54 protein-coding genes and 1 pseudogene (2 of these 55 only partly in view) are annotated in these 55,980 nt (G+C 63.5%); 21 read left to right on the top strand and 34 right to left on the bottom strand.

Annotated elements, in window-relative coordinates; translation table 11 throughout:
- A protein-coding gene (locus HWQ56_RS24105) for an NADP(H)-dependent aldo-keto reductase (RefSeq protein WP_176571953.1) crosses the window boundary here: on the top strand, positions 1–758 show its 3' portion. The gene continues 283 nt to the left of window position 1, outside the view; the window shows 758 of its 1,041 coding nt (coding positions 284–1,041); the start codon falls outside the window, past its left edge; its stop codon occupies positions 756–758.
- A 23-nt stretch (positions 759–781) separates the two neighbouring features.
- Here HWQ56_RS24105 and HWQ56_RS24110 read toward each other — a convergent pair.
- Positions 782–895, bottom strand: a pseudogene (locus HWQ56_RS24110) (acyl-CoA dehydrogenase family protein); the annotation flags it as partial.
- A 395-nt stretch (positions 896–1,290) separates the two neighbouring features.
- Between HWQ56_RS24110 and HWQ56_RS24115 the strand changes: the two are divergent.
- Entirely contained in the window at positions 1,291–2,187 is an 897-nt protein-coding gene (locus HWQ56_RS24115; protein WP_176572478.1) for a GlxA family transcriptional regulator, read from the top strand.
- A 90-nt stretch (positions 2,188–2,277) separates the two neighbouring features.
- Here the strand turns inward: HWQ56_RS24115 and zapE are convergent, their stop codons facing one another.
- From zapE to HWQ56_RS24130, 3 genes are all read right to left on the bottom strand, one after another.
- Positions 2,278–3,372, bottom strand: coding sequence for a cell division protein ZapE (zapE, locus tag HWQ56_RS24120; protein ID WP_158155246.1), 1,095 nt, complete (start codon positions 3,370–3,372; stop codon positions 2,278–2,280).
- An 85-nt stretch (positions 3,373–3,457) separates the two neighbouring features.
- The gene (locus HWQ56_RS24125; RefSeq protein WP_158155244.1) at positions 3,458–4,807 is read right to left on the bottom strand and encodes a tryptophan--tRNA ligase; all 1,350 of its coding nucleotides are present in this window, start codon (positions 4,805–4,807) and stop codon (positions 3,458–3,460) included.
- 24 nt (positions 4,808–4,831) lie between these two features.
- Positions 4,832–5,467 carry an alpha/beta hydrolase gene (locus HWQ56_RS24130; RefSeq protein WP_158155242.1) on the bottom strand — a complete coding sequence of 212 codons (636 nt, stop codon included), beginning with the start codon at positions 5,465–5,467 and terminating at the stop codon, positions 4,832–4,834.
- 139 nt (positions 5,468–5,606) lie between these two features.
- Between HWQ56_RS24130 and HWQ56_RS24135 the strand changes: the two genes are divergently transcribed.
- Positions 5,607–6,041, top strand: a complete 435-nt coding sequence (locus HWQ56_RS24135) for a Z-ring associated ZapG family protein (RefSeq protein ID WP_158155240.1) — start codon at positions 5,607–5,609, stop codon at positions 6,039–6,041.
- Between the two features lie 122 nt (positions 6,042–6,163).
- Here the strand turns inward: HWQ56_RS24135 and HWQ56_RS24140 are convergent, their stop codons facing one another.
- The 4 genes from HWQ56_RS24140 to HWQ56_RS24155 form a co-directional block, all read right to left on the bottom strand.
- Complete coding sequence (locus HWQ56_RS24140) at positions 6,164–10,756, bottom strand: dermonecrotic toxin domain-containing protein (RefSeq protein WP_176571954.1); 4,593 nt, start codon at positions 10,754–10,756, stop codon at positions 6,164–6,166.
- A gap of 140 nt (positions 10,757–10,896) precedes the next feature.
- Positions 10,897–12,798, bottom strand: coding sequence for a sulfate adenylyltransferase subunit CysN (cysN, locus tag HWQ56_RS24145; RefSeq protein ID WP_158155236.1), 1,902 nt, complete (start codon positions 12,796–12,798; stop codon positions 10,897–10,899).
- Positions 12,799–12,812: 14 nt separating this feature from the next.
- The gene (gene cysD / locus HWQ56_RS24150) at positions 12,813–13,730 is read right to left on the bottom strand and encodes a sulfate adenylyltransferase subunit CysD (RefSeq protein ID WP_176571955.1); all 918 of its coding nucleotides are present in this window, start codon (positions 13,728–13,730) and stop codon (positions 12,813–12,815) included.
- A gap of 183 nt (positions 13,731–13,913) precedes the next feature.
- Complete coding sequence (locus HWQ56_RS24155; RefSeq protein WP_158155232.1) at positions 13,914–14,672, bottom strand: Nif3-like dinuclear metal center hexameric protein; 759 nt, start codon at positions 14,670–14,672, stop codon at positions 13,914–13,916.
- Positions 14,673–14,795: 123 nt separating this feature from the next.
- Between HWQ56_RS24155 and algW the strand changes: the two genes are divergently transcribed.
- A complete protein-coding gene (algW, locus tag HWQ56_RS24160; RefSeq protein ID WP_158155230.1) occupies positions 14,796–15,959 on the top strand; it encodes a Do family serine endopeptidase AlgW in 1,164 nt (387 codons plus the stop codon).
- Between the two features lie 66 nt (positions 15,960–16,025).
- Here algW and hisC read toward each other — a convergent pair whose 3' ends face one another.
- The 10 genes from hisC to HWQ56_RS24210 all read right to left on the bottom strand — a co-directional run bounded on the left by hisC (position 16,026) and on the right by HWQ56_RS24210 (position 23,972).
- A complete protein-coding gene (gene hisC, locus HWQ56_RS24165) occupies positions 16,026–17,069 on the bottom strand; it encodes a histidinol-phosphate transaminase (RefSeq protein WP_176571956.1) in 1,044 nt (347 codons plus the stop codon).
- 3 nt (positions 17,070–17,072) lie between these two features.
- On the bottom strand, positions 17,073–18,401 hold the full coding sequence (gene hisD, locus HWQ56_RS24170; RefSeq protein WP_158155226.1) for a histidinol dehydrogenase: 1,329 nt from the start codon (positions 18,399–18,401) through the stop codon (positions 17,073–17,075).
- Positions 18,402–18,539: 138 nt separating this feature from the next.
- Positions 18,540–19,175 carry an ATP phosphoribosyltransferase gene (hisG, locus tag HWQ56_RS24175; protein WP_158155224.1) on the bottom strand — a complete coding sequence of 212 codons (636 nt, stop codon included), beginning with the start codon at positions 19,173–19,175 and terminating at the stop codon, positions 18,540–18,542.
- 120 nt (positions 19,176–19,295) lie between these two features.
- Positions 19,296–20,561 carry a UDP-N-acetylglucosamine 1-carboxyvinyltransferase gene (gene murA, locus HWQ56_RS24180; protein ID WP_158155222.1) on the bottom strand — a complete coding sequence of 422 codons (1,266 nt, stop codon included), beginning with the start codon at positions 20,559–20,561 and terminating at the stop codon, positions 19,296–19,298.
- 22 nt (positions 20,562–20,583) lie between these two features.
- Positions 20,584–20,823, bottom strand: a complete 240-nt coding sequence (locus HWQ56_RS24185; RefSeq protein ID WP_158155220.1) for a BolA family protein — start codon at positions 20,821–20,823, stop codon at positions 20,584–20,586.
- Between the two features lie 120 nt (positions 20,824–20,943).
- Positions 20,944–21,249 (bottom strand): STAS domain-containing protein, encoded by a 306-nt coding sequence (locus HWQ56_RS24190; protein WP_158155218.1) that lies wholly within the window; start codon positions 21,247–21,249, stop codon positions 20,944–20,946.
- The gene (locus tag HWQ56_RS24195; RefSeq protein WP_176571957.1) at positions 21,246–21,887 is read right to left on the bottom strand and encodes an MlaC/ttg2D family ABC transporter substrate-binding protein; all 642 of its coding nucleotides are present in this window, start codon (positions 21,885–21,887) and stop codon (positions 21,246–21,248) included. The genes HWQ56_RS24190 and HWQ56_RS24195 overlap by 4 nt, the downstream gene beginning before the upstream one ends.
- A gap of 11 nt (positions 21,888–21,898) precedes the next feature.
- Positions 21,899–22,366, bottom strand: a complete 468-nt coding sequence (gene mlaD / locus HWQ56_RS24200; protein ID WP_158155214.1) for an outer membrane lipid asymmetry maintenance protein MlaD — start codon at positions 22,364–22,366, stop codon at positions 21,899–21,901.
- Positions 22,366–23,163 (bottom strand): lipid asymmetry maintenance ABC transporter permease subunit MlaE, encoded by a 798-nt coding sequence (mlaE, locus tag HWQ56_RS24205; protein ID WP_158155212.1) that lies wholly within the window; start codon positions 23,161–23,163, stop codon positions 22,366–22,368. Before mlaE ends, mlaD begins: the two co-directional genes overlap by 1 nt.
- On the bottom strand, positions 23,163–23,972 hold the full coding sequence (locus HWQ56_RS24210) for an ATP-binding cassette domain-containing protein (RefSeq protein ID WP_176571958.1): 810 nt from the start codon (positions 23,970–23,972) through the stop codon (positions 23,163–23,165). The genes mlaE and HWQ56_RS24210 overlap by 1 nt, the downstream gene beginning before the upstream one ends.
- Before the next feature lie 231 nt (positions 23,973–24,203).
- On the opposite strand from HWQ56_RS24210, the gene HWQ56_RS24215 reads away from it, so the two are divergent.
- The 10 genes from HWQ56_RS24215 to HWQ56_RS24260 all read left to right on the top strand — a co-directional run bounded on the left by HWQ56_RS24215 (position 24,204) and on the right by HWQ56_RS24260 (position 31,271).
- The gene (locus tag HWQ56_RS24215; protein WP_158155208.1) at positions 24,204–25,178 is read left to right on the top strand and encodes a KpsF/GutQ family sugar-phosphate isomerase; all 975 of its coding nucleotides are present in this window, start codon (positions 24,204–24,206) and stop codon (positions 25,176–25,178) included.
- A gap of 3 nt (positions 25,179–25,181) precedes the next feature.
- Positions 25,182–25,706, top strand: a complete 525-nt coding sequence (locus HWQ56_RS24220; protein ID WP_158155206.1) for a KdsC family phosphatase — start codon at positions 25,182–25,184, stop codon at positions 25,704–25,706.
- Positions 25,707–25,714: 8 nt separating this feature from the next.
- Positions 25,715–26,287 carry an LPS export ABC transporter periplasmic protein LptC gene (lptC, locus tag HWQ56_RS24225; RefSeq protein ID WP_158155204.1) on the top strand — a complete coding sequence of 191 codons (573 nt, stop codon included), beginning with the start codon at positions 25,715–25,717 and terminating at the stop codon, positions 26,285–26,287.
- A complete protein-coding gene (lptA, locus tag HWQ56_RS24230; RefSeq protein ID WP_158155202.1) occupies positions 26,274–26,813 on the top strand; it encodes a lipopolysaccharide transport periplasmic protein LptA in 540 nt (179 codons plus the stop codon). The genes lptC and lptA overlap by 14 nt, the downstream gene beginning before the upstream one ends.
- Positions 26,813–27,538 carry an LPS export ABC transporter ATP-binding protein gene (lptB, locus tag HWQ56_RS24235; protein WP_158155200.1) on the top strand — a complete coding sequence of 242 codons (726 nt, stop codon included), beginning with the start codon at positions 26,813–26,815 and terminating at the stop codon, positions 27,536–27,538. The genes lptA and lptB overlap by 1 nt, the downstream gene beginning before the upstream one ends.
- A 190-nt stretch (positions 27,539–27,728) precedes the next feature.
- Entirely contained in the window at positions 27,729–29,225 is a 1,497-nt protein-coding gene (locus HWQ56_RS24240; RefSeq protein WP_158155198.1) for an RNA polymerase factor sigma-54, read from the top strand.
- Positions 29,226–29,333: 108 nt separating this feature from the next.
- Entirely contained in the window at positions 29,334–29,642 is a 309-nt protein-coding gene (gene hpf, locus HWQ56_RS24245; protein ID WP_008365312.1) for a ribosome hibernation-promoting factor, HPF/YfiA family, read from the top strand.
- Between the two features lie 12 nt (positions 29,643–29,654).
- Positions 29,655–30,119, top strand: a complete 465-nt coding sequence (gene ptsN, locus HWQ56_RS24250) for a PTS IIA-like nitrogen regulatory protein PtsN (protein ID WP_158155196.1) — start codon at positions 29,655–29,657, stop codon at positions 30,117–30,119.
- 2 nt (positions 30,120–30,121) lie between these two features.
- Positions 30,122–30,979 carry an RNase adapter RapZ gene (gene rapZ / locus HWQ56_RS24255; protein ID WP_176571959.1) on the top strand — a complete coding sequence of 286 codons (858 nt, stop codon included), beginning with the start codon at positions 30,122–30,124 and terminating at the stop codon, positions 30,977–30,979.
- Between the two features lie 16 nt (positions 30,980–30,995).
- Positions 30,996–31,271: an HPr family phosphocarrier protein gene (locus tag HWQ56_RS24260; protein ID WP_158155192.1), complete on the top strand. Its 276-nt coding sequence runs from the start codon at positions 30,996–30,998 to the stop codon at positions 31,269–31,271.
- A gap of 179 nt (positions 31,272–31,450) precedes the next feature.
- Here the strand turns inward: HWQ56_RS24260 and HWQ56_RS24265 are convergent, their stop codons facing one another.
- From HWQ56_RS24265 to pmbA, 5 genes are all read right to left on the bottom strand, one after another.
- Positions 31,451–32,062 carry a superoxide dismutase gene (locus tag HWQ56_RS24265; protein WP_158155190.1) on the bottom strand — a complete coding sequence of 204 codons (612 nt, stop codon included), beginning with the start codon at positions 32,060–32,062 and terminating at the stop codon, positions 31,451–31,453.
- Position 32,063: 1 nt separating this feature from the next.
- Positions 32,064–32,495 (bottom strand): hypothetical protein, encoded by a 432-nt coding sequence (locus HWQ56_RS24270; protein WP_158155188.1) that lies wholly within the window; start codon positions 32,493–32,495, stop codon positions 32,064–32,066.
- A 28-nt stretch (positions 32,496–32,523) separates the two neighbouring features.
- Positions 32,524–33,900, bottom strand: a complete 1,377-nt coding sequence (locus HWQ56_RS24275) for a class II fumarate hydratase (protein ID WP_176571960.1) — start codon at positions 33,898–33,900, stop codon at positions 32,524–32,526.
- Positions 33,893–34,288, bottom strand: a complete 396-nt coding sequence (locus tag HWQ56_RS24280; protein WP_158155184.1) for a FagA protein — start codon at positions 34,286–34,288, stop codon at positions 33,893–33,895. Before HWQ56_RS24280 ends, HWQ56_RS24275 begins: the two co-directional genes overlap by 8 nt.
- A gap of 185 nt (positions 34,289–34,473) precedes the next feature.
- Entirely contained in the window at positions 34,474–35,820 is a 1,347-nt protein-coding gene (gene pmbA, locus HWQ56_RS24285) for a metalloprotease PmbA (RefSeq protein ID WP_158155182.1), read from the bottom strand.
- 110 nt (positions 35,821–35,930) lie between these two features.
- On the opposite strand from pmbA, the gene yjgA reads away from it, so the two are divergent.
- Positions 35,931–36,452 (top strand): ribosome biogenesis factor YjgA, encoded by a 522-nt coding sequence (yjgA, locus tag HWQ56_RS24290; RefSeq protein WP_158155180.1) that lies wholly within the window; start codon positions 35,931–35,933, stop codon positions 36,450–36,452.
- A 16-nt stretch (positions 36,453–36,468) separates the two neighbouring features.
- On the opposite strand, the gene tldD is transcribed toward yjgA, so the two are convergent.
- From tldD to mreB, 8 genes are all read right to left on the bottom strand, one after another.
- Complete coding sequence (gene tldD, locus HWQ56_RS24295; protein WP_158155178.1) at positions 36,469–37,911, bottom strand: metalloprotease TldD; 1,443 nt, start codon at positions 37,909–37,911, stop codon at positions 36,469–36,471.
- Between the two features lie 2 nt (positions 37,912–37,913).
- Positions 37,914–38,765 carry a carbon-nitrogen hydrolase family protein gene (locus HWQ56_RS24300; protein ID WP_158155176.1) on the bottom strand — a complete coding sequence of 284 codons (852 nt, stop codon included), beginning with the start codon at positions 38,763–38,765 and terminating at the stop codon, positions 37,914–37,916.
- A gap of 18 nt (positions 38,766–38,783) precedes the next feature.
- Entirely contained in the window at positions 38,784–42,599 is a 3,816-nt protein-coding gene (locus HWQ56_RS24305) for a YhdP family protein (RefSeq protein WP_176571961.1), read from the bottom strand.
- 64 nt (positions 42,600–42,663) lie between these two features.
- Positions 42,664–44,121 carry a ribonuclease G gene (rng, locus tag HWQ56_RS24310; RefSeq protein ID WP_158155172.1) on the bottom strand — a complete coding sequence of 486 codons (1,458 nt, stop codon included), beginning with the start codon at positions 44,119–44,121 and terminating at the stop codon, positions 42,664–42,666.
- Positions 44,122–44,208: 87 nt separating this feature from the next.
- Positions 44,209–44,814, bottom strand: coding sequence for a Maf family protein (locus HWQ56_RS24315; RefSeq protein ID WP_158155170.1), 606 nt, complete (start codon positions 44,812–44,814; stop codon positions 44,209–44,211).
- 52 nt (positions 44,815–44,866) lie between these two features.
- A complete protein-coding gene (gene mreD, locus HWQ56_RS24320; RefSeq protein WP_158155168.1) occupies positions 44,867–45,358 on the bottom strand; it encodes a rod shape-determining protein MreD in 492 nt (163 codons plus the stop codon).
- Positions 45,358–46,410, bottom strand: a complete 1,053-nt coding sequence (gene mreC, locus HWQ56_RS24325) for a rod shape-determining protein MreC (RefSeq protein WP_233270872.1) — start codon at positions 46,408–46,410, stop codon at positions 45,358–45,360. Before mreC ends, mreD begins: the two co-directional genes overlap by 1 nt.
- A 185-nt stretch (positions 46,411–46,595) precedes the next feature.
- A complete protein-coding gene (gene mreB / locus HWQ56_RS24330) occupies positions 46,596–47,633 on the bottom strand; it encodes a rod shape-determining protein MreB (RefSeq protein WP_008371426.1) in 1,038 nt (345 codons plus the stop codon).
- A 222-nt stretch (positions 47,634–47,855) separates the two neighbouring features.
- On the opposite strand from mreB, the gene gatC reads away from it, so the two are divergent.
- The 6 genes from gatC (at position 47,856) to HWQ56_RS24360 (ending at position 53,053) form a co-directional block, all read left to right on the top strand.
- The gene (gene gatC / locus HWQ56_RS24335) at positions 47,856–48,143 is read left to right on the top strand and encodes an Asp-tRNA(Asn)/Glu-tRNA(Gln) amidotransferase subunit GatC (protein WP_158155166.1); all 288 of its coding nucleotides are present in this window, start codon (positions 47,856–47,858) and stop codon (positions 48,141–48,143) included.
- Between the two features lie 18 nt (positions 48,144–48,161).
- A complete protein-coding gene (gene gatA / locus HWQ56_RS24340; RefSeq protein ID WP_158155164.1) occupies positions 48,162–49,613 on the top strand; it encodes an Asp-tRNA(Asn)/Glu-tRNA(Gln) amidotransferase subunit GatA in 1,452 nt (483 codons plus the stop codon).
- A 12-nt stretch (positions 49,614–49,625) separates the two neighbouring features.
- On the top strand, positions 49,626–51,071 hold the full coding sequence (gene gatB / locus HWQ56_RS24345) for an Asp-tRNA(Asn)/Glu-tRNA(Gln) amidotransferase subunit GatB (protein ID WP_158155162.1): 1,446 nt from the start codon (positions 49,626–49,628) through the stop codon (positions 51,069–51,071).
- Between the two features lie 108 nt (positions 51,072–51,179).
- Complete coding sequence (locus HWQ56_RS24350) at positions 51,180–51,551, top strand: septal ring lytic transglycosylase RlpA family protein (RefSeq protein WP_158155160.1); 372 nt, start codon at positions 51,180–51,182, stop codon at positions 51,549–51,551.
- Between the two features lie 57 nt (positions 51,552–51,608).
- The gene (locus HWQ56_RS24355) at positions 51,609–52,661 is read left to right on the top strand and encodes a calcium/sodium antiporter (RefSeq protein ID WP_176572479.1); all 1,053 of its coding nucleotides are present in this window, start codon (positions 51,609–51,611) and stop codon (positions 52,659–52,661) included.
- Positions 52,662–52,675: 14 nt separating this feature from the next.
- The gene (locus HWQ56_RS24360) at positions 52,676–53,053 is read left to right on the top strand and encodes a carboxymuconolactone decarboxylase family protein (RefSeq protein ID WP_158155158.1); all 378 of its coding nucleotides are present in this window, start codon (positions 52,676–52,678) and stop codon (positions 53,051–53,053) included.
- Here HWQ56_RS24360 and HWQ56_RS24365 read toward each other — a convergent pair.
- From HWQ56_RS24365 to garD, 3 genes are all read right to left on the bottom strand, one after another.
- A complete protein-coding gene (locus HWQ56_RS24365; protein WP_158155156.1) occupies positions 53,050–54,405 on the bottom strand; it encodes an amino acid permease in 1,356 nt (451 codons plus the stop codon). The two genes, HWQ56_RS24360 and HWQ56_RS24365, sit on opposite strands and share 4 nt — an antisense overlap.
- Before the next feature lie 55 nt (positions 54,406–54,460).
- Complete coding sequence (locus HWQ56_RS24370; protein ID WP_158155154.1) at positions 54,461–55,402, bottom strand: AEC family transporter; 942 nt, start codon at positions 55,400–55,402, stop codon at positions 54,461–54,463.
- A 98-nt stretch (positions 55,403–55,500) separates the two neighbouring features.
- A protein-coding gene (garD, locus tag HWQ56_RS24375; RefSeq protein WP_176571962.1) for a galactarate dehydratase crosses the window boundary here: on the bottom strand, positions 55,501–55,980 show its 3' end. Its footprint extends 1,074 nt past the window's final position; the window shows 480 of its 1,554 coding nt (coding positions 1,075–1,554); the start codon falls outside the window, past its right edge — the gene reads right to left on this strand; its stop codon occupies positions 55,501–55,503.

A 55,980-nucleotide genomic window follows, 5' to 3' on the forward strand; every position in this document is an offset into this window, starting at 1 on the left:
TCGCGCACATTCGCGACGGCCAGCTGCGCCACAACCGCACACATATCGTCCAGGCCCTGGATGCCAGCCTCAAGCGCCTGCAGACCGACTGGATCGACCTGTACCAGTTGCACTGGCCCGAGCGCAGCACCAACTTCTTCGGCAAGCTGGGCTACCAGCACACCCAGGACGAGCTGATCACCCCGCTGGAAGAAACCCTGGAAGCCCTGGACGAGCAGGTCAAGGCTGGCAAGATTCGCCACATCGGCCTGTCCAACGAAACGCCGTGGGGCACCATGAAGTTCCTGCAACTGGCCGAAAGCCGCGGCTGGCCGCGGGCGGTGTCGATCCAGAACCCCTACAACCTGCTCAACCGCAGCTTCGAAGTGGGCCTGGCGGAAATCGCCATTCGCGAACAGTGCGGCCTGCTGGCCTACTCGCCCATGGCGTTCGGCATGCTTTCGGGCAAGTTCGAGAACGGTGCCAAGCCTGCCGGCGCGCGCCTGACCCTGTTCAGCCGCTTCAGCCGCTATTCCAACCCGCAGAGCGTGGCTGCCTGCAGCCGTTACGTGGCCCTGGCCCGCGAGCACGGCCTGGACCCGGCGCAAATGGCCCTGGCGTTCGTGACCCAGCAGCCGTTCGTGACCAGCAACATCATCGGTGCCACCTCGCTGGAGCAACTGGACAGCAACATTGCCAGCTTTGGCCTGAAACTCACCGATGAAGTGCTGGAAGGCATCGAAGCCATCCACAAGGATCAACCAAACCCTGCCCCCTGATGGGAAAAGGGCTGCAAGCTGCCCTAAATGATCGAGCGGGCGATGATTTCCTTCATGATTTCATGGGTGCCCGCATAGATACGCTGCACCCGTGCGTCCGCCCAGACGCGGGCCACGGGGTACTGCCACATGAAACCTTACTAACCGTGCACCTTGGGAATGTGCGAGCACAGCCGGCCGCCCCCCTGCCTTGTTCCACTGGGCATGAACGGCGCGGCGTTTTTCTCGAAGAACTTGCGCACACTGGCGCGAACAGTTCGTGGTCGGAGCGAAACATTGTCTTGGGAATCATCTGACACCCCTGGCTGAGCAATCCGTGGTAGATAGCAGAGCCTAGGCGCAGCACCGCGGATCGACACTGGACACAACCGCCAAAAAATAAGACGATCCAGCCGCTGATTGACCACTATCTCTTATAAGAATAATCAACATGATGTTTACCCCGAATACCCCGTCTTTACGGCGCGTGAGCATTCTGGCCATCGACAAGGTCTTTGCCTCGACGCTGATGCACGCCAAGGATTTCTTCCACCTGGCCAGCCTGCGCTACGGCAAGCAACTCGGCCAGGGCCTGACTTCATTGTTCGAAACCCGCCTGATCAGCCCCGACGGTCAACCCGTGATGACCTTCAGCGGCGTGCAGGTACCGGTGGACGGCACCCTGGAAGACGCCGACGTCATCGTGCTGCCTGCCTTCTGGGATGATTTCGACGCCCTGTGCCTGCGCTACCCGCAAGTGCTGCCCTGGTTGCGCCAACAGCATGCCCGCGGCGCGGTGCTGTGCGGCGAGGCCAGCGGCGTGTTCTGGCTGGCCGAGGCGGGCCTGCTGGACGGCAAGGAGGCCACCACCTACTGGCGCTTCTTCGGCCAGTTCGCCGAGCGGTTCCCCAAAGTGATCCTCAACCAGGACAAGCACCTGACCGATGCCGACAACCTGTACTGCGCGGCCGGCACCACTTCGGCCTGCGACCTTTACATTTACCTGATCGAGCGCTTCTGCGGTGCCAGCGTGGCCCAGGCGGTATCACGGGACATCCTCTATGAGGTGCAGCGCAACTACACCCCGGGACGCATGGGCTTCGGCGGGCAGAAATTGCACCAGGACCTGCTTATCCTGCAGATTCAGCAATGGCTGGAAGAACACTTCGCCGACAAGTTTCGCTTCGAGGACGTGGCGCGCGAACATGGCATGAGCATTCGCAACTTCATGCGCCGCTTCCAGAATGCCACCGGGGACAAGCCGCTGCATTACCTGCAACGGTTGCGGATAGAAACGGCCAAAGGCCTGCTGTCAGGCTCACGCAAAAGCATCAAGACCATCAGCTACGAGGTGGGCTACGACGACGCCAGCTTCTTCGCCCGGCTGTTCCGCCAGCATACGGCGCTGTCGCCGAACCAGTATCGGCAGCAGTTCCTGCAAGAGGCTTGAAACTGCACCGCGCCTGTCCCCACAGGTTACTCCCTATCCGGGAGGCGCCTGTGGGCCCGGGCGACGCTCGGGAAAAGCGCGCCGCCGACGTTATGGCTTGTGTGCGCGCGACAGGAATTCGTGCGACTGCATTTCCAGCAGCCGGCTCAGGGTCCGCTGGAATTCGAACGTCAGGCGACCGCCGGTGTACAGGTCTTTCAACTCCACCTCGGCCGAGATGATCAGCTTCACGTTGCGGTCGTAGAACTCGTCCACCATGTTGATGAAGCGCCGCGCGATGTCGTCGGTCGCCACGCCCATCTGCTCCACGCCACTGAGCAGCACGGCGTGAAAGATCTTGCCCAGTTCGATGTAGTCGTTCTGGCTGCGCGGGCCGTCGCACAGTTCGCGGAAGTCGAACCAGGCCACGTCGTCACAGGTCTTCAGCGCGATGATTTCGCGGTTCTCGATGATCAGCTTGTCGTTTTCAACCGCCTGGGTGCACTCGGGGGTGAGCGCCTTGAAGCTCTTGCGCAGGCTGTCGGCAGCCGCTTCGTCGAGCGGGTAATGGAACAGTTCGGCCTGCTCCAGGTGGCGCAGGCGATAGTCCACGCCGCTGTCGACATTGACGATCTCGGTGTTCTGCTTGATCAGGGCAATGGCCGGCAGGAAACGGGCGCGCTGCAGGCCGTCCTTGTACAGGCCGTCCGGCACGATGTTGGAAGTGGCCACCAGGGTCACGCCGTTCTTGAACAGCTCTTCCATCAAGGTGCCCAGGATCATGGCATCGGTGATGTCGGAGACGAAGAACTCATCGAAGCAAATCACCCGTGCCTCTTCCGAAAAGCGCTTGGCGATCACGGTCAGCGGGTTCTTCTCGCCTTTGAGGGTGCGCATTTCCTCGTGTACGCGCTTCATGAAGCGGTGGAAGTGGGTACGCACTTTTTCCTTGAACGGCAGCGCCTCGAAGAAAGTGTCCACCAGGTAGGTCTTGCCCCGCCCCACGCCGCCCCAGAAGTACAGGCCCTTGACCGGCGCCTGTTCCTTCTTGCTGAACAGCTTGCCGAACAGGCCCGGCTTGCTGTCGTGCGCGGCGATCAGGTCGTCGTAGAGACGTTGAAGGTGACGCACTGCCGTTTCCTGCGCAGCATCATGGAAGAACTCGGGGCGTTTGAGGTCAGCTTGATATCGTTCTAGAGGCGTCATATTCGTTAGCAGGGCAACAAAAACGGGCCGTCACTGTAACGACGGCCCTGGCTTATGGCAATTAGACTTGCGACAGTTGGTCGCATTAATCCTGTTGGGGCTGCAAGGCAAGGCGCAGAGCCTCTACCGCGGCGTCGCGGGTGGCGGCGTCGGCGAACGCGGGGCTTTCCCCCACGCAGGCGTCGTCCAGCCATACGGTGAAGGCATTGCCTTCGCTACGCACGTCCAGCGCGGCACCACTTTGCAGTTGCTTGCTGGCCTGGCCGGCCGCCTTGCCGTCGGCAAAATTGCGCGACAGCAGCAGTTGCTCACCATCGGCGCCCAGCAAGCGGAAACGGAAGCTGCCGTCTTCATCACGGAAGCTGACGAAACGGGCGGCCTTGGCGGCCTTCTTCTTCGTCGCCGTGGTGGCCTGGGCCTGCTCACGGAACGAACGCAGGCCCACGGCCTCGCGCAGCTCGCCGAGGAACGGCGTGGCCACTTTGCGGGCCTTGGCGGCGCCGGCCAGGAGAATGTCTTCCAGGTCGGCCGGGCGTGCGATGAACTGGTGATACTTCTCGCGGGCTTCGCCCAGTTCGGTATCGAGCAAGGTGAACAGGCGGCTCTTGGCCTCGCCCCAGCCCAGGCCCTGAAGCAGCGCCTCGCGGAACTCAGCTTCCTGGGCCGGGGTGGCGAAGGCCTGGAACAGGGTGAACAGGTGCGAGGTGTCCGGATCTTTCGCCTCGCCCGGCGCGCGCGAGTCGGTGACGATGCGCGAGATGGCGTCTTTCATGTCCTTGGCGCTGGTGAACAGCGGGATGGTGTTGTCGTAGCTCTTGGACATTTTGCGCCCATCCAGCCCCGGCAGCGTGGCCACGCCCTCTTCGATCAGCGCTTCGGGCATCACGAAGAACTCGCGGCCGTTGCCGAACAGGTGGTTGAAGCGCTGGCCGATGTCACGGGCCATTTCCACGTGCTGGATCTGGTCACGTCCGACCGGCACCTGGTGGGCGTTGAACATCAGGATGTCGGCGGCCATCAGCACCGGGTAGCTGAACAACCCCATGGTGACGCCCGCGTCCGGGTCTTCACCGGCCTCGACGTTCTTGTCCACCGACGCCTTGTAGGCGTGGGCACGGTTGAGCAGGCCCTTGCCGGCCACGCAGGTCAGCAGCCAGGTCAGCTCGGTGATCTCGGGAATATCGGACTGGCGGTAGAACGTCACACGGTCGGTATCCAGGCCGGCAGCCAGCCAGGTGGCGGCGATTTCCAGGCGCGAACGCTGAATGCGCAGCGGATCGTCGCACTTGATCAGCGCGTGGTAGTCGGCCAGGAAATAGAACGAGTCGGCGTCGCTCTTGCGGCTGGCGACGATGGCCGGGCGGATGGCACCGGCGTAGTTGCCCAGATGGGGCGTGCCAGTGGTGGTGATGCCGGTCAGGATACGAGTGGTCATGGTCTGATTCTTGTCGGTCTGCATTCAGTTCGAAAGGCGTGGCAGGACCCGATCTTTCAGGTCGGTCAGCTTGCCATGAAAAAAGTGTCCGCATTCTGCCACTTTCAGCAGCTCATGGGGGCGTTGCAGCTGCTCGGACCAGGCATACACCAGGGCCGGGTCCACCACTTCGTCGGTTTCGGGCTGCACCACGGTCAGCGTGCCGCCCACCGGCAGGCTATGCTCAGGCCCCAGGCGCATCACGGCCGGGGCGATCATGAACAGGTGCCGCACGCTCTGGCCAGCCGCTTCCAGGCGGCCGCCCAGGCTGGCGGCAACGAACCCGCCGAACGAGAAGCCCAGCAGGGTCAGGGGTAGATCAGGGTGCTGGCGGCACAGCCACGCCGCGGCCGCCTGGGCATCGTCGATCTCGCCATTGCCCATGTCGTGGCTGCCGGCGCTTTGGCCAACGCCGCGGTAGTTGAAACGCAAGGTTACAAAACCGGCATCGCGCGCCGTGCGCTGCAAGGTCGAGATGACCTTGTTGAGCATGGTGCCCCCCTGTACCGGGTTCGGGTGGCAGATCAGGGCAACGCCCCGCGCCTCGGCGGTATCCAGGTAGAGCGCTTCCAGCTGGCCTTGGGGGCCATCGATGAAAATAGGGGTTTCGCGGATCAGCAAGGGGGGTACTCCGTGACCTCGGTAGGGGTCGACTCGTCTAGTCGAAGGATTCTGTCTGGCATATTTGCGATTGCTCGCGGTATACAGCGCAGGTTAGAGCCGTTAACGTAAAGCAAAGCCGTTTATAGAGGAAGGACTCGTGGAACACTCGCTCTTAGTTTGGTTGTTGCCGACTATCGCCCTCGTCGTGGGTGTCGTGATTGGCCTGGTCGTCGCCCGCCTCGTGCCCAATGCCGCCCCCAGCAGCACTCAGCGCCAGCTGGACGAGATTCAGGAACGCTTCGACAGCTATCAGAATGACGTGGTCACCCACTTCAACACAACGGCTTCGCTGGTCAAGAAGATGACCCAGAGCTACCAGGAAGTGCAGGAACACCTGGCCGAGGGCGCCAACCAGCTGGCCCTCGACGAGCTGACCCGCCAGCGCCTGCTGGCGGCCCTGCACGCCGAACCGGCCGGCCCGCGCGAACGCCTCACGCCGCCACGCGACGCCGAGCCGCCGCGCGACTACGCGCCCAAGGCGCCGAACTCGCCCGGCATGCTGGACGAGCAGTACGGGCTCAAGCGCAAGTAAGCGCCGCCTGTTGAACAAGGAGCCTTCGGGCTCCTTTTTCATGCGCTTGAGCCTGCGGCACGATCGAAAAGGATAACCGTGCCACGGGCTTGGAGAAGGCTGGACATCAACAGCGCCAGACTTCAGGTTTCCAGGTCCAGGAAAATGTGGTCCAGCGGGCCCTCGATACGGCTGCGCAGTATGGCAATCACCTCCTCGCCCGCCGCTTCCTGGGCCATTTGCCGGTTCACGCCGTCGCGGCGCTGCGCGGCGGTTTTCAGGTGGGCGCGCTCGTAGGTCGAGGGCAGGCTGCGCGCCTGGCTGTAGTGAAAATGCGCGTACCACAGCGCGGTGCCGTCCAGATCGGCAATCTCATACTCCTGCAGGAAGTCCCGGCCTTTTTTCAGCGCCTTGCGCTCACCCGTGCGGCGAATGCGTATGGCTTTTTCGCCCAGCAGGTAGGCCACCCTCGGCAACGTTGGCGCCTGACGCTTGGTCATGTCGATGCGTACCAGGCGCCCTTCCCTCACCAATTGCGCCGCTTTTTCACGCCACGCCTTGGCACGCGCTTCGGCCGACTCATGGCCCGGCAGGGAATGGTCGGTTTCATTGCTATGGGTCAGGAAGCGGTCGATGGCATCGGCCTGTTCGTTCAATTGGCGCGCGCAGATCAGCAGTTGTTCTTCCACTTCGGCCGGGATGTAGCCCTTGCCCACTTGCCGCCAGGCATCGACTACTTCCTTGTCAGCCGCAGTGAACAATGCGTGGCCCTTCTTCGCAATGACGTTGAGCGACTTGGCCATCGCGGGTGCCGGCACCGGCACCTCGCTCCAGGTACCGGCCAAGGTATCCTGCTGGAACGACGCCAGCACCTTCTGCTCGACGGAGTCGACCACCTCGAAGGTTTCCGGCTGGCCAGCTGCGGGCACGGGGCGTCGCCTGCCCACCACCACGCCGCGCCGTGCGGTGACAATGATGCTGGCGTGGCGGGCCTGGGCACGTTGCTTGCGGGTCATTTTCAATTGTTCGCGCACCAGCGGCACCAGGTCGCCCTGCGCCAGGTGGCGCAACTCGGCGATCAGCTGGTCCAGGCGAGCCATGGCCGTTTCATCCCAGGTGACCCCCTCCAGCTCGCGGTAGTAGGCCAGGGCCTCCTGTGCAGCGGTCAGTTGCTGGTCGACACTGTTGAGCACCTCGACCCGGTCATTCAGCGTGTACTCGGCGCTTTGCTGTAACGTGCCGTGGCTTTGCGCTGCCACCCGCACCGACTCGACCACCGCATTGGCGAAGCGGTCGCATAGCGCGCCTTGGGAGGTGATGTGCCGGATGGCCAGCAGGCCCAGGCCGTCGATAAGCATGCCCATCCAGCACTGCAACGGCACCTGCGACACCTCGTTGCCCTTGAGCGTCTTGAGCACGCGGTCGCCTTCCAGCGGCAGGCGCTCCAGTTGCGCGCGCCAGCCCTGCACCTCTTTGCTCAGGGCGATCTGCCGATCAAGCAGAGCGGTGCTGCGCTGGACGAAGTCGAACAGTAACCGCGCTTGCCCGGCATCGAGGCCGTCTTCTTGCAGCGTCGCCTGCAACGGGTAGGCTTCCCGATTGATGACGTGGCTTTTCATGCGCAGGTTGAACAGTTCTTCGTTGCCCAACTGCCAGGCCACGCCGAGCAATTCTGCCTGTTGACGACTGCGGTCCGCGGCCGGCTCCAGCACATTGAGTTCGCTAATGGCGGCCAATGTGTCGCGCAGCGCTTGCAGGTAAGGGGTAATGTCGTCACTCAGGCGCTCACGAAGGCTACCCACAAGTGCCTCATCGCCTCTGGACTGGGCCATGCCGATCTTGCGGATCAAGACGTTGACCTTGACGTTCATTTCGGTGCGATTCTGGTTGTACGAGTCGATCACAACGCCACAGGCCTCCCTGCGCGCCTGGTTCTCCCGACGCTTCTGGGCGATGCTGCGGTTGGGGCTGCCACCGCGCAGGCGCAGGCTGAGGTCCAGCCGCCAGCGGTTGATTTCGTCGCGCTCCAGCCACGGGCCGGGCAGGTCGGGATGGGCCGGGTCGATGATCCTGGGCTGCTCGCCTTCCAGACTGATCTGGAAAAAATGCCCATCCAGTTTTGCCAGCCAACGTCCGCCGTCTTCGTACAACCCTTGCAATGCCCCATGTGGCACCGGCTGCAGCGCGGCACTGGGTGGCCTTACCTGGTAGCTGGCGAGGCGCGCGCGGTCTTCGCTGGTAAGCTGCTGCGCCGCCCTGGACCAGCTGAAACTCAGCTGGGTGCCAACGCCTTCCGCCTGCAAGGCCGGCGCCTGCAGCACCTCGCCGACGCCCAACGCCGGGGTGGCCCCAGGCCGTGGGTTGAAGGCCTTGATCCAGGGCATGCGTGGCACGCCATGGGCCAACAGCACCAGCGCTACGTTGAAAAACAGGTCGGTGATCACATCGCTGGTGGCATCGTCGTCACCGCGGCTGTTGGCCTGCAGGGCGATATCCAGCGAGGCCATGGCCTGAACCAGCCAGCCGGCGGTGGCCAAAGGTCCGGAAAATACCGGCAGCAAGGCGTTGAACAGCGTCCACCCCAAGGCCTTGTAGCTGACCCAGCGGCTGTCACTGCTCGACATCGACTGACGCCTGGCCACTGTGATCAGTGCCTCGACATTTTGCTCGTACAAATACGCCAGCAGCGGGCTGCTGACGGGCTGGCACGCCAGGGTGGCGGGCGCAGGCTTGAGCACAGGGGCAAACTCCGACCCCTGGCCAAACCGCACGATATGCGGCTCCAGAAAGCCGCCGGACGCGTAGCGGCTCACCGTGCCTGGTTCCAACCAATCGAGCACGCTGCGTTGCAGCAGCCCAGGCTCGACGATGGCCTGCAGCAGGGCGTCCATGCTATCGAATTGCATCAGCGGTTCAGCGAACAGCGGTCGGTACAGCACGCAGGGCCCCTGCCCATCCAGGGCCACGATCAGGTACATGCTGTGCACGAAATCCGGGTGGTAGTCTGGCGCGGCCTTGAACCCCAGGCGCTGCAGGCTGATGGCACGACCGTCGACACTGGGCGCGTCCGGGTTGGCCATGAGCTCAGCCACGTACCGGTAGCCGTCGGCCGTGAAGCCCTGCAACTGCCGCACCTTGTTTTCCAAGGCCACCATGGGCAACTGGCGCGCCAACTGCGCGGCGAAATCGGCCTGGCGGCCTGCGGCCTCGTGGCGATTGTCCTTGAGTTTCTCCGACAGCAGGCGGATGTACGCGGTACCGACGTCAGCCTCGGTGACCAGCGCTTCAATGGCGGCCGTGTCCACCCAGGCCGGCAGGCTCGCACCCTTGCGGGCCTGAATGATGAGATGACCCCGCGGCCGCCCCGACAGATTATCCAGGGCCAACTCGGCCAGGCTGATCTGCTGATCGGTCAGGGTGCGGTGGCCACCGTCGACAATGCTCATCAGCGCATCCGGGGTGGTCAATAGGTGCACTTCGATGTCGTCCTGCAGAGTCGCCGGCGCCTCGGGATGATGCTTGGCGATGATCTGCTGCACCGCCTGGCGGGCGAACGGCACGATACCTGGAATCCCGTCCAGCATGCCTGCACCGTGGCGCTGGTCACGGAGCATGCCCAGCTCGGCCAGGTAAATGGAAAAAATACGCCGGTCCGCTTCCGCGGCCCCTACTAGCCATGCCGGCAAGGCCGCCTGGACCGCCTGCAATTGCGCCACTTCCTCGGCGCTGTCGAGCTCGAACAGGCAGGTCACGCGCTCTACCTGGCGCTGCAGTTCAGCGGCATCACCGGGCTCGCTTCGGCAATGGGCGCCCACCACCTGCACCGCGGCCAACTGCTGCTCCAGAATGGCCTGGGCCTGAACCTCGAAGACGTTCTCCACCGGTTCATACAACGCCATCCGCAAAGGCCTGTCCGCGACTTGCGCTGCCAGTTCGTGGGCGAAGGCCTGGGTCAGGGCATCCAGGCTCGCGAACACCTGAACCCCTTTCACGGGTGTATACAACAGCACCACGTCACGGCCTTCCCGGCTCAGGTGGCGCTGGATGATCAGGGCATGGGTCATTTGCGCGGCCTGGGCATGCCCCTCAACCGCAACGGGAGCCTGGAGGCTGATCAAGCTGGCCCGCAGTGCATCACCCTGATACTGCCCGCGATGCTGGGCGTCGGGCATGCTGACCAGCAACGTCGCCGTCGCCGCTTCGTCGTGGTCCAGGCTGGCGTCGCGCACCTGCCGGTCGACGCAACGCTTTAGCCGTGTCTGCAGCCACACCGCCAACCACTTCCAGCGGTTACCACCCTGCGGCTGCACTTCATCCCAGTAGTCGCATAATGCCTGGGCGTAAGCCTGGAGCAACTGCGGGCCCCATTCATTGAGAATACCCTGCACCTGAGGCACCTTGACGGCCACGGCTGGCGGGTGCTGGGCGTCAGGCTGGTGGCTGAAAAAGTGATAGCCCGGCACCAGGGCCAGGTTGTCGGAGTCCAGGTAGCGTTGCATCAGTACATCCGTCAGCAACCTGTGCGTGTACCCAGCGGCGCCCTGCCGGCCGGGGGTTATCAGGCACAAGCGCGTCAGGTCGAACGAGAGTGTCGGGTAGCAGGTGGCCAACTGCTGGGCGAGCACATCACGGGCCACGTCCAGTAGGCGTGGCCGGCTGCAAAACTGGCGGCTGACACTGCCAGCCAAGGGGGCGAGCCTGGTCACCTGGCCGCTCAGCGAATAGAGGTCGAACATCACGCAAGTCCTTTGCGGGTGAGGGGCCACCATGAAACTCCACCCTTCCCACGCCCAGGTGGTAGCCCCTTATGCCCGGTTTTCCACCGCCCGAAAACGACAAACCCCGCCGAAGCGGGGTTTGATGACGGGCTGACGAATCAGATCGCGCCGCGCGAGCGCAACAGCTCCAGCACTTGCTTGACGCCTTCTTCCAGCGACACGCTCTGGGTGTCGACCACCAGGTCGGCATTGAGCGGCACATCGTACGGGAAAGACTCACCCGGAATGTTGTCGCCACCGGCAGCGTACAGGCCCTGCGGGTCACGCTCGGCACAGACCTGCGGCGAGGCCTGGACATAGACGGTCAGCAGGCGGTCGGCACCGATCAGTGCCTTGGCCTGTTCACGGCCTTCGGCATCCGGCGCCACGAAGGCGGCCAGGGTCAGCAGGCCGGCTTCGTTGAACTGGCGCGCCACGTGAGCGGCACGGCGCCAGTTCTCGGTACGCCCGGCGCGGTCCTGCGGCAAGCCCTTGTTCAAGTCGTGACGCAGGTTCTGGCCGTCGAGCACGAACACCGCGCGGCCCATGTCGAACAGCTTGCGCTCCACGGCATAAGCCAGGGTGCTCTTGCCAGCGCCCGACAGGCCGCTGAACAGCACGGTGGCGGGTTGCTGGCCAAAGCGCAGGGCGCGCTCCTCGGTGGCCACATGGGCCAGTTTGCCATGCTGGCTGGCCGAGCCATGGGGTACCACGGGCGGCGCGATGATCATGCCAGCACCGACGGTACCATTGGTCAGGCGGTCGATGACGATGAACGCACCGGTGGTGCGGTTGCTGTCGTAGCCGTCCAGGGCGATCGAGGCGTCCAGCGCGACCTTCACACGACCGATCTCGTTCAGCGCCAGCGCGCTGCCCGGGCCTTCGGCCAAGGTGTTGACGTCCACCTTGTGAACGATGCTGGCAATCGAGCCCGGCACGTAGCTGGTGGCGCGCTTGATGTCGTATTTCTTGCCCGGCAGCATCGGCTCTTCGGCCATCCATACCAGCATGGCATCGAAGCTGTCGGTCACGGCCGGAACGTTATCGGCGTGCACCAGCAGGTCGCCCCGGGAGATGTCGATCTCATCTTCCATCGTCAGCGTCACGGCCTGGCCAGGCCCGGCCTGCTCCAGTTCACCTTCGAAGGTGACGATGGATTTGACGCGGCTGCTTTTGCCCGACGGCAACACCACCACTTCATCGCCCTTGTGCACGATGCCGCTGGCAAGGGTGCCGGCGAAGCCGCGGAAGTTCAGGTTCGGACGGTTGACGTACTGGACCGGGAAACGCAGGTCAGTGAGGTTGCGGTCGGCAGCCACTTCCACGGTTTCGAGGATTTCCATCAGCGTCTGCCCGGTGTACCACGGCGAACGTTCGCTGTGATTCACCACGTTGTCGCCCTTGAGGGCCGACATCGGCACGAAGTGCAGGCTGGTCGGTTTCAAGGCGATACCTTCGGCAAACTTCAGGTAATCGGCCTTGATTTCCTCGAACACGCCTTCGTCGAAACCCTTGAGGTCCATCTTGTTGATGGCTACGACGATATGCTTGATACCCAGCAGCGAAGCGATGTAGCTGTGGCGGCGAGTCTGGGTCTGCACGCCATAGCGGGCGTCGACCAGGATAATCGCCAGATCACAGGTAGAGGCACCCGTAGCCATGTTGCGGGTGTACTGCTCATGGCCGGGGGTATCGGCGATGATGAACTTGCGCTTGGCCGTCGAGAAGTAGCGGTAAGCCACGTCGATGGTGATGCCTTGCTCGCGCTCGGCCTGCAGGCCGTCCACCAGCAGCGCCAGGTCGATGTCCTCACCGGTGGTGCCGACTTTCTTCGAGTCACGGGTAATGGCTTCCAGGTGATCTTCGTAGATCATCTTGGAATCGTGCAGCAGGCGCCCGATCAGGGTGCTCTTGCCGTCGTCGACGTTGCCACAGGTCAGGAAGCGCAGCAGCTCCTTGCGCTCGTGCTGGCCCAGGTAAGCGAGGATATCCTCGCTGATCAAATCGGATTGGTGCGACATGGTCTGACCCTAACTTAGAAATAGCCTTGACGTTTCTTGTCTTCCATCGAGCCGGCACCATCGTGGTCGATGACCCGGCCCTGGCGCTCGGAAGTTCGCGTCAGGAGCATTTCCTGAATGATGTCGGTCAGGCTCGCGGCCTCCGACTCCACCGCGCCCGTCAACGGGTAGCAGCCAAGGGTACGGAAACGTACTTTTTTCTTGACGATCTGGGCCTTTTCTTCCTCGCTGAGGTGTTCCAGGATACGATCGTCGTCGATCATGATCAGGGTGCCATTCTTCTCGATCACTTCACGCTCGGCGGCGAAGTACAGCGGCACGATCGGAATGCCTTCCAGGTAGATGTATTGCCAGATGTCCAGCTCGGTCCAGTTCGACAGCGGGAACACGCGAATGGATTCGCCCTTGTTGACCTTGCCGTTGTACACGTTCCACAACTCAGGGCGCTGGTTCTTGGGGTCCCAGCGGTGCTTGCTGTCGCGGAACGAGTAGACACGTTCCTTGGCCCGCGACTTCTCTTCGTCGCGGCGCGCACCGCCGAAGGCCGCGTCGAAGCCGTATTTGTCCAGCGCCTGTTTCAGGCCCTGGGTCTTCATGATGTCGGTGTGCTTGGAACTGCCGTGGGTGAACGGGTTGATGCCCTGGGCCACGCCTTCGGGGTTGACGTGCACCAGCAGGTCCAGGCCCAGCTCTTCGACCATGCGGTCGCGGAACTTGTACATCTCCTGAAACTTCCACTGGGTGTCCACGTGCATGACCGGGAACGGCAGCTTGCCTGGGAAGAACGCCTTGCGTGCCAGGTGCAGCATCACGGCAGAGTCTTTACCGATGGAGTAGAGCATCACCGGGTTATCGAACTCGGCAGCCACCTCACGGATGATGTGGATGCTCTCCGCCTCCAACTGTTTCAAATGCGTCAGTTTGTCGACCATGGCTACTCACGGAATTACATTCGTTATGGACGGCCTGCGGGCCGTGTTCGAGCCGCCCACTCTAGCACAGCGGCCTCTTCTATCTAATTGGGTGGTTAGAACGAAGCAGTATAAGAATATGCCCGCAGGTTTGGGGCGCCTGGCCTCTCAGCCGGCCGTTGCCTTCTGTGGGGCCGGGCGACTTCAGATCGGGTTGGGGCAATCGATGAAGATGTGCTCCACGGCGAAGCGCCGCGCCAGGTAGTCACCCAATGCCTGCACGCCATAGCGCTCGGTGGCGTGGTGGCCGGCGGCGATGAAGCTGACGCCGTTTTCCCGGGCGCTGTGGAAGGTCTGCTCGGAGGCCTCGCCGCTGATGTACAGGTCGACACCGGCGGCGATCGCCTGGTCGATGTAGCCCTGGCCACCACCGGTGCACCAACCCACCCGCCGGATCATCGCTTCGCCTTCGATCAACAGCGGTTCGCGCCCCAGGGCTTCCTGCACCCGGCGGGCAAAGTCGCGGGCGGTCACCGGTTCGGCCAGCGACCCCACCAGGCCCACCACTCGGGGGTTTTCCGGGTCTAGCGGGCCCTCAACGGTGATGTCCAGCTGGCGGGCCAACTGTACGTTGTTGCCCACCTCCGGGTGCAGGTCCAGGGGCAAGTGGTAGGCCAACAGGCTGATATCGTGCTTGAGCAGGGTTTTCAGGCGCCGCTGCTTCATGCCGACCACGCAGGGGTTTTCACCCTTCCAGAAATAGCCGTGGTGCACCAGCACCAGGTCCGCGCCCGCGTCCACCGCTGCGTCCAGCAGCGCCTGGCTGGCGGTAACACCACTGACGATGCGCATCACCTGTGGACGGCCCTCGACCTGCAGGCCATTGGGGCAATAATCCTGGATTTTCCCGCTGCCGAGGTAGCGATCGGCTTCCTCCACCAGCGTGCTCAGTGCAACAGCCATAAAAGACTCCTAAATAGGCAGTTCAGAGCGGCGCAAGCCCTCGTATAATGGCGCCCATTATGAGCCTCCCCCACGCCCTGGGGAATGGCTTGCGCTCCTTAGCAAATTCCCAGGATCCGTTAAATGTTCAAGGCACTGCGTTATTTTGGCTGGCCGCTGCTGACTGGTTTACTCATCGCCTTGCTGATCATTCAGCGTTTCCCGCAACTGGTGGGCTTGCCCAGCCAGGACGTCAACCTGCAACAAGTGGCGCAGAGCTCCTCCAGCGTGGTCCAGGGCCCCGTCACCTATGCCGACGCCGTGGTGCTGGCGGCCCCCGCCGTGGTCAACCTGTACACCACCAAGGTCGCGAACAAGACCAGCCACCCCTTGTTCGAAGACCCGCAATTTCGCCGTTTCTTCGGCGACAACCTGCCCAAGCAGCGGCGCATGGAGTCAAGCCTCGGTTCGGGCGTGATCATGAGCCCCGAAGGCTACCTGCTGACCAACAACCACGTGGTGGCCAACGCCGACCAGATCGTGGTGGCGCTCAAGGACGGCCGTGAAACCCTGGCCCGCGTTATCGGCAGCGACCCCGAAACAGACCTGGCGGTGCTGAAGATCGACCTGCAGAACCTGCCCTCGATCACCATCGGCCGTTCCGACAACATTCGCATCGGCGACGTGGCGCTGGCCATCGGCAACCCGTTCGGCGTCGGCCAGACCGTGACCATGGGCATCATCAGCGCCACGGGCCGCAACCAGCTGGGCCTGAACACCTATGAAGACTTCATCCAGACTGACGCTGCCATCAACCCGGGCAACTCCGGTGGCGCGCTGGTGGACGCCAACGGCAACCTGACCGGTATCAACACGGCCATCTTCTCCAAGTCCGGTGGCTCCCAGGGCATCGGCTTCGCCATCCCGATCAAGCTGGCGCTGGAAGTGATGAAGTCGATCATCGAGCACGGCCAGGTCATTCGTGGCTGGCTGGGCATTGAAGTACAGCCGCTGACCCAGGAGCTGGCAGACTCCTTCGGCCTGAAAGACCGCCCCGGCATCGTCGTCGCTGGCATCTTCCGCGACGGCCCGGCGCAGAAAGCCGGCCTGCAACTGGGCGACGTCATCCTGAGCATCGATGGCCAGCCAGCCGGCGACGGGCGCAAATCCATGAACCAGGTGGCGCGCACCAAGCCGAACGACCGCATCGAGATCCAGATCATGCGCAATGGCAAGGAGAAGAAACTCACCGCCGAAGTGGGCCTGCGTCCGCCACCGGCGCCGAGTGCCACTGAAGAAGTGCAGTGACGAAAAAGCCCGCGAAAGCGGGCTTTTTCATGGCCGGGGCGAACAGGCCGGCGTTGCTGGCAGAGGTTACAGCGCGTCGAGCAGCGCCTGGTTCTGTTCGGGCGTGCCGATGCTGATGCGCAGGAACTGGGCAATGCGCGGCTGCTTGAAGTGGCGCACGATCACGCCCTTTTCACGCACTTTCGCCGCGATCGCAGCGGCATCCTGCTGCGGGTGGCGGGCGAAGATGAAGTTCGCAGCCGATGGCAGCACCTCGAAACCGCGCTGGGTCAGTTCGGCCACCAGCTGCTCGCGGCTGTCGATCACCAGCTGGCAGGTGCGCTCGAAGTATTCGCGGTCCTTGAACGAAGCCGCACCGCCGACAATCGCCAGGCGGTCCAGCGGGTAGGAGTTGAAGCTGTTCTTGACCCGCTCCAGCGCCTCGATCAGGTCCGGGTGACCAACGGCCAGGCCAACCCGCAGGCCCGCCAGGGACCGCGACTTGGACAGGGTCTGGGTCACGAGCAGGTTGGGGTAGCGGTTGACCAGGGCGATGGCGGTCTCGCCGCCGAAGTCGATGTAGGCTTCGTCGACCACCACCACCGAATCCGGGCTGTTCTTCACCAGTTGCTCCACAGCGTCCAGTGCCAGCACGCAACCAGTAGGCGCGTTCGGGTTGGGGAAGATGATGCCGCCATTGGGGCGGGCATAGTCTTCGACGCGGATCTGGAACTGCTCATCCAGCGCCACCGGCGCCGAGGCAATGCCGTAGAGACCGCAGTACACCGGGTAAAAGCTGTAGCTGATGTCCGGGAACAGCAGCGGCAGGTCGTGCTGGAACAGGCCGTGGAAGATGTGCGCCAGCACTTCGTCCGAGCCGTTGCCCAGGAACACCTGGTTGGGCTGAACGCCGTAGAACTCGCACACCGCCTGCTTGAGCAGGTCGCTGTTGGGGTCCGGATACAGGCGCAGGTTGTCACCTAACTCGGCACGCATCGCTTCGATGGCCTTGGGCGACGGGCCGTAAGGGTTTTCGTTGGTGTTCAGCTTCACCAGGTTGGCGACCTTGGGCTGTTCGCCCGGCACGTAGGGCACCAGTTCCTTGACGAAGGGGCTCCAGAATTTGCTCATGTCTCAGTTCCCTTGCTGGTCGTCGGCGAGAATGCGGTATTCGGCGCTGCGAGCGTGGGCGCTCAGCGATTCGCCGCGGGCCAGGATCGAAGCGGTCTTGCCCAGCTCGGATGCGCCCTGCTGCGAACAGAAGATGATCGACGAACGCTTCTGAAAGTCATACACGCCTAGCGGCGAGGAAAAACGTGCGGTGCCGGAGGTCGGCAGTACGTGGTTGGGGCCTGCGCAGTAGTCACCCAGGGCCTCGCTGGTGTGGCGCCCCATGAAGATGGCGCCGGCGTGGCGGATCTTCGGCAGCCAGGCCTGCGGGTCGGCCACCGACAGTTCCAGATGTTCCGGTGCGATGCGGTTGGCCACTTCAATGGCCTGCTCCATGTCCGCTACCTGGATCAAGGCACCACGACCATTGATCGAGGTATTGATGATCTCGGCACGGTCCATGGTAGGCAGCAGCTTGTCGATGCTGGCGGCCACCTTGTCGAGAAACGCCGCATCAGGGCTGACGAGGATGGCCTGGGCGTCTTCGTCGTGCTCGGCCTGGGAGAACAGGTCCATGGCGATCCAGTCCGGGTCGGTCTGGCCGTCGCACACCACCAGGATCTCGGACGGGCCGGCGATCATGTCGATGCCTACCTGGCCAAACACATGGCGCTTGGCGGTGGCCACGTAGATGTTGCCGGGGCCGACCACCTTGTCGACCTGTGGCACGCTCTCGGTGCCGTAGGCCAGCGCGGCCACGGCCTGGGCGCCACCGATGGTGAACACCCGGTCGACACCGGCGATGCATGCGGCGGCCAGTACCAGTTCGTTGACCTCACCACGCGGCGTAGGCACCACCATGACCACTTCGGTCACGCCGGCGACCTTCGCCGGAATGGCGTTCATCAGCACCGAGGACGGGTACGAAGCCTTGCCGCCGGGCACGTACAGGCCGGCCCGGTCCAGCGGAGTGACCTTCTGGCCCAGCACCGTGCCGTCGGCTTCGGTGTAGCTCCAGGAGTCCTGCTTCTGCTTCTCGTGGTAGCTGCGCACGCGTTCGGCGGCCTTTTCCAGGGCCTGGCGCTGCTCTGGGGTGATACGGGTCAGGGCCAGCTCAAGGCGCTCACGACCCAGGATCAGGTCAGCCATGGAGGCCACCTGCAGGCCATCGAAGCGCTGGGTGAACTCTACCAGCGCCGCATCACCGCGTTCGCGCACCGCCTTGATGATGTCGAGCACGCGCTGGTTGACCGAGTCGTCGGACACGCTTTCCCAGCTCAGCAGATGATCCAGATGGCGCGCGAAGTCCGGATCAGTGGCGTTGAGTCGACGGATTGCTGTGGACGTGGTCATAGCGGGCCTCAATAGTTGGCGAATGCTGAAAATAGCAAATCTCAGGCGCCGCTAGACTACCAAGCCATCCGCGTGGGCACCTGAGAATTCTGGCTATGACACGGATAGATGGGCGCGGCTCAAGGCCGCGCGTGTGGGTCAGCCGCGGTGTCGCGACTCCACTGCCTTGCGCAGGGTGTCGATCAGGGACTGGATGCGGGCATGCTGCATCTTCATCGACGCCTTGTTCACCACCAGGCGTGAGCTGATGGTGGCGATCAGTTCCTGGGGTTCCAGGCCGTTGGCGCGCAAGGTGTTGCCGGTGTCGACCACGTCGATGATCTTGTCGGCCAAGCCCACCAGCGGGGCCAGCTCCATGGAGCCGTACAGCTTGATGATGTCGACCTGGCGGCCCTGTTCGGCATAGTAGCGCTTGGCGACGTTGACGAATTTGGTGGCCACGCGCAGGCGGCCCTTGGGCTCTGGCGCGCCAATGGCACCGGCGGTCATGAGTTTGCACTGGGCAATCTGCAGGTCCAGCGGCTCATACAGGCCTTGGCCGGTGTATTCCATCAGCACGTCCTTGCCGGCGACGCCGAGGTCGGCGGCGCCATGCTCGACGTAGGTCGGCACGTCGGTGGCACGCACGATCAGCAGGCGCACATCGTCCTGGGTCGTGGGGATGATCAGCTTGCGGCTCTTATCCGGATTCTCGGTCGGGACGATGCCCGCCTCCGCCAGCAATGGCAGGGTGTCATCGAGAATGCGGCCCTTGGACAGCGCGATGGTCAACATGGAAAACGTCTTTCCTTAATCAGGATTGTGCCCGGTCGCAACCGGCGCCGGGCCACTGCCGGGCCCCTGGGGCCCTGGCTGGACAGATTCATGGGGCGCGTCCCTGCGCCCGAAAACAGCTTAGCCCGGCACGCGACGGATCTTGGCGCCCAGCATCTGCAGTTTTTCCTCGATGCACTCGTAACCACGGTCGATGTGGTAGATGCGGTCGATCAGGGTGTCACCGTCGGCCACCAGGGCCGAGATCACCAGGCTGGCCGAGGCACGCAGGTCGGTAGCCATGACAGGCGCGCCCTTGAGCTTCTCGGTACCGGTGACGATGGCGGTGTTGCCTTCCACCTGGATGTGCGCGCCCATGCGGTGCATTTCGTACACGTGCATGAAGCGGTTCTCGAAGATGGTCTCGATGACCGCGCCGGTGCCTTCGGCGATGGCGTTCAGGGAGATGAACTGCGCCTGCATGTCAGTCGGGAACGCCGGGTACGGCGCGGTGCGCACGTTGACGGCCTTCGGACGCTTGCCATGCATGTCCAGCTCGATCCAGTCTTCACCGGTGGTGATCTGGGCGCCCGCTTCCTTGAGTTTTTCCAGCACGGCTTCCAGGATGGTCGGATCGGTGTCCTTGACCTTCACACGGCCACCGGTGGCGGCAGCGGCGACCAGGTAGGTGCCGGTCTCGATACGGTCGGGCATTACCTTGTAGGTGGCCGAGTCCAGGCGCTTGACGCCATCGATGGTGATGGTGTCGGTGCCAGCGCCGTGGATCTTGGCGCCCATGGCGATCAGGAAGTTCGCCAGGTCGACCACTTCCGGCTCACGCGCGGCGTTCTGCAGCACGCTGCGGCCGTTGGCCAGGGCCGCGGCCATCATGATGTTCTCGGTACCGGTCACGCTGACGGTATCGAAGAAGAAGTTCGCGCCACGCAGGCCGCCTTCCGGCGCCTTGGCCTTGATGTAGCCGCCTTCCACGTCGATGACCGCACCCATGGCTTCAAGGCCGCGGATGTGCAGGTCCACCGGGCGCGAGCCGATGGCGCAACCGCCAGGCAGCGCCACTTCGGCTTCACCGAAACGGGCGACCATGGGGCCGAGCACCAAGATCGAGGCGCGCATGGTTTTCACCAGCTCGTACGGAGCGACCAGGGTCTTGATGGTGCGCGGGTCGATCTCGACCGACAGCTTTTCGTCGATCACAGGCTCGATGCCCATGCGGCCGAACAGCTCGATCATCGTGGTGATGTCGTGCAGGTGTGGCAGGTTCGCCACGGTCACCGGGCCATCGGCCAGCAGCGTCGCCGCCAGAATCGGCAGGGCAGAGTTCTTCGCCCCGGAAATACGGATTTCGCCATCAAGACGAACGCCGCCAGTAATAATCAGTTTGTCCATAAGAATCTCGACGCCCTCAGGCTCAGGTGCGCTCAGCCCAGGCTGCGCTGCTGAAAAATTTCATTGTGACCGCATGGATGCTGCCATCGACGATCCAGGGATTGAGATGAGCATAGATCTGCTGCTGACGCTTGACCGGGCTCAGCGCGGCCAGCTCGTCGCTGATCACGTTCAATTGGAAGTTGCAGCCTTCGCCTTCAACTTCGACCTGGACGTTCGCCAGTTTTTCTTCAAGAAAACGCTTAACTTCTACGGCCTGCATGCTCAACCTCGATCGGCGCCCTGTGCGCGCGGGTCGGCCATCATACAAAAAAAGCCCCTCGCCTGCGAACCCCGGTTAACAGGACTCTGACGGAGGGGCTTGTTCATTGTGCCTGATTGTTCACGCCGCGGACAAAATCCCGGTCAGTTGGCACACTTCGGCTATTTGTTGCATGTCCCGTGGCAGGCCCCGGAAGGCCAGGGTCTTGCCACTGGCGATAGCATCACGCTGCAAGCACAGCAGCAGGGACAGCCCCACGCTGCTGGACTTGACCACGCCGGCGCAGTCCAGCACCAGGGCAGTGCCCTGGCTGGCCTTGACCAGGGCCTGGCCCTGCTTGCGCAAGGCCGTGCCCGTGCTGTAGTCCAGCACGCCAGTCAGCAGCAGCTCGCCGCTGGCGCCCTGGCTGATGGCGGCCTGGGTCATTGGGCAGCACCCGTGCCCTTCTCGGCCTTGGCCTTGGCCACTTCGCCGGCCCAGCCGTCGATGGTCTTGTCCAGGTTGTTGCCGTTGCGCTGCATGGCATCGGCGAACTGGTCGCGGAACAGCTTGCCCAGGTTGATGCCATTGACGATGACGTTACGCACTTTCCATTCGCCGTTCAGCTTCACCAGGGTGTACTGCACCGGATAGACGGCGCCGTTGTTGCCCTTGACGGTCATGTCGACGCTGGTGCGATCGCCTTCGTCGCCCTTGGCAGCGCCCACGGTGATGCCCTGGTTGTTGTACTCCAGCAGCGCGTTGCCATAGAACTGCATCAGGCCACGCTTGAAGTTCTCCTCGAAGCGCTTGATCTGTTCAGGGGAGGCGTTGCGCGAGTACTTGACGGTCATGATGCTCTTGGAGATGCCATCAGCGTCGACCACAGGGCCGATGATGTTGTTCAGGGCATCGTAGAACTTGCTGGGATCGGTCTTGTACTGCTCTTTGTTGGTGGCCAGGTCGGCCAGCAGTTCCTTGGTGGTGCGATCCACCAGGTCATGCGCCGACTGGTCGGCAGCATTGGCCAGCAGCGGCACACAGGCCAGCAGCACGAGCAGGCCACGTCGCAGGATGGACATCATGGGGTAACTCCTCATTTGGCGTCTTTGCTAACGGTATTGAGCAGGAATTTGCCGATCAGATCTTCCAGTACAAGGGACGACTGGGTGTCATGAATGGTTCCACCGTCGGTGAGCAGCTTGTCATCGCCACCTACGCTCAGGCCGATGTACTTCTCGCCCAGCAAGCCCGCGGTGAGGATGGAGGCAGTGGAGTCGACCGGCAGGTTGTTGACCTTCTTGTCGATCTGCATGGTCACCCGGCCAGTGAAGTTGTCGCGGTCCAGGTCAATGGCCGTGACCTTGCCCACGGTGACGCCGGCCATGGTGACCTTGGCGCGCACGGTCAGGCCGGCGATGTTGTCGAAGTATGCGTACAGCTTGTAGGTATCGTTGGCAGCGCTGGTGGACAGGCCGCTGACACGCAGGGCCAGCAGAATCAACGCCAGTATCCCGGCCAGCAAAAACATGCCGACACCGATTTCCAGGGTGCGGTTTTGCATCAGAAATCTCCAAACATCAAAGCGGTCAGAATAAAGTCCAGGCCCAGGATGGCCAGCGAGGCGTAAACCACGGTCTTGGTGGTGGCACGGCTGATCCCCTCTGAAGTGGGCTCGCAGTCATACCCCTGAAACACGGCGATCCACGTCACCACGAAGGCGAACACGATGCTCTTGATCACGCCGTTGACGACATCGTCGGTAAAGCTGACGCTGTTCTGCATGTTGGCCCAGAACGAACCGTCATACACGCCCAGCCAGTCGATGGCGACCCACGAACCACCCCAGATGCCGACCACGCTGAAAATGATGGCCAGGATCGGCAGGGAAATGAAACCGGCCCACAAGCGCGGCGCGGCGATGTATTTGAGCGGGTCGACGCCGATCATTTCCAGGCTCGACAGCTGCTCGGTGGACTTCATGTTGCCGATCTCGGCGGTCAGCGCCGAGCCGGCGCGCCCGGCGAACAGCAGCGCGGTGACCACCGGCCCCAGTTCACGCAGCAGGGTCAGCGCAACCATCTGCCCCACGGCCTGCTCGGAGCCGTACTTGGTGAGGATGCTGAAGCCCTGCAAGGCCAGCACCATGCCGATGAACATGCCGGAGACGACGATGATCAGCAGCGACATCACGCCAACTGAATACAGTTGCTTGACCAGCAGTTGAAAGCCGCCGCCAATACCCCGGCGGCCGACCAGTGCGTGCAGCAAAAACAGCCCGGAGCGCCCCAGCACCGCCACCATGTCGATGGCCGCGCGGCCGAACAGGCGAATGCGTTCCAGCAGTGATTTCTTGCGCATCAGCGCGTCCCCAGAAGATCGGCGCGGTAGTCCGGCGCCGGGAAATGGAAAGGAACGGGCCCGTCGGGGTCGCCTTTCATGAATTGACGGATGCGTGGATTGTCGGCGGCCATCAGCTCCCGTGGCGTGCCCTGGCCCAGCACCTGGCCATCGCCAACCACGTAGATGTAGTCGGCGATGCTGGCGGTTTCGGCCAGGTCGTGGGACACCACGATGCTGGTGATGCCCAGCGCGTCGTTGAGCAGACGGATCAAGCGCACCAGCACCCCCATGGCGATGGGGTCCTGGCCCACGAACGGCTCGTCGTACATGAGGATCTGCGGGTCCATGGCGATGGCCCGGGCCAGCGCCACGCGGCGTTTCATGCCGCCGGACAGCTCGTCGGGCATCAGCTCCACCGCGCCGCGCAGGCCCACGGCCTGCAGTTTCATCAGCACGATGTCGCGGATCATGTCGTCGGGCAGGTCGGTATGGACCCGCAGCGGGAACGCTACGTTCTCGAACACATCGAGGTCGGTGAACAACGCGCCGCTCTGGAACAGCACGCCCATGTGCTTGCGCGCGTCGAACAGCGCGCTGCGCGACAGGGTCGGCAGGTCCTGGCCATTGACCAGTACCTGGCCGGCGCTCGGGCGCAGCTGCGCGCCCATCAGGCGCAGCAGCGTGGTCTTGCCGCAGCCGGAAGGTCCCATGATACCGGTGACCTTGCCGCGTGGAATGCGGATATCGACATTATTGAAGATACTCCGCGAGCCGCGCCTGAAGGAAACACCCTTCAGCTCGACCGCGTAGTCATTATCGGCACTCATCTAAACTCCTTGCGATGCAGCCTGTCCTCGGACGCTTCCCCCTGTCACGAAGACACGCGCGCTTCTGGCGGGCCAACTGGCGGCGAACTATATCACCCCTGACACACCCGCCCCAAGGCTGTCGAATCAGAGCTTTCGCAACAAGACGTTTAAAGGATGACGATCGAACGTGAGGCTTTCGCTCAATACCGCTATAATCGCCGCCTTTTCATCGGGCAATACGTTTTCGACATGAGCCAATCCAGCGACCTGATCCAATCGGCACAACGCACTATCCGCCTTGAACTCGAAGCGGTAGAGGGCCTGCTGGCCAACATCAATGCCGATTTCGTGCGCGCCTGCGAGCTGATCCTGGCCAGCAAGGGCCGCGTGGTGGTGGTCGGCATGGGCAAGTCCGGGCACATCGGCAACAAGATCGCCGCCACCCTGGCCAGCACCGGCACCACGGCGTTTTTCGTTCACCCGGCCGAAGCCAGCCACGGTGACATGGGCATGATCACCGGCGACGACGTGATCCTGGCCCTGTCCAATTCGGGCTCCACCGCCGAGATCATCACCCTGTTGCCGCTGATCAAGCGCCTGGGCATTCAACTGATCAGCCTTACCGGCAATCCCGACTCGCCCCTGGCCAAGGCTGCCGAAGTCAACCTGGACGCCCGCGTGGCCCACGAGGCCTGCCCGCTCAACCTGGCGCCCACCTCGTCCACCACGGCCGCGCTGGTGCTGGGCGACGCCCTCGCCATCGCCTTGCTCGAAGCCCGCGGCTTCACGGCCGAGGACTTTGCTTTCTCGCACCCGGGTGGCGCGCTGGGCCGCCGCCTGCTGCTCAAGGTCGAGAACGTGATGCACGCCGGTACCGAGTTGCCGCAGGTACAACGCGGCACGCTGCTCAAGGACGCGCTCATGGAAATGACCCGCAAGGGCCTGGGCATGACCGTGGTGCTGGAAGCCGACGGCCGCCTGGCCGGGATCTTCACCGACGGCGACCTGCGGCGCACCCTGGACAAGCCCGTCGACGTGCACAGCGTGCGCATCGAGCAGGTCATGACCGCCCACGGCAAGACGGCCCGCGCCGAGATGCTGGCGGCCGAGGCCCTGAAGATCATGGAAGACCACAAGATCAGCGCGCTGGTCGTGGTCGACAAGGAGGACCGCCCGGTGGGCGCCCTGAACATGCACGACCTGTTGCGTGCGGGAGTGATGTAAAAAATGACCCAGAACCTGCTGCAACGCGGCCAGGCCGTCAAACTGGCGGTCTTCGACGTCGACGGCGTGCTGACCGACGGTCGCCTGTATTTCCTCGAAGACGGCAGCGAGCTCAAGGCCTTCAATACCCTGGATGGCCAGGGCATCAAGATGCTGATCAACTCGGGGGTGACCACGGCCATCATCACCGGGCGCAAGAACCCCATCGTCGAGCGCCGGGCCAAAAGCCTGGGCATCGCCCACCTGGTCCAGGGCCGCGAAGACAAATTGGTGGTATTGGACGCGCTTCTGGCGCAACTGGGCCTAAGCTATGAACAGGTAGCCTACCTGGGCGACGACCTGCCAGACCTGGCGCCTATCCGCCGGGTCGGCCTGGGCATGGCGGTGGCCAACGCCACGCCATTCGTACGCGAACACGCCGATGGGGTAACCCAGGCGCGCGGCGGCGAAGGCGCCGCCCGCGAGTTCTGCGAGCTGATCCTGCGCGCCCAGGGCAACCTCGAAGCGGCCCTGGCCGCCTATTTATAGAGTTTCCCATGCCGAGCAAAAAACTGCGCAACCTACTGCTGTTCTGCGTCATCGTGGCGATCTTCGTCTCGGTCGGCTATTGGAACATCAACCCGGACACCTTCCTCGAGAAGCCCGCCGCGGCAGTCGACGACAGTGCCATCGACTATTACGCCATCAATGCCGACAGCGTGCAGTACCTGCCCGATGGGGGCGTGCAATACCGCATGACCGCCGACAAGGTCGAGCACATGCAGGCCAGCCAGATCACCAAGGTGACCAACCCGGACATGAACCTGTACCGTGGCACCGTGTTCCCATGGCATGTGACCAGCGACAAGGGTGAAGTGAACCCGGACGGTACCCAGGTCGAACTGATCGACAACGTGCGCATCGCCCGCACCGACCAGAAGAACCGTCCGACGCTGATCACCAGCACCCGCATGACGGTATTCCCACAACAGCAATATGCGCAGACAGACCAAGACGTTAGAATCGACGGCGCCGGTGGCGTCTCTACGGGCAAGGGAATGAAAGCATATTTGAAAGACAGCAAGATCAACTTGCTGTCCAACGTAAGAGGACTGTATGAGGCTCGTTAATACCCTTCCTTTATTGCTCACCCTGGGTACGGCACTGGGAAGCGCGAGCGCCTGGGCACTGCCGACCGACCGTGACCAGCCGATCCACATCCAGTCCGATGACGCGCAACTGGACGACAAGCAGGGCGTGGCTGTCTACAAGGGCAATGTGATCATTACCCAGGGCACCATGAAGATCACCGGCAACACCGTGACCATCACCCGTAACGCCCAGGGCGACGTCGACACGTTCACGTCGGTGGGCAACCTGGCCTATTACGAGCAGAAGCCGGCCATCGACAAGCCCATCGTGCAAGGCTGGGGCAAGACCATCCAGTACCAGTCGGCGCTGAACCACATCACCCTGATCGACCAGGCCAAGGTGGTGAACGACGGCAACACGTCCGAAGGCGAGAAGATTGTCTACGACACCGTCAAGCAGGTGGTCAACGCCGGCCGCGCCACGGGCGCCAAGGTCACGCCGCGACCACGGATCGACATGGTCATCCAGCCGAAAAGCAAAACCGACCAGCAGCAGGGCAAGTAATGGCGACTCTCAAAGCCCAGCACCTGGCCAAGGCCTACAAGGGCCGGCAAGTGGTGCGCGACGTCAGCATGTCCATCGAAAGTGGGCAGATCGTCGGTTTGCTGGGGCCTAACGGCGCCGGCAAGACCACCTGCTTCTACATGATCGTGGGCCTGGTGCAGGCCGACCAGGGCCGCGTGCTCATCGACGACCTGGATGTCAGCCACCAGCCGATGCACGGCCGCGCCCGCTCGGGTATCGGCTACCTGCCCCAGGAAGCCTCGATCTTCCGCAAGCTGTCGGTGTCGGACAACATCATGGCGATTCTGGAGACGCGCAAGGAACTGGACAAGGCCGGGCGCCTCAAGGAGCTGGAAAGCCTGCTGCAGGAGTTCCACATCACCCATATCCGCGACAACCTGGGCATGAGCCTGTCCGGCGGCGAGCGGCGCCGGGTGGAAATCGCCCGCGCGCTGGCCACCGCGCCCAAGTTCATCCTGCTGGACGAACCGTTCGCCGGTGTCGACCCGATCTCGGTCGGCGACATCAAGCAGATCATCCACCACCTCAAGAACAAGGGTATCGGCGTGTTGATCACCGACCACAACGTTCGTGAGACGCTGGACATCTGCGAAACCGCTTACATCGTCAACGATGGCCAGCTGATCGCCGAGGGCGACGCCGAAACCATCCTGGCAAACCAACTGGTGAAAGAGGTTTACCTCGGCCACGAGTTCCGCCTGTAACGGCGAGGTGTTTGGCTTGCTGCCTGGGCATGTCGCATTTTTTTGGCTCCGCGGGGCTTTTATTGCGGCATCGCTCTAGGCAAACACTTCGGTTTCAGGCATATAATTTGCTTACGACAAAAGCCGAGAGCCTCGGCGCCCTGTAGTGGATGGCGCTCTGCGCCGGCGAATAAGGTGTTAAGCCCCTGCCATGAAACCATCGCTCGTCCTAAGAATGGGCCAGCAACTGACGATGACCCCGCAGTTGCAACAGGCCATCCGCCTCCTCCAGCTCTCCACCCTGGACCTCCAGCAGGAAATCCAGGAGGCCCTGGAATCCAACCCCATGCTCGAGCGCCAGGAAGAAGGCGACGATTTCGACAACAGCGACCCGATGGCCGACAAGGCCGAGCAGCAGGTCACGCCGGAAATCCAGGAGCCCAGCTACCAGGAGACCACCGCCCCCACCGTCGACAACCTCGAAGACGGCGAATGGAGCGAGCGCATTCCCAATGAGCTTCCCGTCGATACCGCCTGGGAAGACATCTACCAGACCAGCGCAAGCAGCTTGCCCAGCAATGATGATGACGAATGGGATTTCACCACTCGCACGTCGGCCGGCGAGAGCCTGCAGAGCCATCTGCTGTGGCAACTGAACCTGGCGCCCATGTCCGACACCGACCGGCTGATCGCTGTCACCCTGATCGACTGCATCAACAACCAGGGTTACCTGGATGAGACCTTGCAGGAAATTTGTGACTCCTTCGACCCCGAGCTCGACATCGAGCTGGACGAAGTCGAGGCCGTGCTGCACCGCATCCAGCAGTTCGAGCCGGCCGGCATCGGTGCCCGCGACCTGAGCGAATGCCTGCTGCTGCAGTTGCGCCAGATGCCCGCCAAGACCCCCTGGCTGGCTGAAGCCCAGCGCCTGGTGGCCGAGTACATCGACCTGCTGGGCAGCCGCGACTACAGCCAGTTGATGCGGCGCATGAAGCTCAAGGAAGACGAACTGCGCCAGGTCATCGAGCTGGTGCAGAGCCTCAACCCGCGCCCGGGCTCGCAGATCGAGTCCACCGAAGCCGAATACGTGGTGCCGGATGTCATCGTGCGCAAGGACAACGACCGCTGGCTGGTGGAACTGAACCAGGAAGCGGTGCCACGCCTGCGGGTCAACCCGCAATACGCCGGCTTCGTGCGCCGCGCTGACACCAGTGCCGACAACACCTTCATGCGCAACCAGCTACAGGAAGCACGCTGGTTCATCAAGAGCCTGCAAAGCCGCAACGAAACCCTGATGAAGGTGGCCAGCCAGATCGTCGAGCACCAGCGTGGCTTCCTCGACTATGGCGACGAGGCGATGAAGCCCCTGGTGCTGCACGATATCGCCGAGGCGGTAGGCATGCACGAGTCGACCATTTCACGGGTGACCACGCAGAAATACATGCACACGCCGCGCGGCATCTATGAGCTGAAATACTTTTTCTCCAGCCACGTCAGCACCTCCGAAGGCGGTGAATGCTCGTCCACGGCCATTCGCGCGATCATCAAGAAACTGGTTGCCGCCGAAAATCAGAAAAAGCCATTGAGTGACAGCAAGATCGCTGGTTTACTGGAGGCACAAGGCATCCAGGTAGCCCGCCGCACCGTCGCCAAATACCGTGAATCCCTCGGGATCGCGCCGTCCAGCGAACGCAAGCGGTTGATGTGATCCTGGCGGCGCGCGAGCGCCGCCGGTGGGCACCAGATGAGCCACAGCGTTCCAGTGGCAGGTTATCCGACCTGTCTCTTTATGCACTGGCAATAAGGAGAAAGCGGTATGCAAGTCAACATCAGTGGACATCAACTGGTTGTGACCGACGCCATGCGCACTTACATCGGTGAGAAACTGGACCGATTGGAGCGCCATTTCGACAAGATCACCAACGTGCAGGTCATCATGGAGGTCGAGAAGCTGAAACAGAAAATCGAGGCCACCCTGCGCGTACCCGGCGGTGAGGTAGTGGCCAACGCGGAGCATGACGACATGTACGCGGCCATCGACCTGCTCACCGACAAGCTTGACCGCCAACTCAAAAAGCATAAGGAAAAACAGCAGAGTCTGCTGCAAGGCGCGACTGCCCGCTGACCCTCCCCACTCATGACCCAACTTCAACAGATCCTGACCCCCGGCCGTTCCCTGGTGAACGTGCCGGGCGGCAGTAAAAAGAAAGCCATCGAAACCATCGCCACCCTCTTTGCCCGCGAAGTGCCGGGCCTGGAGATGCAGGTGGTCTTCGACAGCCTGATTGCCCGTGAAAAACTCGGTTCCACCGGTTTTGGCAACGGCATCGCCATTCCCCATTGCCGCCTGCCCGGCCTGAAATCGCCGGTCAGCGCCCTGCTGCACCTGGAACACAAGATCGACTATGACGCCATCGACGGCGCGCCGGTCGACCTGGTCTTCGTGCTGCTGGTCCCCCAGGAAGCCACCAACGAGCACCTGGCGTTGCTCAGCCAGATCGCCGGCATGCTCGATCGCGCCGACGTGCGCGAGCACCTGCGCTCGGCCAAGAGCAGCGAAGCCCTCTATCAAGTGGTTCTGGACGAACAGAAAGGTCATTGACCATGCGCCTGATCATCGTCAGCGGTCGCTCCGGCTCGGGCAAGAGCACGGCCCTGGATGTGCTGGAAGACAACGGCTTCTACTGCATCGACAACTTGCCGGCCGGGCTTCTGCCAGAGCTGGCAGAGCGCGCGTTGGTACGCACCGAGCTGGCCCAGCCGCTGGTCGCCGTGTCCATCGATGCCCGCAACCTGCCCAGTGACCTGTCGCGTTTCCCGCAGCTGTTGCAGGAAGCACGGGACAAGCACATCCAGTGTGACGTGCTGTACCTGGACGCTGATGAAGAAACCCTGCTCAAGCGCTTCTCCGAAACCCGGCGGCGCCACCCCCTGAGCAACACCTCGCGCTCGCTGGCCGAGGCGATTCGAGTGGAAACCGACCTGCTCAGCCCGATCGCCGACCTGGCCGACCTGAAGATCAACACCACCCATCTGAATCTCTACCAGCTGCGCGACTCCCTGAAGTTGCGACTGCTGAACAAGCCCGAGCCGGGCACCGCGTTCCTGATCGAATCGTTCGGGTTCAAGCGTGGCATGCCGGTGGACGCTGACCTGGTGTTCGACGTGCGCTGCCTGCCCAACCCGTACTGGAAGCCCGAGCTTCGCGACCACTCCGGGCTCGAACAACCGGTCATCGACTACCTGGCGGCCCAGCCGGACGTGGAAGAGATGTACCAGGACATCGCCAGCTACCTGCAAAAGTGGTTGCCGCGCTTCGCCGCCAGCAACCGCGCCTATGTCACCGTTGCCATCGGCTGCACCGGCGGGCACCATCGTTCGGTGTACATCACCGAACGCCTGGGCCAGGCCTTGCAGCAGACGCTCAAGAACGTTCAGGTTCGCCACCGCGACCTCAGTTGAAAGGACCCCCACCGCGATGCCCGCTCGTGAAATCGAAATCATCAACAAGCTCGGCCTGCATGCTCGCGCGGCGGCCAAGTTCGTCGGCGTCGCCGGTAAGTTTCCTGATTGCCAGGTACGCATAGGCCGCAACCCCGAGAGCCTAATCGACGGCAAGAGCATCATGGCCGTGATGATGCTCGCGGCCGGCAAAGGTACCCAGGTGCACTTGCAGACCGAAGGTGCGCAACAGGAAGAAGCCATGGCGGCGATTGTCGAACTGATCAACAACAAGTTCGACGAGGGCGAATGACCGCCCTGCCCCGCTCAGCAAGAAGCCCGGCCTAGTGCCGGGCTTCTTCGTACAGCGCTCCCGGCTCTACAACGGCGCAAACCGTGCCAGCGCTTCGGTGACGATGATCGCCGCGCCCGCCAGCAATAGCGCACTGCCCAACAGCAACCGCAAGCGCGTCAACACCATGCGCCGGTTCATCAGGCAATGGCAGCCCGGTAGCGACGCTCTACTTCGGCCCAGTTGACCACGTTGTAGAAAGCGTTGATGTATTCAGGGCGACGGTTCTGGTACTTCAGGTAATAGGCATGCTCCCAGACGTCCAGGCCAAGGATAGGCGTGTTGCCGCTCATCAATGGGCTGTCCTGGTTGCCGCTGCTTTCCACGACCAGCTTCTTCTGCGGGGTGACGCTCAGCCACGCCCAGCCGCTGCCGAAACGAGTCAGCGCGGCCTTGGTGAAGGCCTCCTTGAAGGCATCGAAACCACCCAGCTCCTTGTCGATGGCCTGGGCCACGGTGCCCTGGGGCTGGCCGCCGCCCTTGGGCGCCATCACCTCCCAGAACAGCGAATGGTTGGCATGGCCGCCGCCCTGGTTGATGACCGCCCCTTGCAGTTTCTCAGGCAGCTGCTTGACGCTGCCCACCAGCTTCTCGATGGGCCACTCGGCATACTCGGTGCCTTCGACGGCGGCGTTGAGGTTGTTGATGTACGTCTGGTGGTGCTTGGTGTAGTGAATCTCCATGGTCGCCGCATCGATGTGCGGTTCCAGGGCATCATAGGCGTAAGGCAGCGCAGGCAAGGTATAAGGCATTTCAGTGAACTCCATAGTGAGGGGCCGTCTGGCCCCGTTGCTCCTGGCCAAACAACAGCCGGCTGGTACGCGGGTACTCGCCATGCTCGCTGATGAAAGCCAGCAACTCGGCGTAGGTCTTGCTGCTGTGGCGTAACGCGGCTTCACGCAGCGCAGGCGTCAACCGGGGGTCCTGGGCGGCCTGGAGCAGGCGCTGGTGAATGGCGCACAGGTATTCGGCGCTCTCCTCCGGCTGCATCAGGCGCAGGTGCAGGTCGGCCAGGTTGTGATGGGAAATCACGCAGGCCGCCACCGCCTCGTCGACATCCGCCCAGCGTTCGAACAACACCTGGGCCAGCGCCAGAGCTTGCAGGTACAGCTCTCGCGCATCGACCAGTTCGCCCCGGGCAAAGCAGGCGTTGGCCATTTCGATGGTGCGTTTCCAGTGCTGCATGGTGTGCCTCCGAAACGGTGAACGGCGGTCAGATGCCGCCGGCAGTGAGCTTTTCCGGGTCCAGCAGGGTTTCCAGCTGGCTGCGCGACAAATCCGTGTGCTCCAAGGCCACGTCGATGATCGGGCGGCCTTCCTTGTAGGCGGTCTTGGCGATCTCGGCGGCCTTGAGGTAGCCGATGATCGGGTTCAACGCCGTGACCAGAATGGGGTTGCGCGACAAGGCTTCCTTGAGCTTGGCCTCGTTGACCTTGAAGCTGGCAATGGCTTTGTCGGCCAACAGGCGGCTGGCATTGGCCATCAGCTCGATGCTCGACAAAAGGTTCTGGGCAATGATGGGCAACATCACGTTGAGCTCGAAGTTACCCGACTGCCCCGCCACCGCGATGGTGGTGTCGTTGCCGATGACCTGGGCAGCGACCATGGCGGTGGCTTCCGGGATTACCGGGTTGACCTTGCCGGGCATGATCGAAGAGCCCGGCTGCAGGCCTTCCAGCTCGATCTCGCCCAGGCCGGCCAGCGGGCCGGAGTTCATCCAGCGCAGGTCGTTGGCGATTTTCATCAGCGACACGGCCGTGCCCTTGAGCTGGCCGGAAACGGCCACGGCGGTGTCCTGGGAGCCGATCAAGGCGAACAGGTTCTCGCCCTGGGTGAATTCGACACCGGTCAGCAGGCTCAGTTGGTGGCTGAAACGCCCGGCGAACTGCGGGTGGGCATTGATGCCGGTGCCCACTGCGGTGCCGCCCTGGGCCAACGCTTGCAGGCTGGGCAGCAAGCCACGCAGGTGGCCGATATTGGCGCGGATCTGCGCCGACCAGCCGTTGAGCACCTGGCTGAGACGCACGGGCATGGCGTCCATCAGGTGGGTACGCCCGGTTTTCACGTAGGCATGTACCTGCTCGGCCTTGCGATCGAGCACCTGCACCAGGTGCTCCAGCGCCGGCAACAGCTGCTCGTGCAGGGCCAGGGCCGCGCTGACGTGGATGGTGGTGGGAATGATGTCGTTGCTGCTCTGGCCGCAGTTGACGTGATCGTTGGGGTTCACCGTCTCGCCCAGGTGTCGGGTAGCCAGGGTGGCGATCACTTCGTTGGCGTTCATGTTCGAGCTGGTGCCGGACCCGGTCTGGAAGATATCCACCGGGAAATGCTGCATGAAGTCTTCGCGCAACAATTGCTGGCAGGCCTGGACGATGGCATCGCCCTGGGCGGCGCTGATCTGTTCGAGCTCGACGTTGGCCTTGGCCGCCGCAGCCTTGGCCAGGACCAGGGCGCGAATGAACTGGGTAGGCATGCGTTGCTGGCTGATCGGGAAGTTATCCACCGCGCGCTGGGTCTGGGCTCCGTAGAGGGCCGCCTCCGGCACCTGCAGTTCGCCCATGCTGTCACGCTCGATTCGGGTATTACTCATCGGGATGTCCTTGCAGCAGATCGGAAAAGGAAATCGATGGCTCCAGCGTGCACACGGCCAGTTGCCGTCCGTGCTGGTGCCACAGTTGCAGGTGTTCGGCGTTGCGCGCGGCCAGGCGCATGTCGCGCAAGGGGCGGTAGGCCTGGTCAAGGCACAGGCAACGCCAGTGCCAGGGCAATGCGGGGTCGGTGGCGGTGTCCAGCAGCAGGCGGAAGGCCGTGCGCGCCACGGTCCAGGCGCTGGCGGCACCGCAACTGATGAGAAAACGGCCTTCGGCCATGTAGTCTTCGATGATGCGCGGATCGTTCGGACTCAGTGCGCAACGGATCTGCCGGCTTAACCAGCGCCAGTTTTCCAGGTAGGACTGTTCTTGAACGGCAGACTTCATCGACGCGGCCTCATGGCGATAATGATATTTATTATTAAGTGATAATGGGAATCAAGACAAGCACAAACAAAAAAGGCCTGTCGCTGGGCAAGCGACACGCCTTCAGTTGTGGAGTGGAGCCTTCACCTGGCTCCACGCAATTCCCCTGTGGACCGGGCGAAGCTCGGGAAAAGAACGATGCGGTGTCAGCTACCCGCCACGGTCATCCTTTCGATCAACACCGAGCCAGTGCGCACGTTGCTGCGCAACTCCAGGTCGCTGCCAATGGCGACGATCTGGCGGAACATGTCCTTCATGTTGCCGGCAATGGTCACTTCCTGCACCGGGAACTGGATTTCACCATTTTCCACCCAGAAGCCCGCCGCACCGCGGGAATAATCGCCCGTGACCATGTTCAGGCCGTGGCCCATCAGCTCGGTCACCAGCAGGCCACGGCCCATCTGCTTGATCAGCGCCGCCTGGTCCTGGTCGCCGTGGGTGACGAACAGGTTGTGTACGCCGCCGGCGTTGGCGGTGCTCGGCAGGCCCAGTTTGCGGCCCGAGTAGGTGCTGAGCACGTAGGACACCAACCGGCCATTTTCGACGAACGGCTTGGCGTAGGTGGCGAGGCCGTCGCCGTCGAAGGCGGCGCTGCCCATGGCGCGTTGCAGGTGCGGGCGCTCATCCAGGGTCAACCACTCCGGGAACAGTACCTGGCCCATGGCGCCTTCCAGGAAAGACGATTTGCGGTACAGGTTGCCACCGGAAATGGCCCCCAGGAAGCTACCGAACAGCCCCCCCGCCAGTTCGGCGCTGAACAGCACTGGCACTTCGCAGGTAGGCACCGGGCGGGCGCCCAGGCGGCTGGCAGCCCGTTGCGCGGCGCGCAGGCCGATACTGCTGGCATCGGCCAGCAGTTCACCCTGACGGTTGACGTCGTACCAGTAATCGCGCTGCATCTGGCCGTCAGCTTCGGCGATCATTACGCAACTGAGGCTGTGACGGGTCGATGCGTATCCGCCGATGAAACCATGGCTGTTGCCGTATACACGGCAGCCCTGGTGGCTGCTCAGCGTGGTGCCATCGGCGTTCTTGATGCGTGGATCGGCATCGAACGCGGCGGCCTCGCAGGCCAGGGCACGCTCGATGGCCTGTTCGGGGCTGATGTCCCAGGCGTGGTACAGGTCGAAGTCCGGCAGGTCACGGGCCATCAGGCTGGCGTCGGCCAGGCCGGAAGCCTCGTCTTCGGAGGTATGCTTGGCGATGGCCAGCGCCGCCGCCACGGTTTCACGGATAGCGTCCGGGCCGCTGGCCGACGTGCTGGCCGAGCCTTTGCGCTGGCCTACATACAAGGTAATGCCGAAACCCTGGTCGCGGTTGAACTCCACGGTTTCCACTTCGCGCTGGCGCACCGAGGTCGACAAGCCCTGTTCCAGCGAAACCGCCACTTCACAGGCACTGGCACCCTGGCGCTTGGCTTCGGCGACGATCTGTTCGACCTGCTCCTGCAGGGCCGGCAGTGCCGCGGGACCGACGCTTTGAATTGCGTTCATGGTGTTCTCCACTCAAATTCTGCGTTCGTCAGGGGGGTCAAGCTACGACCGGGCCGGACAAGCGGCCCCTGACTGGTTATCATGGCGGCGTTTATTAGCGGACTGCCCCCATGGTTGATTCTTACGACGACTCCCTCGACGAGGGAAAAAGCAAAACTCAGGTCAAACGCGAGCTGCACGCGCTGGTTGACCTCGGCGAGCGCCTGACCACACTCAAGGCCGATGTACTGGCCAAGCTGCCGTTGACCGACGGTTTGCGCCGTGCCTTGGCCGAAGCGCCGAAGCACACCGCCAACATCGCGCGCAAGCGGCATATCCTGTTCATTGGCCGGCTGATGCGCGACCAGGACACGGCTGCGATCCTGCAACTGCTCGATCAACTCGATGCCTCCACTCGCCAGTACAACGAACGTTTCCACAACCTCGAGCGCTGGCGCGACCGCCTGGTGACGGGCAATGACGAAGTTCTGGAGAAGTTCGTCAACGAGTACCCGGACGCCGATCGCCAGCACCTGCGCCAGCTGATCCGCCAGGCTCAGCACGAAACCGCGCAAAACAAGCCACCAGCGGCCACTCGCAAGATCTTCAAATACATCCGCGAGCTGGACGAGACTCAGCGCGGACTGCGCTGAGCAACTGCAGGCGCCGTCAGGCGCCTGTGCCCCCGACCGTGATCGCGTCAATCTTCAGCGTCGGCTGGCCCACGCCCACCGGCACTGACTGGCCGTCCTTCCCGCAGGTACCCACGCCGCTGTCCAGCGACAGGTCGTTACCCACCATCGACACCTTGCTCATGGCCTCCGGGCCGTTGCCGATCAAGGTCGCACCCTTGACCGGGGCGGTGATCTTGCCGTCCTCGATCAGGTAGGCCTCGCTGGTGGAGAACACGAACTTGCCGCTGGTGATGTCCACCTGCCCGCCACCCAGGTTGGCGCAATAGATGCCGCGCTTCACCGACGCGATGATCTCGGCCGGGTCGCTTTCGCCACCGAGCATGTAGGTATTGGTCATGCGCGGCATAGGCAGGTGCGCATAGGACTCGCGGCGGCCGTTGCCGGTCGCGGCCATGCCCATCAGTCGGGCGTTGAGCTTGTCCTGCATGTAGCCCGTGAGCACGCCGTTCTCGATCAGCGTGGTGCATTGGGTTGGGGTCCCCTCGTCGTCCACGCTCAGCGAGCCACGACGGCCGGCCAGGGTCCCGTCATCGACAATGGTGCACAGCTTGGAGGCCACCATCTCGCCCATGCGGCCGCTGTAGTTGGAGCTGCCCTTGCGGTTGAAGTCACCTTCCAGGCCGTGGCCCACGGCTTCATGCAGCAGCACACCAGACCAGCCCGAGCCCAGGACCACTGGCAAGGTGCCCGCCGGCGCCGGAATGGCTTCCAGGTTCACCAGTGCCTGGCGCAAGGCTTCGCGGGCATAGCCCATGGCGCGGTCTTCCTGCAGGAAGTAACGGTAGTCGGTACGCCCGCCACCACCATGGCCGCCGCGCTCGCGCCGGCCGTTGTGCTCGACGATCACGCTGACGTTGAAGCGCACCAGCGGCCGCACATCGGCGGCCAGGCTGCCGTCGGCGGCGGCCACCAGAATACGCTCCCACACGCCAGCCATGCTCACGCTGACCTGCTGGATACGCGGGTCCAGGGCGCGGGTGGCGATATCGACGCGCTTGAGCAACTCGACCTTCTCGGCGCGGGTCAGCACGTCCAGGGGGTTGTCAGGGGCATAGAGCTGCGCCACGTCCTGGCTGCTGAACGCTTGCACGCGGCCGTTCTGGCCGGCCCGGGAAATCGAACGGGCCGCCCGCGCCGCTTGCAGCAGGGCGTCCTGGTTGATGGTATTGCTGTAGGCGAAACCGGTTTTCTCGCCGGACTGGGCACGCACGCCCACGCCCTGGTCGAGGTTGAAACTGCCTTCCTTGACGATGCCGTCTTCCAGCGACCAGGACTCGGAAATCTGCCCCTGGAAATACAGGTCAGCAGCGTCGATACCTGGCCCGGCGAGTTCGCCCAGCACCGATTGCAGGCTGTCCAGCGTCAAGCCGCCGGGGGCCAGCAGGTGTTCACTGACGGTGGATAACATCTCGCTCATAATTACTCCGCGATAGACGCAGGCCGCGTGGCGCCCTGCGAGAAAAAGCGCCGGTGACTGGCCACCGGCATCCGCGCCCGTATGGACGCCTGTTCGCTGCTGTCACGTTCGGCCAGCAGCACGGCTTCGCCCTGATCCTGTTCGGCGACGATGCGCCCCCACGGATCGACGATGGCCGCGTGCCCGTAGGTCTCGCGCGGCCCTGGGTGGGTGCCGCCCTGGGCCGCCGCCAGGACGTAGCACTGGGTTTCGATGGCACGGGCGCGAATCAGCACTTCCCAGTGCGCCGCCCCGGTCACCGCCGTGAAGGCCGAGGGCGCGGTGATCAGCTCGGCCCCGGCCTTGCGCAGCTCGCTGTACAGCTCGGGAAAGCGCAGGTCATAACACACCGTCAGCCCCAGGCGCCCTACCGGCGTTTGCGCGACCACGACGTCCTGACCATGAGCATAGTCGTCCGACTCACGGTAGCGGCCACGGCTGTCGGCCACGTCCACATCGAACAGGTGCAGCTTGTCGTAGCGGGCCACTTCCTGGCCCTGGTCATCGACCAACAGCGAACAGGCGCGCACCTTCGCCTCGGGCTGGCCCAGGGGCGGCAAAGGCAAGGTGCCGGCCACTATCCATAAGTTGAGGTCACGAGCCGCCTGTTTCAACCATGGCAGGATCGGGCCCTGACCAAGGGCTTCGTTGCGACCTGTTTCGGCGCTGTCGCGACGGCCCAAGGCCGAGAAATTCTCCGGCAACACCGCCAGCTTGGCGCCACCGGCGGCGGCCTGTTCCAACAGGCGACGCGCGCTGGCCAAGTTGGCCAGGATATCGCTCTGGCTGACCATTTGAATCACTGCCAAGGACATGACGGGCTCCTGCTTCTGTCAGTTTGCTTTCTGGAAAGGCTTGTCGAACGTAATCTTAGGCTCTTTCCACGGTCCTTCGACCTTGTATTGCACACTGGCGAAGCGCGCCACGCGATCGCCCAGCAGCTTGTCGACCAGAAACAGCGCGCCGCCAACCGCCGGGGCGCCCACCAGCAAGGCGGCGATCGGCAGGTTGGTGGTCACCGGCAAGGTGACCAGCAGCTTGGCATCGACGCGGTCCTGGTTCATGTCCAGGGTGCCGTTGAGCTCAAGGTTGGTGGATGGCCCGGTCATGGTGATCGGCTCGCGGGTGACGAACACCCCATTGCTGGCCACCAGCAGGCCCTTGACCCGGTCGTAGCTCAACCCTTTGTCCACCAGGTCGGAAAAGTCCAGGCGCAGGCGTCGCCCGATGGAGTTGAAGTTGAGCAGGCCAAATACCCGCAGCGCCTGGGCCCCGCCCTCCACTTCGACGAACTGGCCACGGTTGAGGGTAGCGTCCAGGCTGCCGGAGAAACGCTTGAGCGCGGCCCACGCGGGCGAGCCCGGCCAGCTGCCATCGACATTCAGTTCGAAGTTCTGGCTGGTGGTGCTGGGCGCGTAGCCCCAGGCCTTGAGCACGTCAGCCAGGTTCTTGCCCTTGAGGTTACCCTTCAGCCAACTGGCCGATGCCCCCGGGGCACCCTCCCAACTGCCCTGGCCCACCAGGCTGATGCCCTTGAGACCCAGGTCCAGGTCCTTGAGGGCGATGCCCTTGCCGTTGGGGCGAATTTTCAGCGCCCAGGCGCCCATCAGGTCATTGCCCTGGTACAGCTTGAGGATCTTCACGTCCACGGCGGGAATTTTGCGTGGGTCGACGGAAGCCAGCGGGTCCGGGGCGTTTTCGTCGGTCACGGCCTTGGGGTCGGGAGCGGGCAGGCGCACGGACTGCATGTCCACCAGGATCGGCACGCCCTTGGCGTCGGGCAGGCTGGCGGTCCCGTTGAGCTGCTGGCTGTCCACCGACAGGTTCCAGGCACTGGCACTGCGGTTGAGCAGCACGCGGGCCTGGTCGAGGTCGAAGCCAAAACCGGTGATCTTGCCGATCTTCAGGTCGACGCTGTTGAGCGCCTGCCGCGCGCTGCCGCCCGGATCGTCACCGGCGTAGCGGTCTACCTGGGCCTTCCACGGCGTGACATCCAGGCTGTCCAGGCTGCCGCGCACGCGCAGCCCCTTGTCGGCAGGCAGTTGTGGCGTGCCCTTGCCCAACAGCAATTCACCGCGGCCATCGGCCAGCTTGCCGCCCGGCGCCAGGTAGCCCAACGTGGCGAGATCAGCGTAACTGACGTCGATACGACGGTCGGGCCCTTGCAGGTTCATCTGGAATTGGGTATCCCGGCTGTCCGTGGCGGCCTTGCCGAAAGGCGCAGGCAGATCGATGGCCAGGCCCTTGAGGTCACTCTTGATGCTCAACTGGCTATTGCTGCCGCCCAGGGCGACCTGCAACTGGTAGGGCAATTCGCCCGAGGCCGGCAGTTTGGCCGTCACCTGCAGCCAATCGGTCAGGCGTTGCAGGGCGATGCTGCCCTTGGCCGTGATGCGGGTCAGCGGGCTGCCTGGCTTGCCTTCGGCGAAGATCTGCGCGCTCACTGGCTTGTCGAACGCCTGGGCAGTGATGCCCTGGCCGCTGAGGCCCTTGTCGTAGTCGAAGCGAAAATCACCCTTGAGCTGGCTCAGGTCCAGGGCCGGCTCCTTGATCTTGAGGTCCGCACCTTCGGTCTTGAAGTCCACCACGACCTTCGGTTCTTCGCCCTTGACCAAGGGGATATCCAGGTTGAGGTTGCCAGTGAGCGGGCCGGTGCCCTGCCAACCAGCGAAAATAGGCCCGGTGCCGATGGGTGCGTCCTGGAGAATTTTGATACCGTCGCCCAGGGTGCCGTCGAAGCCCCCCTTCACGTACAAATGCGAATGCTGGTCGGCCGGTACATGGGGCACGGTCACCTGCACATCGCTGACCTGGGTGCCCAGCAATTGGCCCTTGCTGGCCTGGATGCGCACGTCGCCGTCCTGGATGAACACATCCCCCGCTACCTTCGACACTTCCGGCCAACCGGGCTGGAACGCCAGGCGGGCATCGTGCACCTTGAAATACAGGGTGATGCTGCGGGCGTGGTCCGGCGCCGCATGGCTGAGCGAGCCCTGGTACTGGAAGTAACCCTGGTCCACGGCCCCTTCCAGGATGGCGGTGCGCAGCCAGTGGTCTACCGCCGGGCTCAGCACCTGGGGCAAGTACTTGGCCGTGTAGCGACCGTCGCCGTGGGTAAGGCCGACGCGCAGGTCCATGTAGGGTTCCACGTCCGGGGAGAACGGCAGGCGGATCAGGAAGTCGCCGGCGATATCACCCTCGTCGCCCTTGACCTTCAAGTACGGCGCCACCAAGGTGAAGCCGTCGTGGTTGAGGGTCCAGACCAGGCGGGCGTTGGCCTGGTGGTAGTACCAGGGGTTGGCGAAAATGGGGTCCAGGTGCAGCATGAATTTATCGGTGGCCAGGCGTAGTTCGCCATGGCCCAGGTCGCCGCTGACGGCACCGCTGACGCTGCCGGCGGCCGGCGCGCCATGGGTGGCCTGGAAGCCGACGTTGTCCAGGTTCGCGGCAAAGCTCAGGCGGTCATCCCCCGTTGATTGCGGGCGATAGTCGAGCAATACGTTGCGCAGCCCACCGGTCACCTTCAGCTGGTCGATAACGGCGGCGACCTTGTCGGGAATGGGCACCAGACTGTCCAGCACCGGCGTGATCGGCGTCAGGTCCAGGCGGTCGGCCTGCAGGTGGTAGCTTTGCGGGGCAGTGTCGGTGGCGTCGGCTTCGCGCAGTTGCAGGCGCGACTCCCAGCGAGCCTTGCCCAGGCTCAAGGCCAGGGAGTTGACGGTCAGCTCGTAGCCGCCGCTGTTGCGCTGGAACCAGGCATCAAGGGCCAGGTTATCGATGCGCGTGGCCTTGCGGTCGGCGTAGGCACCCTGAAGAGTCGGCGCATTCAGGCGCACAGCGGCGCTTTGCAGCGCCCCCTTGTCCCAGTCGAGCCAGAATTCGCCGCCAGCCTTGAGCTGGTCGGCCTTCCATTTTTGCAGCCATTGCGGGGGCAGCCAGCGCGACCAGTCGCTCTGGGGCAGGCTCAGGTAGGCCTGCACCCCGGCGTCCTGCCAATGGGCGGCGTCAATGCGGGTACGCAGGTTCAGGGCCACCGGCTGGCCATCGGGCAGGGTCAGGCGCAGGTCGAGCCGCTGCCGGCTGTACCCGGTGGTCAGGCTGGCGCCGACATACGTGAGGGTCAGGGGGGCGCGGTCGTAGGGCTCCAGCGTCAGCTGGCTGTCGAGCAATGACACCTTGGCCACTTGCTGCAAGCGGGTGAGGACCTGCCCCGGGTCCATGGGCTCGTCGTTCTGGGCTGGCACACCCTTGAGGGACCACTTGCCATCCTGGTCCTCCTCGGCAGTCAGTTGCAGGCCGCTGACCAGCAGGTGGGCCAAGCGTACCTGCCGGCTGCGCAGGCTGGCCCACAAGGCCGGAACCACGCGTACCTGGTCCAGGCGCAAGGCGCTGTCGCCCTCGCCCACCATCACGTCATGGGCCAACAGCACCGGCGCCATGCCGCTCCAGCGCCCTTCCAGGCTGCCGATGCTCACGGGCAGGCCCAAGGCCTGGGTGGCCTTGTCCTGGACGTCATCACGGTATTGGTCCACCAACGGCACCAGCTGGCGCCCCAGGCTGACGTACAGCGCCACCAGCACCAGCACCAAGGCGCACAGCCCCAGGCCCCAGCGGGTCAGTGCGCCGAGAAAACGGCTCACGGACGCCATGGGCAACGGTTCCCGGCACAGGCAGCGAGGTCAGTGGCCGCAAGCCACGCAGGGGTGAACGAAATCAGAGCAGCACCACGTCGTATTGTTCCTGGGAGTACATGGACTCTACCTGAAAGCGAATGGTTCGCCCGATAAAAGCCTCCAGTTCGGCCACATTGCCCGATTCTTCATCCAGCAGGCGGTCGACCACCCGCTGGTTCGCCAACACTCTATAGCCTTCGGCCTGGTAAGCGCGGGCCTCGCGAAGAATTTCACGGAAAATCTCGTAACAGATCGTCTCCGGGGTCTTCAGCTTGCCGCGGCCCTGGCAGCTCACGCAGGGCTCGCACAGCACCTGTTCCAGGCTCTCGCGGGTGCGCTTGCGAGTCATCTGCACCAGGCCCAGTTCGGTAATGCCGATGATGTTGGTCTTGGCGTGGTCGCGCTCCAGTTGCTTTTCCAGAGTGCGCAGCACCTGGCGCTGGTGCTCTTCGTCTTCCATGTCGATGAAGTCGATGATGATGATGCCGCCGATATTGCGCAGCCGCAGTTGCCGGGCGATGGCGGTGGCCGCTTCCAGGTTGGTCTTGAAGATGGTTTCTTCCAGGTTGCGATGGCCGACGAAGGCGCCGGTGTTGACGTCGATGGTCGTCATGGCCTCGGCAGGGTCCACCACCAGGTAACCGCCGGACTTGAGCGGCACCTTGCGGTCAAGGGCGCGTTGAATCTCGTCTTCCACGCCATACAGGTCGAAGATCGGCCGCTCGCCTGGGTAATGCTCCAGGCGATCGGCGATCTCGGGCATCAGTTCGGCAACGAACTGCGTGGTTTTCTGGAAGGTTTCCCGCGAGTCGATGCGGATCTTCTCGATCTTGGGGCTGACCAGGTCGCGCAACGTGCGCAAGGCCAGGCCCAGGTCTTCATAGATTTCCGTTGGCGCGCCCACGGTCTTGATCTGTAGCCCGATCTGGTCCCACAACCGGCGCAGGTAGCGGATGTCCATCATGATTTCATCGGCACCGGCCCCCTCGGCGGCGGTGCGCAGGATGAACCCACCGGCTTCCTTGATGCCTTCCTGGGCCACGCAGTCGCTGACCACCTTCTTCAAGCGTTCGCGTTCGGCTTCTTCCTCGATCTTCAAGGAAATGCCGACATGACTGGTGCGCGGCATGTACACCAGGTACCGCGACGGGATCGACAACTGCGTGGTCAGGCGCGCGCCCTTGGAGCCGATGGGGTCCTTGGTGACCTGCACCACCAGGCTCTGGCCTTCGTGCACCAGGGCGCTGATGGTCTCCACCGCAGAACCTTCGCGCAGGGAAATTTCCGAGGCATGGATGAACGCCGCCCGCTCGAGGCCAATGTCGACGAAGGCTGCCTGCATGCCCGGCAGCACCCGTACCACCTTGCCCTTGTAGATATTGCCGACGATGCCGCGGCGCTGGGTGCGCTCCACATGCACTTCCTGCAGCACACCGTTTTCCACCACTGCCACGCGTGATTCCATCGGCGTGATGTTGATCAGGATCTCTTCACTCATGGCAGGGTCTCGTCAAGGATAGTCAGCGAAAATGATGGATTTCGTCGAGAATGTCGACGTTTCCATTCTTGCTTGTGGCAGCGCGGCTCAGCGCGCCGGCAGATGCTGCCAACAGGGTATGCCGAAATGCCCCAACAGGTCTGCGGTTTCGCACAGGGGCAAGCCCACTACCGCAGAATAACTGCCTGCCAGGCTTTCGACGAATATTGCCGCCAGGCCCTGGATGGCGTAGGCGCCTGCCTTGTCCCGCGGCTCGCCACTGGCCCAGTAGGCGTGGGCCTGTTCGGCACTGATGGGGCGAAAGCGCACGCGGCTGGCGACGTTGCGCACCTCGCAGCGTTGCTCGTCGACCACGGCGATGGCCGTGAGCACCTCATGTTCGCGGCCAGAAAGTGCCGCCAGCATGGCCAGGGCATCGGCCTCATCGACCGGTTTGCCAAGAATGCGACCGTCGAGCACCACGGCTGTGTCGGCCCCCAATACCACGCCGCCAGGCTGCCCGGCGCTGGCGCGCAGCAAGGCAAGCCCAGCCATGGCCTTGTCGCGCGCGAGACGCTCGACATAGGCCGGCGCGGGCTCGCCCGGCAGCGGGGTTTCGTCGATGGAGGCACTGAGGGGGGTGAACGCCACGCCGATCTGGGTGAGCAGTTCGCGCCGTCGGGGAGAGCCGGAGGCCAGGTAAAGCGGATTCATCAAGACGTCTCCCTGTCGGTTTTCAGGTGCCGGGCTCACGCCCGGATCACGCTCAGTTGATACCCAGGCGGCGGCGCAGGCCTCGCAGGGCAAAGCTGACCCATGGCCACAGTAGCGCGCTCATCAGGGCCGGGAGCAGCAACGCCAGGGTCGGCTGGCGGTTGCCGGTCAGGGCGCTCAGCCACAGCTGGGCCAACTGCCCCAGGCCGAACACCACCAGAATCACCAGGCTCTGCTGCCACACATGGAAGGTGCGCATGCGCTGCAGCAGGGACAGGATCAGGAAACTGATCAAGGTCAGGATCATCGCGTTCTGGCCCAGGTAAGTGCCGTACAGCACATCCTCGGCCAGGCCCAGCACGAACGCGGTGGTCATGCCTATCTTGTGCGGCAGGGCCATGGTCCAGAAGGTCACCAGCAGCGCCAGCCACAGCGGCCGCAGGATTTCCATGAACTGCGGCAACGGCGAAACACTCAGCAACAGACCAAGGACGAAGGTGAACCAGACGAACCAGCCGTTGCGCGGCCGTGTGCTGTTGACCATCAGTGTCTCTCCCGCGATGTGCCATGGGCAGGCTTGGCCGGTGCCGCAGCTGGCGCCGCCGCGGCCGGGGTGGCGGGTGCGTGCCCCGTGGCGGCGGGTGCCGGATGGCCGCTGACCGGGGCGGCGGCCGCAGCAGGCGGGGTAGTGGCCGGGGCAGCGGCGGTACCGGGTACGGCCTGGGCCGGCGCGCCAGCAGCCTGCCCCTGGTGATCAGCGGCCTCCTGGGCCTGCGCCGCTTCGGTGGCACGCTGCTCGGGCGAGCGGCTGTCGGAGAACACCAGCAACAGGTAGCGGCTGCGGTTCAGGGCAGCCGTGGGCACGGCGCGGACGATGGCGAATGGCTGCCCGGAGTCATGGATGACCTCCTTCACCGTGGCCACCGGGTAACCCGCGGGGAAACGCTGACCCAGGCCAGAGCTGACCAGCAGGTCGCCTTCCTTGATGTCGGCGGTATCGGCGACATGGCGCAGCTCCAGGCGTTCCGGGTTACCGGTGCCGCTGGCGATGGCGCGCAGGCCGTTGCGGTTCACCTGCACCGGAATGCTGTGGGTGGAGTCGGTCAGCAGCAGCACCCGCGAGGTGTAAGGCATCAACTCCACCACCTGGCCCATCAGCCCGCGGGCGTCGAGCACCGGCTGGCCCAGGAACACGCCATCGCGCTCACCCTTGTTGATCAGGATGCGCTGGGTGAACGGATTAGGGTCCATGCCGATCAGCTCGGCGACCTCCACCTTCTCGTTCACCAACGCCGAGGAGTTGAGCAACTCGCGCAGGCGTACGTTCTGCTCGGTCAGGGCCGCCAGTTTCTGCAGGCGACCTTGCAGCAGCAAGGCTTCGGTCTTGAGTTTCTCGTTCTCGGCGACCAGCTCGGTGCGGCTGCCGAACTGGCTGGCCACGCCCTGATACAGGCGCTGAGGCAAGTCGGTGATCCAGTACGATTGCATGAGTACCAGCGACATCTGGCTACGCACTGGCTGCAGCAACGTGAACCGCGCATCGACCACCATCAGGGAGATCGACAGCACGACCAGTACCAGCAGGCGCACGCCCAGCGAGGGACCCTTGGAGAAAAGCGGTTTAATAAGCCGCTCCTCCCAGGCTGATGTTCATTGGCTCATTCATACGGCTTCAAACCGGCCCGGATGCAGATTGACAGAAAATGCGCCAACGACAGGCGCAGGCCCGAGGTCGACAGCGCAAACTGTAGACCGGGCCCCGTGGTTGCCGCCAGCGAAGTTTATTCGCTGGAGAGCAGGTCCATGGTGTGCTTGTCCATCATTTCCAGGGCACGGCCGCCACCGCGAGCCACGCAGGTCAGCGGGTCTTCGGCGACGATCACCGGCAGGCCGGTTTCCTGGGCCAGCAGCTTGTCCAGGTCACGCAGCAGGGCGCCACCACCGGTCAGCACCAGGCCACGCTCGGCGATGTCGGAAGCCAGTTCCGGCGGCGACTGCTCCAGGGCACTTTTCACGGCCTGGACGATGGTCGCCAGCGACTCCTGCAAAGCCTCCAGCACTTCGTTGGAGTTCAGGGTGAAGGCACGTGGCACGCCTTCGGCCAGGTTACGGCCGCGCACGTCGACTTCACGCACTTCGCCGCCTGGGTAGGCGGTGCCGATTTCCTGCTTGATGCGCTCGGCGGTGGACTCGCCGATCAGGCTGCCGTAGTTGCGGCGCACGTAGGTCACGATGGCTTCGTCGAAGCGGTCGCCGCCCACACGCACGGATTCGGCGTACACCACACCGTTCAGGGAGATCAGGGCGATCTCGGTGGTACCACCACCGATGTCCACGACCATGGAACCGCGGGCTTCCTCGACCGGCAGGCCGGCACCGATGGCGGCGGCCATGGGCTCTTCGATCAGGAACACTTCACGGGCACCGGCGCCCAGGGCCGATTCACGGATGGCGCGACGTTCCACCTGGGTGGACTTGCAAGGCACACAGATCAGCACGCGCGGGCTTGGCTGCAGGAAGCTGTTCTCGTGAACCTTGTTGATGAAGTACTGGAGCATCTTTTCGCAGACGCTGAAGTCGGCGATCACGCCGTCCTTCATCGGACGAATGGCTGCAATGTTGCCCGGTGTACGGCCCAGCATGCGCTTTGCCTCGGTACCGACGGCAACGACACTTTTCTGATTTCCGTGGGTCCGAATGGCCACTACCGAAGGCTCATTCAGGACGATACCGCGCTCACGCACGTAAATAAGGGTGTTGGCAGTGCCCAGGTCGATGGAAAGATCGCTGGAAAACATGCCACGCAGTTTCTTGAACATGGGAAAGTGACCCTAGGCAACGCGTGGGTAAAAAAGTGCGGCAAACTCTAACAACGGCGGGGATTTTGGGCAAGGCGCCAATATGTTAAATTGGCTGTTTTTCCGAGCAGGCCCTCACTCAATCGCGGCCATATGACCGTAGAATTGGCGTTCTGTTCCGACAATCTAACACACGGGCCGGCAGTTGATCCGTTTCCGTGCTGTTTTCCACTGGAGATACCCATGGCGCTTGATCGCTCCGACGTGGAAAAAATCGCTCATCTGGCCCGCCTGGGCCTGACTGAAGCCGATCTACCACGCACCACCGATGCACTCAACAGTATCCTGGGTCTGGTCGACCAGATGCAGGCGGTCGACACCAGCGGCATCGAGCCCCTGGCCCACCCGCTGGAAGCCAGTCAGCGCCTGCGCGCCGACCAGGTCACCGAAAGCAACCACCGCGAGGCCTACCAGGCCATCGCGCCCGCGGTCGAGAACGGCCTGTACCTGGTTCCGAAAGTCATCGACTAAAAGGGAAAAGAGCCTGCCATGCATCAAATGACTCTGGCCGAGATCGCCCGCGGACTCGCCGACAAGAAGTTTTCTTCCGAAGAGCTGACCCGTTCCCTGCTGGCGCGCATCGCCCAGCTGGACCCCCAGCTCAACAGCTTCATCACCGTCACCCCGGAGCTGGCCATCGCCCAGGCCCAGGCCGCCGATGCCCGTCGCGCCGCCGGTGAAACCGGTGCCCTGCTGGGCGCGCCGCTGGCCCACAAGGACCTGTTCTGCACCCAGGGCGTGCGCACCAGCTGCGCCTCCAGGATGCTCGACAACTTCACCGCCCCCTACGACGCCACCGTGGTGTCGCGCCTGGCCGAGGCCGGTGCGGTCAGCCTGGGCAAGACCAACATGGACGAGTTCGCCATGGGCTCGGGCAACGAAAGCAGCTTCTACGGCGCGGTGAAGAACCCGTGGAACCTGGCCCACGTACCGGGTGGCTCGTCGGGTGGTTCGGCCGCCGCAGTGGCAGCTCGCCTGCTGCCAGTTGCGACAGGCACCGACACCGGCGGCTCTATCCGACAACCGGCAGCCTTTACCAACCTCACCGGCCTGAAACCGACGTACGGTCGCGTTTCACGCTGGGGCATGATCGCCTACGCCTCCAGCCTGGACCAGGCCGGTGCCTTCGCCCGCACGGCTGAAGACTGCGCACTGCTGCTGCAAGGCATGGCCGGCTTCGACCCACAGGACTCCACCAGCATCGACGAGCCCGTGCCGGACTACAGCGCCAGCCTGAATGGCTCGCTGCAAGGCCTGCGCATCGGCCTGCCGAAAGAGTACTTCGGCGCTGGCCTGGACCCGCGCATCGGTGACCTGATCCAGCAAGCGGTCAAGGAACTGGAAAAACTGGGCGCCACGGTCAAGGAAGTCAGCCTGCCGAACATGCAGCACGCCATTCCGGCGTACTACGTGATCGCCCCGGCCGAAGCGTCCTCCAACCTGTCGCGTTTCGATGGCGTGCGCTTCGGCTACCGCTGCGAGAACCCGGCCGACCTCACCGACCTGTACAAGCGCTCCCGTGGCGAAGGCTTCGGCAGTGAAGTGCAGCGCCGCATCATGGTCGGTGCCTACGCCCTGTCGGCCGGTTACTACGACGCCTACTACCTGCAGGCGCAGAAGATTCGCCGCCTGATCAAGAACGACTTCATGGCCGCGTTCCACGACGTCGACGTGATCCTGGGCCCGACCACGCCTAACCCGGCCTGGAAGATCGGTGCCAAGAACGCCGACCCGGTCGCCGAGTACCTGGAAGACGTGTACACCATCACCGCCAACCTGGCGGGCCTGCCGGGGCTGTCCATGCCGGCAGGGTTCGTAGACGGCTTGCCGGTGGGCGTGCAACTGCTGGCCCCGTACTTCCAGGAAGGCCGCCTGCTCAACGTCGCGCACCAGTATCAGCAGGCGACTGACTGGCACACCCGCTCGCCCGAAGGCTTCTAAGGAGAATTTTGTATGCAATGGGAAGTCGTCATCGGGCTGGAGATTCATACTCAGCTCACCACCCAGTCGAAGATTTTCTCCGGCAGTTCCACGACGTTCGGCTCCGAGCCCAACACCCAGGCCAGCCTGGTAGACCTGGGCATGCCCGGCGTGCTGCCAGTACTGAACCAGGAAGCCGTGCGCATGGCGGTCAAGTTCGGCCTGGCCATCGACGCCGAGATCGGCCAGCACAACGTGTTCGCCCGCAAGAACTACTTCTACCCTGACCTGCCCAAGGGTTACCAGATCAGCCAGATGGAACTGCCGATCGTCGGCAAGGGCCACCTGGACATCACCCTGGAAGACGGCACCGTCAAGCGTATCGGCGTGACCCGTGCGCACCTGGAAGAAGACGCTGGCAAAAGCCTGCACGAAGACTTCAACGGCCTCACCGGCGTCGACCTCAACCGTGCCGGCACGCCGCTGCTGGAAATCGTTTCCGAGCCGGACATGCGCAGCGCCAAGGAAGCCGTTGCCTACGTCAAGGCCATGCACGCCTTGGTGCGCTACCTGGGCATCTGCGACGGCAACATGGCCGAAGGCAGCCTGCGCTGCGACTGCAACGTGTCGGTGCGCCCCAAGGGCCAGGTCGAGTTCGGCACCCGCTGCGAGATCAAGAACGTCAACTCGTTCCGCTTCATCGAGAAGGCGATCAACAGCGAGATCACACGCCAGATCGAACTGATCGAAGACGGCGGCAAGGTCATCCAGCAGACCCGCCTGTACGACCCGAACAAGGACGAGACTCGTCCGATGCGCAGCAAGGAAGAAGCCAACGACTACCGTTACTTCCCCGACCCGGACCTGCTGCCGGTGGTCATCGAGGACGCGTTCCTGGAGGCCACCCGCGCCACCCTGCCCGAGCTGCCACCCGCCAAGCGCGAGCGCTTCCAGAGCCAGTTCGGCCTGTCGGCCTACGATGCCAGCGTACTGGCTTCCAGCCGCGAACAGGCGGACTACTTCGAGAAAGTGGTGGGCATCAGCGGCGACGCCAAGCTGGCCGCCAACTGGACCATGGTCGAGCTGGGCAGCCTGCTGAACAAGCTGGGTGTGGAGATCGAACAGTCGCCGGTCAGCGCTGAACAACTGGGCGGCATGCTGCTGCGCATCAAGGACAACACCATCAGCGGCAAGATCGCCAAGATGGTCTTTGAAGCCATGGCCAATGGCGAAGGCAGCGCGGACGAGATCATCGAAGCCCGTGGCTTGAAGCAGGTTACCGACAGCGGCGCCATCGAGAAGGTGCTGGACGAAGTGCTGGCGGCCAACGCCGAGCAGGTCGAACAATACCGCGCCGCCGACGAAGCCAAGCGCGGCAAGATGTTCGGCTTCTTCGTGGGCCAGGCCATGAAAGCCTCCAAGGGCAAGGCCAACCCGCAACAGGTGAACGAACTGCTGAAAAGCAAGCTCGAAGGCTAACCTGCCCCACTGTTCCGCGCTTCACCACCCCCTGAGGGACCGAGCTTCGCCCGGCCGCTCAGGGGAATGGCGAGCCTGGAGCAGCGCTGGACAACTGGAGACCGTTGCATGCTGCGCCTGGCCTTCCCCCTGCTGTTACTCACCCTCCTCGCCGGCTGCGCCAACCACATCATCGACCCCCGCGGTTACGATGAAACCGGCATGGCCACTTTCTACGGCGCCCAGCATCAGGGCAAGCCTACCGCCAGTGGCGAGCGGTTCGACCAGCATTCCCTTACCGCCGCCCACCGCCAACTGCCGTTCGGCACCCGCGTGCTGGTGACCAACCTGGCCAACGGCCGCAAGGTAGCCGTGCGCATCAACGACCGTGGCCCCCACACCCGCGGCCGGCTGATCGACCTGTCACATGAAGCGGCAGAGCAGTTGGGCATGATCGGTAGCGGAAGCGCGCGAGTGCGGGTACAAAGTCTCAGCGACTGATTCCTTACCTGCGGAGCCTTTCCCATTTTCGACCTGGATTCCCTCACCACCTTCAGCCTGCTGCAACTGGGCGCGGGCCTGATATTGCTATTGCTCGGTGCCGAGCTGATGGTGCGCGCCGCCGTGCGCCTGGCCGCCAGTTTCCACGTAAGGCCGTTGATCATCGGCCTGAGCGTGGTTGCCCTGGGCAGCAGCGCACCGCAGATGGCGGTCAGCCTGCAAGCGGCCTTTAACGCCGCGCCCGACATTGCCGTGGGCAGCGTATTTGGCAGCAACATCTTCAATGTGCTGGTGACCCTGGGACTGTGCGCGCTGATCATTCCCCTGCGCGTGTCGCGGCAACTGGTGCGTCTTGATATCCCTTTGATGATTGCCGCCAGCGCCCTGGTCTACGGCCTGGCGCTGAACCAGACCATCGGCCGGCTCGAAGGCGCGGTGCTGTTGATGGGGCTGGGCGGTTACTGTTACCTGCTGGTGCGCCAGTCGCGGCACCACGGCCGGCCCCATGCCCGCGCCCATACCCCTGCCCGGCCCGGCCCAGCGCCTTGGCTGAGCACCGTGCTGCTGGCAGTCGCTGGCCTGGGCCTGCTGATCTGGGCGGGGCACCTGATTCTGGATGCAGCGGTGGAACTGGCGACCGACTACGGTTTCTCGGACAGGATCATCGGGCTGACCATCGTCGCGGTCTGCACCTCGCTCCCTGAGCTGGCCACATCACTGATCGCCGCCATCCGTGGCGAACGGGAGATTGCCGTGGGCAACGTGGTAGGCAGCAACCTGTTCAACCTGCTGGGCGTGCTGGGGCTGACCGCCGTCATCGCTCCGGCGCCCTTGTCGGTGTCGCCCAATGCCCTGGACTTCGACCTGCCCGTGATGCTCGGCGTGGCCGTGCTGTGCCTGCCGCTGTTCTACTCCGGCTACCGCATCACCCGTGCCGAAGGCCTGGTGCTGCTGGGGCTGTTCACCGCCTATGGCCTGCACGTGATCACCTTCACCACCGGCATGGCCCTGGCCGGGCGGCTGGAACACCTGATGCTGTTTTACGTCCTGCCGGTGCTGGCGCTCTTCGTGCTTGTCAGCACGCTGCATGCCTGGCGCCGCCAACACTGAGAGAGGGGAAGCCGATGTCCGACAACAACCAATCAGGCGTTCAAATGCGCCGCCAGGTCATGGGTGACGCTTTCGTCGACCGCGCCCTGGGCAATGCCACCGAGTTCAGCCAACCGCTGCAGGACTTCGTCAACGAACACGCCTGGGGTAGCGTGTGGAACCGCGGCGGCCTCGAGCTAAAAACCCGCAGCCTGATCACCCTGGCCGCGCTGACGGCGCTCAAATGCCCGCAAGAGCTCAAGGGCCACGTGCGTGGCGCCTTGAACAATGGCTGTACGGTAGAAGAAATTCGCGAAGCGCTGCTGCACTGTGCGGTGTACGCCGGCGTGCCGGCGGCCATCGATGCCTTCCGGGCGGCCCAGGAAGTCATCGACAGCTATCAGCAGCCTTAAGCGCGCAGGCGGCGCTTGAGCGTATACGCCAGCGCCAGGGCAACCAGCCAGACTGGCATCAGGATGACCGAGATACGGATGCCGGGCGTCAGGTACATCACCAGGATGATCCCGGCGACGAACACCAGGCACAGGTAGTTGGTGAACGGGTAGCCCCAGCTCTTGAAGAAGGTGTCTTCGCCGGCCTGGCGCTTGGCCTTGCGGAACTTCAGGTGGGTGATGCTGATGATCACCCAGTTGATCACCAGCGCCGCCACCGCCAAGGCCATCAGCAACGGGAACGCCTGGCCCGGCATCAGGTAATTGATCAGCACGCATACGCCAGTGGCCACGGCCGAGACGCCCAGTGCGGTCAGGGGTACGCCGCGCTTGTTGACCTTGAGCAGCGCCTTGGGCGCATCACCCTGCACCGCCAGCCCGAACAGCATGCGGCTGTTGCTGTAGACGCAGCTGTTGTACACCGACAGCGCCGCCGTTAGCACCACGGCGTTGAGCAGCGTGGCCACCAGGTTGCTGTCCAGGGCGTGGAAGATCAGCACGAACGGGCTGCCGCCGGTCACCACTTTCTGCCACGGGTACAGCGACAGCAGCACCGCCAGGGCGCCCACGTAGAACAGCAGGATGCGGTAGATCACCTGGTTGGTGGCGCGCGGAATGCTGTGCCGGGGGTCGGCCGCTTCGGCCGCGGTGATGCCCACCAACTCCAGGCCGCCGAACGAGAACATGATTACCGCCATGGCCATGGCCAGGCCGGCGATGCCGTTGGGGAAGAAGCCGCCGTGCTGCCACAGGTTGGCGACGGAGGCCTCGGGCCCGCCGTTGCCGCTGGCCAGCAGCCAGGCACCGAAGCCGATCATGCAGATAATGGCCGCGACCTTGACCAGCGAGAACCAGAACTCCATCTCGCCGAACACTTTCACCTGGGTGAGGTTGATCAGGTTGATGAGCACGAAGAACACGGCCGCCGACACCCAGGTCGGCACACTCGGCCACCAGTACTGCACGTAGATGCCCACGGCCGTCAGTTCGGCCATGCCCACCAGCACATACACCACCCAGTAGTTCCAGCCCGAGGTGAAACCTGCCAGCTCCCCCCAGTAGCGGCTGGCGAAGTGGCTGAAAGAGCCGGCCACCGGCTCGTCCACCACCATTTCACCCAGTTGGCGCATGATGAAGAAGGCCATCAGGCCGGCGATGGCGTAACCGAGGATCACCGACGGCCCGGCCATGTTGATGGTCTGGGCGATACCCAGGAACAGCCCGGTGCCGATGGCGCCGCCCAGCGCGATCAGCTGGATATGACGGTTCTTCAGGCCCCGATGCAAACCCTCGGGGGATGATTGTTGGTCCATTGAAGCTTCCTTGAGCTCGGATGACTGCTGGCTGGCAGGTGAAGGCGCACAGGATCTAGATCCAGCCGCCCCACTGCAATAGGAAAATGCCGATATTCGTCGTAATAGCGGCGGCAACGGTAGTAATCACAATGATTGCCGCCGCCAATTGATGGTTGCCATTGGCCGCGCGGGCCATGACATAGCTGGCCGCCGCGGTCGGGCTGCCGATGTACAGAAACAAAATACCCAGCTCGGCGCCGCGAAAACCCAGCAGCCAGGCCACCAGGGTACCCAGCAGTGGCAGCCAGACCATTTTCACCAGGCTGGCGCTTATCGCCAGGTCACCGCTTTCGCGCAAGGCGGCCAGCGACAAGGTGCCGCCGATGCAGATCAACGCCAGGGGCAGGCTCATCTGCGCCAGGTAGTCGCCGCTGGTCAGCAACCAGTTGGGCAGGCCGATCTGCAGGTAGGCCATGGGGGCCGCCACCAGCACGCTGATGATCAGCGGGTTGCACAGCACGCTCTTGAAGATGCTCCACGGGTCTGACTTGATGTTCGGGCTGTAGATGGCCAGGATCACGGTGGACAGGCTGTTGTAGAGCAGGATCACCAGCCCGGCCAGAATGGCCCCCAGGGAAATGCCCTGGTCGCCATACATACTGCCAGCCAGGGCCAGGCCAACCACGCCGTTGTTGCCGCGAAAGGCGCCCTGGGTATAGATGCCGCGGTCCTCGGGCGGGCAGCGCCACAACGCCATCCCCCAGGAGAAGGCGAAGCTGGCGAAGGTCGCGGCAACGAAGTAGATCAGCAGCCCTGGCTTCATGGCCGCATGCAGGTCGGCGTGGTAAATGCCCAGGAACAGCAGCGCGGGCATGCACACGTTGAAGACCAGGGCGGACGCGGTGTAGATGAAACTGTCGTTGATAGCGCCGATGCGCTTGAGGAAAATGCCCAGGAACAGCATGGCGAACACCGGTGCGGTGATGTTCAGCGTCTGTATGAAGATGGCCAGCATGCCGTGGAAACCTGATTGCCCGTGTTAGGGCGCCAATGATAAGCCCTGCGCCCTTCCACCGACACCACCCAATCCATGGCTTGCGGCCTTGGGTGTGGTCAAGTCACCGGGGCGGGGTTGAACAGCACGATGTCGTTATGCAGCTTGTGCCGCTCGGCCCAGGTCTGCTGCTTGCCGCTGGCGACATCCAGATAGTAATGGAACAGCTCCCAGCCCAGCTCCTCGATGGTGGCCCGGCCGGTGGCGATTCGGCCGGCGTCGATATCGATCAGGTCCGGCCAGCGCCGTGCCAGCTCGGTGCGGGTAGAGACCTTCACCACAGGTGCCATCGCCAGGCCGTAGGGGGTACCGCGTCCGGTGGTGAACACGTGCAGGTTCATGCCGGCCGCCAATTGCAGGGTGCCGCAGACAAAGTCGCTGGCCGGGGTAGCGCAGAAGATCAGGCCTTTGCGTTGAGCCCGCTCGCCCGGCCCCACCACCGCGTTGATAGCGCTGTTGCCGGACTTGACGATAGAGCCCAGTGACTTCTCGACGATGTTCGACAGGCCGCCCTTCTTGTTGCCCGGCGTGGTGTTGGC

The organism is Pseudomonas eucalypticola, from assembly GCF_013374995.1.
GTDB lineage: Bacteria > Pseudomonadota > Gammaproteobacteria > Pseudomonadales > Pseudomonadaceae > Aquipseudomonas > Aquipseudomonas eucalypticola.

Excerpts from the sequence above, each read along its gene's own strand:
- zapE (WP_158155246.1), bottom strand. The coding sequence starts at position 3,372 with ATGACGCCTCTAGAACGATATCAAGCTGACCTCAAACGCCCCGAGTTC.
- HWQ56_RS24125 (WP_158155244.1), bottom strand. The coding sequence starts at position 4,807 with ATGACCACTCGTATCCTGACCGGCATCACCACCACTGGCACGCCCCAT.
- HWQ56_RS24140 (WP_176571954.1), bottom strand. The coding sequence starts at position 10,756 with ATGTTCGACCTCTATTCGCTGAGCGGCCAGGTGACCAGGCTCGCCCCC.
- cysN (WP_158155236.1), bottom strand. The coding sequence starts at position 12,798 with ATGTCGCACCAATCCGATTTGATCAGCGAGGATATCCTCGCTTACCTG.
- cysD (WP_176571955.1), bottom strand. The coding sequence starts at position 13,730 with ATGGTCGACAAACTGACGCATTTGAAACAGTTGGAGGCGGAGAGCATC.
- HWQ56_RS24155 (WP_158155232.1), bottom strand. The coding sequence starts at position 14,672 with ATGGCTGTTGCACTGAGCACGCTGGTGGAGGAAGCCGATCGCTACCTC.
- algW (WP_158155230.1), top strand. The coding sequence starts at position 14,796 with ATGTTCAAGGCACTGCGTTATTTTGGCTGGCCGCTGCTGACTGGTTTA.
- hisC (WP_176571956.1), bottom strand. The coding sequence starts at position 17,069 with ATGAGCAAATTCTGGAGCCCCTTCGTCAAGGAACTGGTGCCCTACGTG.
- hisD (WP_158155226.1), bottom strand. The coding sequence starts at position 18,401 with ATGACCACGTCCACAGCAATCCGTCGACTCAACGCCACTGATCCGGAC.
- hisG (WP_158155224.1), bottom strand. The coding sequence starts at position 19,175 with ATGTTGACCATCGCGCTGTCCAAGGGCCGCATTCTCGATGACACCCTG.
- murA (WP_158155222.1), bottom strand. The coding sequence starts at position 20,561 with ATGGACAAACTGATTATTACTGGCGGCGTTCGTCTTGATGGCGAAATC.
- HWQ56_RS24185 (WP_158155220.1), bottom strand. The coding sequence starts at position 20,823 with ATGCAGGCCGTAGAAGTTAAGCGTTTTCTTGAAGAAAAACTGGCGAAC.
- HWQ56_RS24190 (WP_158155218.1), bottom strand. The coding sequence starts at position 21,249 with ATGACCCAGGCCGCCATCAGCCAGGGCGCCAGCGGCGAGCTGCTGCTG.
- HWQ56_RS24195 (WP_176571957.1), bottom strand. The coding sequence starts at position 21,887 with ATGATGTCCATCCTGCGACGTGGCCTGCTCGTGCTGCTGGCCTGTGTG.
- mlaD (WP_158155214.1), bottom strand. The coding sequence starts at position 22,366 with ATGCAAAACCGCACCCTGGAAATCGGTGTCGGCATGTTTTTGCTGGCC.
- mlaE (WP_158155212.1), bottom strand. The coding sequence starts at position 23,163 with ATGCGCAAGAAATCACTGCTGGAACGCATTCGCCTGTTCGGCCGCGCG.
- HWQ56_RS24210 (WP_176571958.1), bottom strand. The coding sequence starts at position 23,972 with ATGAGTGCCGATAATGACTACGCGGTCGAGCTGAAGGGTGTTTCCTTC.
- HWQ56_RS24215 (WP_158155208.1), top strand. The coding sequence starts at position 24,204 with ATGAGCCAATCCAGCGACCTGATCCAATCGGCACAACGCACTATCCGC.
- HWQ56_RS24220 (WP_158155206.1), top strand. The coding sequence starts at position 25,182 with ATGACCCAGAACCTGCTGCAACGCGGCCAGGCCGTCAAACTGGCGGTC.
- lptC (WP_158155204.1), top strand. The coding sequence starts at position 25,715 with ATGCCGAGCAAAAAACTGCGCAACCTACTGCTGTTCTGCGTCATCGTG.
- lptA (WP_158155202.1), top strand. The coding sequence starts at position 26,274 with ATGAGGCTCGTTAATACCCTTCCTTTATTGCTCACCCTGGGTACGGCA.
- lptB (WP_158155200.1), top strand. The coding sequence starts at position 26,813 with ATGGCGACTCTCAAAGCCCAGCACCTGGCCAAGGCCTACAAGGGCCGG.
- HWQ56_RS24240 (WP_158155198.1), top strand. The coding sequence starts at position 27,729 with ATGAAACCATCGCTCGTCCTAAGAATGGGCCAGCAACTGACGATGACC.
- hpf (WP_008365312.1), top strand. The coding sequence starts at position 29,334 with ATGCAAGTCAACATCAGTGGACATCAACTGGTTGTGACCGACGCCATG.
- ptsN (WP_158155196.1), top strand. The coding sequence starts at position 29,655 with ATGACCCAACTTCAACAGATCCTGACCCCCGGCCGTTCCCTGGTGAAC.
- rapZ (WP_176571959.1), top strand. The coding sequence starts at position 30,122 with ATGCGCCTGATCATCGTCAGCGGTCGCTCCGGCTCGGGCAAGAGCACG.
- HWQ56_RS24260 (WP_158155192.1), top strand. The coding sequence starts at position 30,996 with ATGCCCGCTCGTGAAATCGAAATCATCAACAAGCTCGGCCTGCATGCT.
- HWQ56_RS24265 (WP_158155190.1), bottom strand. The coding sequence starts at position 32,062 with ATGCCTTATACCTTGCCTGCGCTGCCTTACGCCTATGATGCCCTGGAA.
- HWQ56_RS24270 (WP_158155188.1), bottom strand. The coding sequence starts at position 32,495 with ATGCAGCACTGGAAACGCACCATCGAAATGGCCAACGCCTGCTTTGCC.
- HWQ56_RS24275 (WP_176571960.1), bottom strand. The coding sequence starts at position 33,900 with ATGAGTAATACCCGAATCGAGCGTGACAGCATGGGCGAACTGCAGGTG.
- HWQ56_RS24280 (WP_158155184.1), bottom strand. The coding sequence starts at position 34,288 with ATGAAGTCTGCCGTTCAAGAACAGTCCTACCTGGAAAACTGGCGCTGG.
- pmbA (WP_158155182.1), bottom strand. The coding sequence starts at position 35,820 with ATGAACGCAATTCAAAGCGTCGGTCCCGCGGCACTGCCGGCCCTGCAG.
- yjgA (WP_158155180.1), top strand. The coding sequence starts at position 35,931 with ATGGTTGATTCTTACGACGACTCCCTCGACGAGGGAAAAAGCAAAACT.
- tldD (WP_158155178.1), bottom strand. The coding sequence starts at position 37,911 with ATGAGCGAGATGTTATCCACCGTCAGTGAACACCTGCTGGCCCCCGGC.
- HWQ56_RS24300 (WP_158155176.1), bottom strand. The coding sequence starts at position 38,765 with ATGTCCTTGGCAGTGATTCAAATGGTCAGCCAGAGCGATATCCTGGCC.
- HWQ56_RS24305 (WP_176571961.1), bottom strand. The coding sequence starts at position 42,599 with ATGGCGTCCGTGAGCCGTTTTCTCGGCGCACTGACCCGCTGGGGCCTG.
- rng (WP_158155172.1), bottom strand. The coding sequence starts at position 44,121 with ATGAGTGAAGAGATCCTGATCAACATCACGCCGATGGAATCACGCGTG.
- HWQ56_RS24315 (WP_158155170.1), bottom strand. The coding sequence starts at position 44,814 with ATGAATCCGCTTTACCTGGCCTCCGGCTCTCCCCGACGGCGCGAACTG.
- mreD (WP_158155168.1), bottom strand. The coding sequence starts at position 45,358 with ATGGTCAACAGCACACGGCCGCGCAACGGCTGGTTCGTCTGGTTCACC.
- mreB (WP_008371426.1), bottom strand. The coding sequence starts at position 47,633 with ATGTTCAAGAAACTGCGTGGCATGTTTTCCAGCGATCTTTCCATCGAC.
- gatC (WP_158155166.1), top strand. The coding sequence starts at position 47,856 with ATGGCGCTTGATCGCTCCGACGTGGAAAAAATCGCTCATCTGGCCCGC.
- gatA (WP_158155164.1), top strand. The coding sequence starts at position 48,162 with ATGCATCAAATGACTCTGGCCGAGATCGCCCGCGGACTCGCCGACAAG.
- gatB (WP_158155162.1), top strand. The coding sequence starts at position 49,626 with ATGCAATGGGAAGTCGTCATCGGGCTGGAGATTCATACTCAGCTCACC.
- HWQ56_RS24350 (WP_158155160.1), top strand. The coding sequence starts at position 51,180 with ATGCTGCGCCTGGCCTTCCCCCTGCTGTTACTCACCCTCCTCGCCGGC.
- HWQ56_RS24360 (WP_158155158.1), top strand. The coding sequence starts at position 52,676 with ATGTCCGACAACAACCAATCAGGCGTTCAAATGCGCCGCCAGGTCATG.
- HWQ56_RS24365 (WP_158155156.1), bottom strand. The coding sequence starts at position 54,405 with ATGGACCAACAATCATCCCCCGAGGGTTTGCATCGGGGCCTGAAGAAC.
- HWQ56_RS24370 (WP_158155154.1), bottom strand. The coding sequence starts at position 55,402 with ATGCTGGCCATCTTCATACAGACGCTGAACATCACCGCACCGGTGTTC.